Consider the following 56818-nt stretch of genomic DNA (forward strand, 5'->3'; position numbering starts at 1 on the left):
TTCATATTACTTCAACTCATTGTTTTTATTTTAATATTTTGATTTATATAAAATATTATATTTGCAGACCTCGACTGCGTAACACCTCTAACAGAGATTGCAACAACAGCTCCATAGTCGGTGCATCCAGCACTTGCTCCTCGCTATCCAACCAGGTCAACGCCGTTTGACCATCATCCGTTGTAGATACTTTCACGACATAATCGCCGTCCGCCAGAGGCAAGACCGTCGCTTCCTCGCCCCAGATAGAATCCCAGACGCTTTGCTCAGGAGCTTCATAACGCACTTTCACCAAATCATTGTCTCTGTCAAGGCGAATGACTGTAAAGTTAACGCGCTCAAGGAAATTCGACAGACGATCCATTACCGCACTTTTTTCAACCAGTGTCAGCATCGCAGCGTTACCATCCTGATCGAACCCACCTTCCAGAGATAACAAGCCCTGCTGTTTGCGTAGTTCAACTGCCAGTAGTCGATAACGATAATCAAATTCTGCGATCACTTCATTCAGAGCACGCACTTCTAACTGCTGTTTAAGCATATCAGTGAGCGGCTGCTCTTCACTTTGATAATCAAGTAACTTAGCACTTAAAGAAGCAGTGCGCTGGTGTTCTTTTTGCTCAACAGTAAAAGCGAAACGCTGCCGTGATACTTCAACAATATCTTCCCACAACCAGCCTTCATCTTTTTTGATCAATGCATACCAGTCAGTTTCGACTGTGCCTGCCTGACGGGCATCCTTAGCAATCTGAGTATTGTGGTTCGCCATAACGCCATCCAACGACTGCCAGATGAAACCAGCCAGATCGTCAATACCATCATTTTTATCGAAATACACTTTGGCAACTCTATCTTTGCTCTCTGCCCAGCTGCCCTGTGCCAGCGTCAGCACTTGCTGAGGGGGGCGATACAGCTTATTTTCGTCATCCGAGTTATTGTCATAATCAGCAACGGCCATCTTATATTGCGGATCCTGATATGGCTGTTCCAGCCCTTCAGGGACGCTAATGGCTTCACTAACGCGGTAGTTTTTGCTGTGATGTGCATCATTTGGAAATACACTACATCCCGTTAAACCAAGTAAAACACCTAAAGTCAGTGCTTTTGGAACCCAATACTGCACGAATAAAACTCCTTAGCAAACCCTGTTATATTTATTTACGGTAAACGAATATCGTCTTTATATGAGTGGGGATTGCCGATTTGGTTCACTGCCAGAACAACTTTTTATATCCGTCTGGCGAGCCTAAACAACTTGCAAAATTTGCCCTATGTTACTTGCCTCGCCCTGTAAACACAAGATGTGAGCCTGTCCGACCCATTATCTGGCACAGTCAAACCGTAAAGCCTGGCGCTGCCGGTATCCCAAGTAACCAAATTATGTTAGTATTTACGGCTATACATCTAAAACCTGCCGTTAGGCATTACCATATTCTCAGCGTATAGGGTGCTCTTAAATGACCACATTTACCAACCAACAACTGGTTTTGACCGCAATCGGCGAAGATCGCTCAGGGATTGTCAGTGAACTGACTATGCTGGTCAGTGAATGTAATTGCAACATCATCGATAGCCGAATAGCGATACTCGGTAACGAATTTACTTTCATTATGTTGTTATCAGGCGACATGGCGGCAATCAGTCGGGTTGAGCATACCTTACCGACAAAAGGGATGGAGCTGGGCTTACTGACAATGATGAAGCGCACCGCCAGCCATCAGCAAAACGAATTCAGTGCCGGTTACACCCTGGAATATAAAGGGCTCGACGCCCCCGGGACGCTAAGCAAAGTGACGCGCTTTTTTGCTGAACAAAACATCAGTATTTGTTCTTTGAAGTCTGATACATACGAAGAAAGTGACGCATTACATATGCGCTGTGAAATCGAAGTCAATATTCCCATTGAAGTCGATGCCGACGCATTTAAAATACAGTTCGAGCATCTCTCAAACTCACTAGATCTGGATTATATTTTTCGACGCATTCGTTAAGGAGCATCCTATGAATACGCTACAAGCAGGCGCTCAGGCACCGCAGTTTACTTTACAAAATCAAGATGGTGACAGTATTGCACTCAGCACACTTCTGGAATCAAACCAGGTGCTGGTGTATTTCTATCCAAAGGCACTAACACCAGGCTGCACTGTTCAGGCTGAACAACTCAGAGACCACAAGGCTCAGCTAGCACAGTATAATACGGTAGCCGTTGGGATCAGCCCAGATCCGGTTAAGAAGTTAAAAAATTTCGAGACCAAAAAAGAACTGAACTTTGATTTGTTGTCTGATGAAGATCATGCCATCGCTGATGCATTCGGCGTTTGGGGACTGAAAAAGTTCATGGGCAAAGAATACGACGGTATCCACCGCATCAGCTTCCTGATCGGGCAAGATGGCTCCGTTAAACACGTGTTCAACAAATTTAAGACCAAAGAGCATCACCAGGTCGTCATCGACTATCTGGCAGCACAGTAAAGAAAAAGGGGCTGAATTCAGCCCCTTTTTAGATCCTTTCGCATCATATTATGCCAATTTGCTTAATTCAGTGTTCCATTTTGAGGCGAGAAAATAGTGTCGATAACAAGGCAAAAATTTTGCTATTTAGTTGTTCTAAATAAGAAATTTTTAACGCCGTTAGCGTCCTATTTGCTCCTTCAAATTGAACAGGTATTAAGTGAAATTGGTATTAGCTGCGAGCATCCAGCATCAAGCGCTTCATATCTCTGACGGCTTTTTCTAATCCATCAATGGCTGCTCTGGCAATAATCGCATGACCAATGTTGAGCTCATAGATTTCCGGCATTTCAGCAATGGGCTTCACATTGTGATAATGCAGACCATGACCCGCGTTAACAACAATGCCCAGGCCATGCGCATATTTTACGCCAGTGCGGATCCGCTCCAGCTCAGCCTGCATTTCAGCATCTGATTCTGCATCAGCATAAGCACCGGTGTGAATTTCGATATAAGGCGCCCCCGTCTCTTTAGCAGCATCAATTTGCTTAGGATCAGCATCAATAAACAAAGACACCTTGATACCCGTATCAGCAAGGCGCTCAACGGCCTGAGCTACTTTTTCTTTATTGGCTATCACATCAAGACCGCCCTCAGTGGTCAGCTCTTCACGCTTTTCCGGCACCAGACAAACATAAGCAGGCTTGACCTCACAGGCGATATCCAGCATTTCATCTGTCACTGCAATTTCCAGATTCATGCGTGTCTGAATGGTCTTCGCCATTACATACACATCCCTATCCTGGATATGACGACGGTCTTCACGTAAATGGATGGTGATCCCATCTGCACCGGCATGTTCAGCAACTGCCGCAGCGTGAGCCGGATCCGGATAGCTGGTGCCCCTCGCCTGGCGCAATGTGGCAATATGATCGACGTTTACGCCCAATAATATTTCTTTCATTGTTATTACCTTGGTTGAAATAGCTCTCTGCTTTTCAGCGGTTTATGGCCAAGTAACGGCCTGAGTAAATATCTGCTTAAGCCCTTCGCCTGACGCCTGACTTGATCATCAGTAAAGTCATGCTGAGCGATCTGTTGAAGCACCCGGCCCAAAAAGCCGATGTGTCTGTCATCTGTTCTGATAAATCCCAGCTCTCGGGTATATTGATAGTAGGCAGTCTCACTAATTGCCTCGCCATCGGCATCACAATCAAATTCAACCCCGAACCCCAGTTGCTCCAGTAACTGAAACTCAAAGCTACGCAATGTCAGTTCAAATTGGTGCTTATTGGCACTATCGACGAGGCTATGAAGCTGTAATAAATGCTGATGGTAGAGTGAGAATATCGACTCCAGTGGTTCATTAACCGGAATTACCCGTGCACTGAGTTCATTGAGGTAGAAACCACAATACAATACCTGCCCTTTTAAAGCCATAGGCTGAGCATGTAGCTCAATGTCGTTAAGGTATTTTAAATCGTGTCGGCCGCTGTAGCGAACCAGTAACAGGCTGAAGGGTTGGAGATGTGCATTATGTCTGAGCGCCTGACGCCCTTTAATACGGGCCAGCATCATCAGCTGACCCACCCCTTCGACCAGCATATTGAGCATCACCTGAGAGTCGCTATGCGGTCGGCGATGCAGCAAATAAGCCTGTCGAAAGTCATTGTTCAATTAGTCTTCCCCGTAGCCAAGACTACGCAGTGCCCTCTCATCATCTGCCCAGCCAGACTTCACTTTTACCCAGCACTCGAGGAACACTTTGTTATCCAGCATTTCTTCCAGATCGCGACGTGCTTCACGGCCAATGACTTTGAGCTTTTCACCCTTGTTGCCAATCACCATGCGCTTTTGCGACTCACGTTCCACCAGAATAAGTGCGTTGATCTGCCATACGCCATTATCAAGCCATTTAAACTGCTCAATTTCAACCGTGACCGAATACGGCAGTTCATCACCCATAAAGCGCATTAGTTTCTCACGCACAATTTCAGCAGCCAAAAATCGCATTGAGCGATCCGTGACATAATCATCCGGGAAGAAAAACTCGCATGCAGGCAAATGCTTGTGTACTTCCGCTTTAACCATATCGACATTGCGATTTTGCTTAGCCGAAATTGGAATGATGCCCACAAAGTCACCTTGCTCAGATAACCATTGCAAGTGCGGCATCAAAGCTTCACTTTTGTCTTTAACCTGATCGCTTTTATTGATCACCACCAAAACCGGTCGGCCGCTGGCTTTAACTTTGCTCAGCACCATTTCATCGTCTTTGGTCCACAAGGTGCCTTCAACAACAAAAATCACCAGCTCAACGTCACCAATCGAGCTCGACGCCGCTCGGTTCATCAGACGGTTAATGGCACGCTTCTCTTCGCTATGCAGGCCTGGGGTATCAACGTACACCGCCTGATAGTTATCCTCAGTGTGGATCCCCATGATGCGATGTCGGGTAGTTTGCGGTTTACGCGAAGTGATACTGACTTTTTGTTCAACCAGCTTGTTTAATAACGTCGATTTACCAACGTTGGGTCGCCCGACAATCGCGACCATGCCACAATGGGTATTAGGAGTCATTCTTTAAAATCTTTAGTGCTTTTTCAGCGGCCTTTTGCTCAGCCTTACGACGAGAGCTGCCTACTGAGATAATACTTTCCATCCCTTCCACAATGCATTCAACCGTAAAGGTTTGATTGTGCGCTTGTCCCTTAGTGTCAATTACAGTATAACCGGGTAGCGGTAACTTGCGTGCTTGCAGGTATTCCTGCAACAAAGTTTTCGGATCTTTTTGGTTATGTCCTGGAGAGATTGCCGCCAAACGCGAGTCATACCACTTTAATACCAACGTCTTACAGGTCTCGATGTCTGAGTCTAAAAACACCGCGCCAATAATCGCTTCAACTGCGTCTGCCAGGGTTGACTCTCGACGATAACCACCGCTTTTCAACTCACCCGGACCCAATCTGAGGTAATCACCCAGTCCAAACTCAACACCAAACTCTGCCAGCGTTTGCCCTCGCACAAGCGTTGAACGCATCCGGCTAAGATCGCCTTCTCGCGCTTTTGGAAACTGCTTATACAGCGCATTTGCAATAACAAAGCTTAAAATCGAATCGCCCAAAAACTCCAGACGTTCGTTATGCTGACCCTTATGGCTACGATGTGTCATAGCCTGCTCAAGCAGGCTTTGATCTGTGAATTCGTAACCGATTTTCTTATATAATTCTGTGACGTTTTTTTTCATGCTACTGAATATTACCTAGGCGTTCAAACCGAACTCCTGTTGGAACCCAGGAAGGCAAAACGCTGTCCTGGCCATTTTCAAAATCAAAACTCATCCAAATAAATACCGCTTTACCAACCAGGTTCTCTTTAGGTACAAACCCCCACATACGGCTGTCCTGACTGTTATTGCGGTTATCACCCATCGCAAAATAGCTCCCCTCGGGGACTACCCATTCGTCACGACGCGTGCCTGGTTGTTGATAATAACGCTCTGTCAGCTCTGGCAATTGTGGCGTGACTAATACGTCGTGCGTCACGTTAGGCAAACTTTCGGTCAAACGAACCATTTGCATTGCGCCTTGTTTAAATTCGTCGCGATTAACAATGTCCAAATTGATCTTGTTAAATTCACCACACGCCAGGCCATCTCGTTGTTGTTCACCATCGTCACACTGAGGCTTGATGTATAACTGACGATCACGGTACACAATGCGATCGCCCGGCAAGCCAATGATACGCTTGATAAAGTCAATGCGCTCATCCAGTGGGAATTTAAACACCGCGATATCACCTCGCTGAGGGTCATCTATTTCAACCAATTGGCTGCGCCAGACCGGATCTTTAATGCCATACGCGTACTTTTGCACCAGGATAAAATCACCATCCAACAGTGTCGGCATCATGGAGCCAGACGGGATCTGGAAGGGTTCAAAAATAAATGAGCGGAACACTGTTATCGCCGCAATCATAGGAAAGATTGATTTGGCGCTTTCAGTGATGGCAGGCACTGGTGCTATCTGCTCAATTGTTTCTTCATCGAGCGGCTGCTCAGACGCGCCTTGAGCTAATGCGATTCGCTCTTTACGCTTGGGCGCATACAACAAGTGATCGATTAACCAAATCAAGCCCGAACCGAGCGTCAATAACACCAAAAATACTGAAAAATAACCTGCCATAATAATTCCTGTTACTTACCTACTTTAAGAATCGCGAGGAAAGCATCCTGTGGCACTTCAACATTGCCCAGCTGCTTCATGCGTTTCTTACCTTCTTTTTGCTTTTGCAGTAGTTTCTTCTTACGACTGACATCACCACCATAACACTTCGCGATGACGTTTTTACGTAACTGTTTCACAGTGGTTCGTGCAATCACATGGTTGCCGATTGCAGCCTGGATAGCAATATCAAACATCTGACGCGGGATCAGCTCACGCAATGCGTCTGCCAACTGGCGTCCACGACCTTGAGAATTCTCACGGTGTGCAATAATCGCCAGGGCATCAACCCGATCACCGTTGATCAGAATGTCCACACGGACCATGTCCGACGCCTGGAAACGCTTAAAGTTGTAGTCAAGAGAAGCAAACCCTCGGCTGGTCGACTTAAGCTTATCAAAGAAGTCCATGACCACTTCAGCCATTGGCAATTCATACGTCACGGCAACCTGCTTACCGTGGTAGCTCATTTTGGTCTGTACGCCACGCTTTTCAACACACAGAGTAATGACGTTACCCAGATATTCCTGCGGCACCAGAATATTCGCTTCTACAATCGGCTCGCGAATTTCGATGATGTCATTCACCGGTGGCAAGTCTGATGGGTTATCAATCTGGATCACCCCATCTTTCGTTTCCACTTCGTATACAACCGTTGGTGCCGTCGTGATGAGATCCATGTCATATTCACGTTCCAGACGTTCCTGAATAATCTCCATGTGAAGCATGCCAAGGAAGCCACAACGGAAACCAAAACCCAGTGCAGTTGAGTTCTCAGGCTCGAAGAACAAAGATGCGTCATTCAGGCTCAGCTTATTCAGTGCATCACGGAAGTTTTCATAGTCATCAGACGAAATAGGGAACATACCCGCATAGACCTGAGGTTTAACCCGCTTAAAGCCAGGTAAACGCTCCTCAGCTGGTTCCTTAGTTAGGGTAATTGTATCCCCCACCGGAGCACCATGGATGTCTTTAATACCGGCAATCACAAAGCCTACTTCACCCGTTTTCAGGACACCCGTTTCTGTTTGTTTTGGTGTGAAAATACCGACTTTATCAGCAATGTGCGTCTGATCTGTCGACATAATCTTAATCTTGTCACCACGGCGTAATTCACCGTGCTTAATACGTACCAATGACACAACGCCCTGGTAAGAGTCAAACCAGGAGTCGATGATCAATGCCTGCAGAGGTTGCTCTGGCTCACCCTCGGGTGGCGGCACGTCACGTACGATCATTTCCAGTACCTCATCGATACCGATACCTGTTTTAGCACTACACTGCACCGCTTCTAGCGCTTCAATACCGACGATTTCTTCAATCTCTTCAGCAACGCGCAATGGATCAGCCTGCGGCAAGTCGATTTTATTCAACACCGGCAGCACTTCTAGGTCCATTTCAATCGCGGTATAACAGTTAGCCAGAGTCTGAGCTTCAACACCCTGACCGGCATCAACAACCAACAAGGCGCCTTCACAGGCAGCCAGCGAACGGGATACTTCGTAACTGAAGTCTACGTGTCCCGGTGTATCGATAAAGTTGAGCTGATACGTCTCGCCGTCATTAGCCTTGTAGTTTAGCGTTACGCTCTGCGCTTTAATGGTGATCCCACGCTCTCGCTCAAGGTCCATCGAATCCAGCACCTGCTGCTGCATCTCGCGATCTGTTAAGCCGCCGCATACCTGGATTAAGCGGTCCGAAAGGGTCGATTTCCCGTGATCGATGTGGGCAATAATTGAAAAGTTACGGATGTGCTTCATATACTGGATTCTAAACTTCTGTTTTTCACAAATAGAGATTAAACGCCGATTTTACAATTTATTTGGCGCAATCACCATCTATTTGCGTTAGGGGAAGGCTAATTGGATAAATTTTTATCACTTTGATGTCGTGGCGCAGTGCTTTTGTGCGCTGTTTTGCGATTTGAAAGCCAACGAGTCCACCCATTACGGTGGCCAGTATTTGCCAAAGCTCACCAGCCTGCAAAAAAAGATGTGTGATAAACATGGCAGCAAACGCCATTGCCAGCGGTAACAGATACACCCAGAGAGCATTTTCGACCACTTTGCTGTCATCCAATGTCAGGGTCATTTTTTGTCCAACCTGAACTGGCTCCTCACAGGCAATGGGTAAGGCTTTTTTATGGCTACCAAACAGCTTACTAAAAATCTGTGAGCCGCATTTACCGTTGCAACCCGCACACGCTGGTTTTTCCTCTGCAACAAGCCAAACGGTACCAGGCTCGACACGTGACACCGTGAGTGTTTGTTCTATCATAACGGTCGCGTTACCGACTCTGCAATTGCTTTGGCCGTCATAGTGGGGATCTTCCCAACTACGGACACATCAAACGCACCAGAGTTGTGAACATAAACCGTGGTTGCACCAGAGCTGAGCGCACCGCTGGCTCTTTGTCCCGACAAAGGCCTCTGCACAAACACAGAAAATTCAACAAGCCCGTCAGAAAACAAAAAGTAATCGGCCAGTTCGTTATTTAAATCAAGCTTATGTCGGTCTGACTTGAGCAGTTTAAAGCCTTCAGGCAACCAACCTATACGCCAATTATTTTGCAGTTTTTGGGTATTTTCTGTCTCTGCCAGAGAAGCCAGCGGCATTGGGAAATCTTTGCTACTTAACTCTATCAAAGGCTGTGCAGGTTGTTCCGTTACACTGATATGAGTGAGCTGTAATTGCTCCAGCACTTCACCCTGCTGTGTCACATACGCAGCTTTAAGCAACAACGCAGACTGAATATCGATCCACAACCAATAGTTGTATTTATGTTCATCTTTAGAAACCAGACGAACGAGCTGTGCGGCCCTGTCGGCGATACGCTCTTTACCGCCAAGTACAAAATCGTAGCTGTTTGACAGGCTGCCTATCTCGCCAAACAAAATTTCAGGAATAGGACCCGCAATGGCGTCCGTTTCGATAGAATAAGGTTGGGTTTGTGGTTCAAAGTAAGTGACTTTATTATCAACCCGCACCACTTCAAGGCCAGCACCATTTTGTCGGCTAAGAATTTCCAGTTCGCTGTCTTCCACTTTACCATGGAGCCAGCGGTAAGGTTCCATACCTTTGCCTTTTACCACCACAAATGATGCATCAAAGTTACGCTCCTGAATAGCAGAAGACATATCTGTGAGCAGCTGTTTTGCATTAATGATATCGCTGGCAACAACCTGGGCACTCAGACCCACTCCCAGTAGTAACGCAAGCCACTTCATCTACTTTTCTTGTTCCTCTTTTTCTTCCTGTGCTTGTTGAGCCAATGCATGTGCCATTCTGGACTGGCGCTGATGCTCTAGTACCAGTGCACCAATACGTTGCTGTTGTAACTCTCTTAAGCCTTTTTCTGCACTTTCCAGCGCAGGTTCGGACGAGAGGCTCACTGGCGACACAGACCCGGTGACTGGGGTCGATTGTAACACAGGAAAATCACCGTTGGCTTGTTCCTGTGGTGCATAATTACTGACGCCCAAAACGGCAACTAAAGAAACACTCGCTGCAATCGCTACTTGTGCAAGAGGCTTACGCCAATTCGACAACGCAACGACATTATCTTCCTGACGTACTTTTTGCGGCTCTTGTTGTGGAGCCTGTTCGCCATAAGTAACCTCATCTGCCAGCGCATCAGCCATGCTGGCTGTGATATCTATACAAGGTGCCTGATTTTGCTGGCTACGCATCGCATCACCTATCAGCGCGTAACGGGCAAACTTATCTGCATCGAACTGTGCCTGACTGGCATTATCCAGTGCCTGCTCGGCATCAAAAATACTGGATGTTACTTGCCCGTCTTTGACATTAAAGTTTGATTGCGTCATCTACTATTACCTATGAGTGGGTTAATATTATTGTCAATGGCCTCACGTGCTCGAAAAATCCTCGATCTGACAGTGCCTACCGGACAATCCATCACAACGGCGATTTCTTCATAGCTCATGCCCTCGATCTCGCGTAGCGTGATCGCGGTTTTGAGATCATCGGGTAGCGATTCAATGGTTCTGAAAATTACCGCTTTGATCTCATCACTTAGCAATAAGCTCTCCGGAGAAGCATTAGACCTTAATTGCTCTGCTCCGTCATAAAACTCTGCTTCCTCAGCATCAACATCATTGGCAGGCGGCTTACGCCCCTGTGCCACCAGATAGTTCTTCGAGCAATTAACCGCAATTCGGTACAGCCAAGTGTAGAATGCGCTGTCACCCCGAAAATTGGGTAAAGCCCGATACGCCTTAATGAAGGCCTCTTGTGCTACATCGGCCACATCGCCCGAATTGGATACGTAGCGCGAGATCAATGCTGCAACTTTGTTCTGATATTTGGCAACCAACAAATTGAACGCATTTTTATCTCCTTGCTGAACACGCCGAACTATCTCTAAATCTAAATCCTGCTCGCTCATTCGAGCCGGTACTCCTCTTTGTTATTACTTGTTTTTCACACACATTGTCGCGCATTGTTGCCATCTTTTACAGCTACTCTGACTAAGTGCTGAATAAAAAGTTCTGTTTTTTTGATATTTTTTTTAAAATACCCCGTATTGTCACGTCATAAACGTATTCGGTGTTGAATATGTCAGCTAGCAGCCTTACTGGGCTAAGCATAGCAGAATTATCAAAACACGCAGAATAACAGGTTTAATTAGCTAAGACCCACTAACATGAAAGAACAAGTTCAACACCAAACAGATGTCATTATCGTCGGCAGCGGCGCAGCCGGATTAAGTCTGGCCTTATCGCTTGCAAATACATGCCGCGTCACTGTGCTCAGTAAAGGCGAGTTGCGTGAAGGTTCAACCCTCTACGCACAAGGTGGCATAGCTGCGGTCTTTGATAAGAAGAATGACAGCATAGAATCACACGTTGATGACACTCTGGCCGCTGGTGCAGGCCTCTGTGACAGAGAAGCAGTGCATTACACGGCTTCCAATGCCAAGCAATGCCTCAAGTGGTTAATTGAGCAAGGCGTGCCATTTGATATGGAGTTTGATAGTAAAGGACGGGAGCGTTTCCACCTCACCCGAGAAGGGGGACACAGTCACCGCCGTATACTACACGCCGCTGATGCTACCGGCAAAGCAGTACAATCTACTTTGATTGAGCGAGTTCAGGAACATCCAAATATTCTGTTACTGGAACAATACAACGCAATCGACTTGATCACTCAGAGCACCTCAGGTCAAAAAGTCGTTCATGGCTTATACGTCTTTAACCGCCGTGCCAACCGAGTCGAAACGGTCACTGCCAAATTTGTTGCTCTGGCAACCGGTGGCGCGAGCAAAGTGTATCTTTATACTTCTAACCCGGACGTATCCAGTGGGGATGGTATCGCCATGGCGTGGCGCGCCGGCTGCCGTGTAGCAAACATGGAATTCAATCAGTTTCACCCAACCAGCCTGTACCACCCTGAGCTGCAGAATTTCCTGATCACAGAAGCAATGCGTGGAGAAGGCGCTCTGCTGAGACGCCCTGATGGCACTCGCTTTATGCCTGATTTTGATGATCGGGAAGAGTTAGCACCACGTGATGTTGTCGCTCGCGCTATCGACTACGAGATGAAGCGCCTGGGTGCCAATTGCGTCTATCTGGATATCTCTCACAAAGACAAAGACTTTATCATAGAGCACTTCCCGACTATTTATGCTAAATGTTTGAGCGTCGGTCTGGATATTACCAAAGAACCGATCCCGGTCGTCCCGGCGGCACATTACACCTGTGGCGGAGTCATGACAGACTTTAACGGCCTGACCGACATCAGCAATTTATACGCCATCGGCGAAGTAGCCTATACCGGGCTTCACGGCGCCAACCGCATGGCAAGTAACTCGTTGCTTGAGTGTATTGTATTTGCCCATGCCGCAGCCAAAGACATACTCGCTAAAATAGACATTCAGCCAGAGCCACCCGAATTGCCAGAATGGGATGAAAGTCAGGTCAGTGATTCAGATGAAGAAGTCGTGATCACCCATAACTGGCATGAGCTCAGACTATTTATGTGGGACTATGTAGGCATTGTTCGTTCAACTAAGCGACTGGAGCGAGCACTTCGTCGGGTTGAATTATTACAGCAAGAGATTCAGGAGTATTATTCTCACTTCAGGGTCAGCAATAACCTGCTCGAACTGCGTAATTTGGTTCAGGTGGCTGAGCTGATCATTCGCAGTGCGCTGGCCAGAAAGGAAAGCCGAGGATTGCACTATACGCTGGACTTCCCAGACAGTGCTGAGACCACAGAACCAACTATCCTGACCTCAGAAGAGGCAAAACGCGAGTCTGAGTCCAATTGATACCCGTAGGCTGAGCCACTTCGCTTGGTAATACCTCACACCATCAAAAACACCTGGCGACATAATTGTCGCCAGTATTCTTCCTGCATAGCGTGACGCATAATTCCGATATGCCGAGTACCTTTATCTGTCTGAACGGTCAACAGCAACGAACAGTGAAAGTATAGACGCACAGACTTGAGTTGTCCCTGCCAACGCTGCTGCTCGGCAGAAACGATGAGTGTGCCTTGTTCTGGTAATATCCCCAGTTGGCCTGACAGTACGAAATAGTGTTTCATCGTATGCCTGGCAAAGCGATACCCCAGAAAACATGTTGCCAAATGCCACCACCAAAGTGTTGGCGTCACGATAACCAAAACAGCCAATAGGCAACAAAAAAAGACCACAATTACTTTGTGGTCAGGTGTGTTTTGCTGGAAATAAAAACTAAGCGCGGACCCGGTCAAGAACAAACTTTACCATAGTGTCCAGCTCCGGATATGGACAGGCTTCATGGCCCATAAACCAGGCAAATAAATCGGGGTCTTCTACTTCCAGTAAACGTTGAAACACCAACTTATCTTGTTCAGATAACTGGTCGTACGCTTCATCAACGAAAGGCTCCAGCAAAATATCCAACTCCAGCATGCCACGGCGACATGCCCATTTTGTACGAGCCTTTGAATACAACTCAGCCATAATTTCCACATACCCTTAAATTTTATTGTGTCACAGTGATTATAACGTATCCTGCGGTGCGCGTTAACTGTGTGAAGAAACAATAATCGCGCCCTTCGCGCCTATCTCAGTCGCAAGATTTGCGGTAATATTAGGTAAATTCTTCAACAAGGATCAATAAGATGGCACAAGCAAATGCATATCCTCTTAGTTTACAATTGATCTCTGTAAGCGGCGCCGATAAGTTAAGTTACCTGCATGGCCAGGTCACCCAGGATCTCAACCTGCTGACGGATGATAACTTCCTTTGGGCCGGGCATTGCAGCCCGAAAGGTAAATTGTGGGCAACCCTCAGGCTTAGTAAATTAAACGATGCCTATCTGCTACTCGGATCTCAGGCTGAGACCGACGCTTCCTGTCGGGAGCTCAAAAAATATGGTGTGTTCGCCAAGGTTGATATTGAAATAACGCACCATCAGGTGTTGGTATACTGACTGATGACATGTGCCAAACGTGCGACCTGTTAGGGCTCACCTTTGCTCAAGAATCCAACGCCTGTACATTTGGTGATAATAACAAAGCGCTGAAACTAGATGGCCAGCGCCTGTTGCTGATTGTCGAACATGGCTACACATTACCACAAGGTGTTGCACTGCACACTGACCCCACCCCGTTTGACAGTGCCACAATTTTGGCTGGAGAACCACAACTCGGTGAAACCAGTGTCGATGAATACGTACCTCAGATGGTAAATCTACAAGCGCTGGGCGCGATCAGCTTTAAGAAAGGCTGCTATACTGGTCAGGAGACGGTGGCCCGGATGCGTTATTTGGGCAAAAATAAACGTGCTCTTTATATTGTAAAGGGCCAGGCCAGCGCGCATCCACAGGAATCAGAACTTGAGGTCCAACTGGAAGGGGACAACTGGCGTCGGGCAGGCAAAGTGATCCATCAGGCCTACGACAGCGTCGGTCAAGACTATTATGCGCTGGCAGTGATGGCCAACGACCTGACTGACTCAGCAGTTTTGCGTTGCAAAACGCACCCGGGAGTTGAGCTGAAAATTCAGCCTCTTCCCTACTCTTTAGAAGATAATTAAGCGGAAAGATTATGAAGATTGCCCCGAATACCGTTGTAAAAATGCACTACGCTGTGTTGGACAATGATGACAACAGCATAGACAACACCTTTGATGATGAACCGCTTGAGTTTATCGTGGGTACGGGTTATTTGATTTCAGGCCTGGAAGAGGCACTGATGAGCAAACAGGCTGGAGACAAACTCAGCGTGTCTGTTGAGCCACAAAATGGCTATGGTGAACGTCACGATAATTTAATGCAGGCTGTGCCAAAAAGCATGTTCGAGGACATGGAAGTAGAGGTCGGCATGCAGTTTCGTGCCACCACAGACGACGGTGAACAAACGGTGATCGTGATTGGCGTTGAAGGCGACGATGTCATTGTTGATGGCAACCATCCTCTTGCCGGTATCACGTTAAACTTTGATGTGGAAATTCTGGAAGTTCGTGAAGCAACAGCGGAAGAGTTGGCGCATGGTCACGTCCACAGCGAGGGCGGGTGTGCGCACTAGCACTCACGCACCAACACACTAAAAAAGCGCCTATTTGGCGCTTTTTTTGATCTCCTCAAGCGCTGCAAGCACGCCTTCCTGGTCGTTAGTACCAATACGGTACTGTGAGCCATCCTCAAGCACAAACTCAATGGCTTTGAAGCCATGCGCAGCATACACCCAGCCATCATGCGTGATCTTGACACCAATGCCATGGCGAAACGAATTAGTCACGGGCGCGAATGACTGCAACTCAGTAACCTTAACCGATTTCTTGAGTATGCCGGGACCAAACCACCAGCTCACGGTCTGCTGCGCTTTATCTACCTGTACGGTAAGTCCGTAAAACAAGTAACCAATCAGTAGCAAAATACCAATGAACCCATAAAGCAGTGCATTGTGGCCCAACAAATAGATTGCCATGGCAACAAAAGTGGCAAACCAGCCCAGAAATGCCCAAATTATCCAAGACCATTGCGTCTTTTTATACATGCACCTACATACCTTAATTAAAACTATAAACGAGTGTCACACCTATTTCGCTATCCACTTTTTCTTTGCCTTCTTCAGGCTGAGAATGATAGCGGTAGGTATAAGCAACTTTCATAGAAACACCGCCCATGACCTGACTGATCAACGCTGTTTCTGAAAAAATACGTGCGCCCAGACCCGACATGGATCTTTCATAACTGATGTCCTGATTAAATCGCGTGCGTTTAGAAACGGTGCGCTCCCACTGCAATGCAGCGCGCAACAGGTGACCACGCTCAACTCTTTCCTGATCAGGCTCTAACTCAGTTTCATCGTCTCGCCTGTACATAGACAGACCCGGACCAATATCTAAATCAACGGTGTTTTTGCGCCCTTCGAAGACACGCTTACCATAACCGGTAACAAGAGTTGTGGTGTATTCTCGACCATTAAACTTATCCAGTTCATAGTCGCCGTACAGAAACAAAGACGTATTCTTCTGCCCTATTTTATAGTTACCCTGTGCGGAAATGAAATAACGGGATGCCGTTTCATCTTCTATGTTCGTGTCTGGGTCAACCTCGCGACGATAAGCGCCATCAAACTTAAACTGGTTACGCCAGTATTTAAAATCCTGATAGAGATTACTCTTAAGTTTAAACGCGGTATTACTGGTATTCCCTCGATTGAGCAAAACACCAAACTCAACGTCACCGTACAAAAACTCTCCTTCATGAAGTGCGTGGATTTCTTCTTCCGACAATTCTCCATATTTATGGAAGTCTTCAAACGGATCGACGGCCAAAGCTTCAGCACTAAGCAATAGCCCAGCACAGACAAGGAAAAAGGTGGCGTGTTTCACTGCACTGATTTCTCTTACTGCTTCCAGACAATGTGACAAAAAGGCGCATCCAGGTCCCGACTGATCAGAATTTTGGCAAAAATGACATCGCCTTGCGCTTCCTCCAGGCCAACACTCACCTGAATAAAGTGCTCAGCTTCTGCCTCCTGGTCATAAGCAACCAAAGTATGCCAGCTGTCATCCGGTACACTGTCTTCAATAAAGCCAAATTCTTCACTTTGGCTGTCGAACAACTCAACGTCTTCAGCTGTCAGGTTATCACCGGCCAGCTCAAGGAAAATATCATAGGCTTGTTGCGTTGCTTCTTCGATAGAACTTAAACGTGCAGACATTACATCACCTCGTCTGTCAAAATTGAGGGGTATAGTAGCAAATTGCAAATTTACAAGGCTACGGCTTTTAGTTAGTTTTAACAAAAATGTCGCCCAAATGCATGAAAACAGGTAAATTGACCTATTCAGAGTATCCAGGACAACAGTGGCACCATTAAAGTAAATACTCTATGCTAGCTCTGCACAACGAAAAGAATAAGAGTACGCAGCAAAAGGAAAGAGATATGGTCCAGTTAGAGACAATTGACGGCATCGCCTGGGTCACCCTCGCCCGGCCTGAAAAACAAAACGCGTTATCCTTTGAGATGTTCAGGCAACTGGATAACATCATCCACACACTCAAACGAGACCGTCAATTGCGCGCTGTTGTGATGCAGGGACAGGGTGCGCATTTTTGCGCTGGCCTGGATGTCAGTGCGGTCATGAAAAAGCCCCGCAACATCGTCTCACTACTGAGTAAATGGCTGCCAGGTAATGCGAATCTGGTACAGCGCGTTGCGCTGGGCTGGCGCGCCCTACCCGTGCCTGTTTTTGCATTAGTCCGTGGTAATTGCCTGGGTGGGGGTTTACACATTGCACTGGGAGCAGACTATCGCATTGTGTCACCCGATGCTCAGTTCGCCATTATGGAAGCACGCTGGGGACTGTGCCCGGACATGAGTACCAGTATAATGCTGCCCGGTATTATACGTCATGATCAGGCGCTCTGGCTGGCTTCCAATCCACAACGTATTGATGCCAACACAGCTTATGAGCTGGGACTCATAACGCAAATCAGCGACGATCCGCTGGACACGATAAAACAGCGGCTCGCTCAACTGGCGCACATATCACCGGATGCGCTGGCGGCCATCAAACACCTTTACAATCATGCTTATCATCCGCCTCGGCGTAAGCTATTGTGGCAGGAAACCTGGTATCAGATTAAGTTGTTACTGTCGAAAAATACCCGCACTGCGATGCATAATGGCCGTCAAACGGAACAAGCCAGGCCCTATCGTCCAAGAGGCAAATGGTAATAAGGTCGCATTGTGCGCGTCACAGATTGCATCCAGAATAACGCAAGGCTTAATCACGAACGTGTCTATTATGATGATTGCTCTTAGATTTATCGCATCCCTGGCTATTCTGATTGGATGCCTTTGGGCTGCCAGACTCATCACTGCTAGCTTTGCACTGAACTTGCCTGCCCCTTTGCTGGGGCTGTTACTCTTATTTGGATTATTGCAAGGTGGCCTTTTAAGGAGTGAGTATTTACTTCCATCTTGCAACCCTATTTTAAAGTATATGGCCCTGTTTTTTATACCTGCGGGTGTTGGGTTGATAAACTATCTGGCAATATTCAGCCAATATGCCTGGCTGTTGATAAGTGTGCTCATCCTGGTACCCACACTGGGCTTATTACTAGCAGGCAAACTGGCCAGCCAGGGCAGATTTTATGATTAATATGCTAATGGGCTGCACATTCACGCTGGTCTTATTTGCCATCATGCGACGCGTCAATCATCGCTGGCGCTCACCCATGCTCAACCCCGTGCTGCTCTGTATTGTGCTTATCAGCGCCGCTCTGCTGCTTAGCAACATTGATTATATTGACTACCGTAACGCGACGACACCAATCAGTTTCTTTCTGGAGATAGCCGTAGTTGCCCTTGCCGTACCGCTCTATCAGCAGCTCCACGCGATAAGACCGTATCTGATACTCATTAGCCTCAGCAGCTTTTTGGGGATCTCCTGTGCAACAATAACCGCCTTCATGCTTTGTCAATGGTTTGCGGCACCTGAACCCCTCATGGCGTCATTAATGGCTTTGTCAGTCACTACCCCAATCACGTTGATTGTGACGGACACACTGAGCGGCATTCCCGGGGTTGCCGCCATCATGGTGATCCTCATTGGTGTGCTGGGTGGCGTATTTGGCTTAGCACTGCTCACTTTAGCCGGCGTAACACAACCGCAGGCCAAAGGCGTAGCACTCGGTGTGACCTGTCATGCAATCGGGACAGCCGCGGCAATGGAATATCACCCTGCCGCCGGAGCTTTTGCCTCCGCAGCAATGATAATCAGTGCCGTGATCACAGCGAGCTGGGTGCCAGTGCTTTTTACGCTGTTACAGGGCATAATCAGCTAAACTAAAAGAAACCCCAATGTCATCAACCGATAAGCGCTCACACATATCATAACGACAAGGCAGGAGCACAGCATGATAGAACAAGAAATTGCACAAATTGAACACTACTACGTGCTGATCCGAGATTACCTGGTGACCTACAGTATGCAATTAGTTGGTGCTCTGGTGATCTTACTATTCGGTCTATGGCTGGCTAAAAAGCTGGCTAAAGCTACTGAACGCCTGATGCTCAAACACAATATTGATGTGACACTGACAAACTTCATCAGCAACGTAGTCAAAGTGCTGCTCATTATTATGTTCACTATCATTGCGCTGGGTAAAATAGGGATCAGTGTGACCCCGTTTGTTGCCGCAATCGGTGCGGCTTCACTGGGGGCTGGTCTGGCAGTTCAGGGCATGTTATCTAACTACGGCTCTGGATTAGCCATCATTGCGACCCGACCGTTTGTGGTGGGCGATACTATCGCTGTTAAAGGCGTGTGTGGTCAGGTAAAAAGCATTGAGCTGGGTCATACCATTTTGGTCAATGAGGAAAAGGTCGAAATCACCATCCCCAATAAGCACATCATTGGTGAAATTATGCAAAACTCTTTCGCTCACTCGCTGGTGAAAGGAGAAATTGGCATCGCTTATAGCGCCAACGCCGAGCAAGCAATTACGATTATAAATGATATTTTGGCGGACCATGAAGCGGTCGCAGACACCCCACAAGCTCAGGTTGGCATTGAAGCATTTGGCGACAGTGCCGTCCTGATCAGCTACCGTTACTGGGTGCCGACCACTCAAATCATCGAACATAAACTGGCTATCAACGGAGCCATTTATACCGCAATCCAGACCGCCAACATAGAGATCCCATTTCCACAGCGAGTTGTCACAATCAAAGAGAAGCATACGTCCGCTGATTGATCCTGGTTGTTTTTCACTCTATGCTGTCAATGTTTTGTCTACAAAACATACAACATGTAAAACGGAGTGATCTATGAACACAAGAAAGTTAATGAAGATATGCTGTGCCGCAGGCCTGCAAATGATTGCAGTACACAGCTGGGCCCAGGGCGATACAGCCAACTATGACTGCAGCGCTCTGGCCGAATGGTCCAGTTCAACGGTGTACCGTAAAGGGGATCAGGTGCGTGCTCAGGCTCAAGCTTATGAAGCAAAATGGTTCAATCAAAATGAACTACCCGCGAATAATTCAGATACCTTTGACGTATGGCGACAACTTGGCCAGTGCATCAACGGCAACGCCCCGGTGGTTACTTTAGTAAGTCCTTCAAATGGTGCTGTGCTGAACAAAAATGACAGCGCTGTTTTCTCCGCAAATGCCAGTGATCAGGATGGTGACCTTGCCCAGGTTGAATTTTTTGTCAACAACATCAGCATCGGTATACTCAGCCAGCCTCCTTATCAGCTTACCTGGTCTGCACAGCTGGGTATGCACACAGTGAGCGCAGTGGCAGTAGACGCCAAAGGGAACCTGAGTATACCCGCAACGGCTGACATCACAGTGCGGGATGACAGCGGTAATGTTCCCCCCGCTCTCACCATTGATACACCGACAAACAACCAAGCATTTAAAGTTGGCGATACCGTTAGCCTTGCCGTGCAGGCCACTGACACCGATGGCCAGGTTGTGCAGGTCGAAATGTGGCGAGATGCTCAGCGTCTGGCAACGCTCAATACCCCACCTTTTCGTCATGATTTTGTGACCGTGAGCCCCGGCAACAAACAGCTCAGAGTCATTGCACAAGACGACAAAGGCGCCACCGCTGAAGCCAGTGTGACCATTCAGGTGAGTGCTGCAAGCTCAGGCGGCTGTGCAGGCCTGAGCACTTATCGAGCTGGCCAAAGCTATCAAAGTGGTGAGCTGGTGGCACATAATAATCGCAAATACCGCTGCGATATCGCTGGCTGGTGCAGCTCCAGTGCTGCATGGGCCTACGAGCCCGGCATAGGTCAACACTGGCAGGACGCCTGGAGCGATTTGGGGATCTGTGCGATCGCGCCCGAAATTAGCTTTAGTCAGCCTAACGATAATGCCACTTTGCTGCGCAACCAGCCGACACAGATAGCCGTCAGTGCCACCGATGCAGACGGGACTATCTCGCAATTAGAGTTATTTGCTGATCAAACCTTACTTGGCAGCACCGCGCAAGATGCACTGACTGTTGAGTGGACGCCAGGTAACACCGGGCCAGTTACACTCAGTGCTGTTGCAACCGACAACGAGAGCAACCAGAGCCAACAAACTATCCAGGTCACGGTTACCGATCAGCCACTGGTCGTTGATTTAACCGCCCCAACTTCGGGTACTCAATATGTATTGGGTAATACCATTTCTATCAAAGCCAACGCTCAGGCGCTCAGCGGTCAGATCTCGATGGTCGATTTTTATGCCAATGGAGTAAAAGTTGGCAGCGATACTCAGGCACCTTATGAGTTTAACTACGCGCCAGCAACCGTTGGACAACACAGTATCTATGCAACCGCGACCAGCACATCGGGAGATACAGCAAGCAGCCCGGCCGCCACTGTCACTGTCATTACGCCGCCGATTGGCAAAACCCATAAACTCATTGGCTACTGGCACAACTTTGTTAACCCGGCCGGCTGCCCTATTCCATTGGATCAGATCTCCGATGCCTGGGACATCATCGACATTGCCTTTGCAGAAAACGACCGCTCCTCTAATGGTACAGTTCACTTCAAACCTTTTGAAAAAGACATTCGCTCTAACTGCCCGCCCATTGATCCCGCAAAATTTAAGACCGATATGCAGGCATTACAGGCGCAGGGCAAAATTTTTGTGCTCAGCCTGGGTGGCGCTGAAGGCACCATTACGCTGAATACAGATGCCGATGAAGCGAATTTTGTCAGCAGTCTCACTGCGATTATTCAGGAATGGGGATTTGATGGCCTGGATATTGACCTTGAAAGTGGCTCAAACCTGTTACACGGCTCTCAGATACAGGCTCGTTTACCCCGGGCAATTAAACAGATAGAGCAGAATATGGGCGGAGATATGGTCTTAACCATGGCACCTGAGCACCCCTATGTACATGGGGGCATGATAGCCTACTCCGGTATTTGGGGCGCGTATATTCCACTGATCAACGAACTCAGAGACACGCTGGATTTGCTACATGTTCAGCTCTACAACAACGGTGGACTGCCTAACCCATACGAGCCAGGCAGCGCACCAGAAGGCTCAGTCAACATGATGGTCGCCCACGCAAAAATGTTAATTGAAGGATTTGATCTTGCCGATGGCAGTCGCTTTATGCCACTGAGAGACGATCAGGTTGCCATTGGGCTACCCTCAGGTCCGCAATCGGCCAACTCAGGCCAGGCACCTATTGCCAATATCATTGCGGCACTGGACTGTCTGACCAAAGGCACGCAATGCGGTACGATTACGCCCAGCCAGCCTTATCCCGCTTTCGGCGGTGTGATGACCTGGTCAATTAACTGGGACAAATTTGACGGTTACAACTTCTCTGTGCCTGTGGGCAATAAGCTCACAGAAATGAATCAGGGGCTTTAAGTCTTCCTCAACAAGATAAAGGGGAAAATCGCCCCTTTATCTTGTCACGTACAACCTCCAGACAATTTAATGAAAATGATAATTGATATCAATTACATTTTACTGTTAGTTTATTGTTTACTAATTAGATTCGTATTAGTAAAACTCTCGACGTTAATTCATACCTCAGAAGGGCTATAAAGTCGAAGTCAGTCTAATGCCATTTCTTAATTAGTTATTTAACAACCGTAAACTATTACAAGGAATATCAATGAAAACTAAACTCTCAGCTATAGTGCTATCTGGCGCTCTGTTGTTATCGGTAGCGCCGCTTTCACAAGCAAAAGTAGTTGATGTCGCTGATTGCGACTTTTATGCAGACACCTGGTCATGGCTTGGATCTGGTCTTTATGACTACGCTGAACGTGATACAGTCAGAGTTAAATACAAAAACGACTTGGAAGTATGTAAAGCAGTACCATTAGGCAAAACGCGCTCAGTACTAAACAAAATTTATGAAAGAAAGGATGCGCTGATTAATGACGCAAAACAGTCGGCTTTTGAGTCTATTAAAGCAGGTATCAAAAGTGGTTACAAAGTAGGTAAGCTAAATGCAGATATCACCGGAGATCTGCGTGTTAAAATATCTCCCTCAAATAATGGCAAGGTGACTGCATATGCAGGCGGTTTTGGGCTTAATAGCTCAGGGGAAGTCAGAGTGAAAGGCATCCCGGGCTGGATAGTCAAAGGTAAGCTCAGACTCACTATAGGCCGCATTGATGCAACGGCCGATTATAACCTGGCCACAGGCAGAGCAGATAACTTAAATGTCTCACCTCAAAATATTCACATAGATGCCAAACTGAGCTTTCTCGGACTAAGTATTCCAGTTCTTAGTGATTATGTAGAAAACAAGGTGGAGAGCAAACTGCGCGCTTCTATCGACAACCTGATTGAAACCAAAGCCAACGCCTTCGACAAGCGATTTTTTTCATTAGATGAGGCTATCCCCAATGGGGAATTTGTATATCAGGGCAGAGATCTGGGCCAGGAAGCCAAAGATCAACTCTTCGACTTATTATCTGGCCAGTCTATTGAAGTTGTGATCGGTGGAGGGCCCCAGCAGCAACCAGGATTCCACAAAATTAAAGCGGTACAAGCAAAGTTTGCCGACCGATTGTCTTTTGAAATAGTACATGAAAGCGTTGATTTTCCATTCCTGCGCTAGCACGCCTCTATCAAATACTCATTAGGCAGGTATTTCTAACCTGCCTCTCACATTTTGTGTATGCAACCACCCCATCCACAGACTGGTAATAACACTTGATTAACGTTAAGGTGGTGTCCGTATACCTATTTAACACCATTCAAAGGAGATGCTATGAGTAACAACACGTATACCCCACCAAAAGTGTGGACACACCAGCCCAACAGCGACAACAAATGGGCCAATATCAATAGCCCGGAATCAGGTGCCCGCCATGAGCAAGCACTGCCTGTTGGTACACACCCACTGCAACTCTATTCAATGGGCACACCCAATGGGCAAAAAGTCACCATTATGCTGGAAGAGCTGCTGGCGCTTGGGATCAGTGAGGCCGAATATGATGCACACATGATCCACATTGGTGAGGGTATGCAGTTTTCTTCAGGCTTTGTAGGCGTCAACCCGAACTCGAAAATTCCTGCTTTGGTCGATAAAAGCGGCGAAAATGAATTCAATGTATTTGAATCTGCTTCCATCCTCGTTTACCTGGCCGAGAAATTTGAACAGCTTTTGCCCGCATCAGGTACAGACAGAATAAACACCTTTAACTGGCTATTTTGGGCACAAGGCTCAGCGCCCTTTGTTGGTGGCGGGTTTGGTCACTTCTATGCCTATGCCGATGAAAAGCAAGAATACCCCATCAACCGCTTTGCCATGGAAGCAAAACGTCAGCTTGATGTACTGGATAAACACTTGGCAAAAAATACCTATGTGGCCGGTGAGCAATACAGCATTGCCGACATTGCCATCTGGCCCTGGTATGGCAGTCTGGCACTAGGCAGAATGTACGACGCAGGTGAGTTTTTGCAGGTTCACCAATATGAGCATGTTGTACGCTGGGCAAAACAACTGGATGCACGTCCTGCCGTACAACGAGGCAGGATCGTCAACCGTACCTTCGGTGAGCCATGGGAGCAGCTCAGAGAGCGCCACAATGCTGCCGATATTGATGCCGTACTGGCATTAAAACCTTAACAAATAAGCGCGTGTCCTCCACGCGCTTATTTTCCGGCCTTACTCCACCGTTAGCTTCCCAGCTTCTCAACACGCACACTTTCTAAGACTCAGTAATACACACTATATATTCAATTAACCTCAAATATAAATGACAATCATTTCTATTTATGCTTTTATACTCAAATTGTAACACTTGAGTGGTTCATATCCGGTAACCCTTGACGAGGAGTCCTTATGCTGCAAACTAATCCAACGTTGAATAGCGCGGCTGAGCAGTTAGAGCACGCGCTAGCCCCCTGGCAAAAAGCCATCACCGCAGGTAACTGTGCTTTTGAAGGTCAATCATTCTACAGCGCAAGAGACCATTATCAGAGCGCACTGTATCTGGTGAGCAATTTAATTGCCCACTTTACTCACCAGTACGATCAGCAGCTTCAGGAAGATGCACTGATGCATTGTTGCCCGGCGCTGATTGTCGCCTCACACAACCTGGCTGATTGCTACCTGGCACTGGGGTTACCGCACAAAGCGTGTGAGCAGCTCGTTAGCGTCCATCAACGTATGGTCCAGTTATGTGACCATGCCAACCCGCAAGTTGGATTAATTGCAATGCGCCATTGTATGCGAACACGAACTGAGTTAATGCACTTTATTACCACCCATAAAGCCTATAAAAACTTGGTCAGCTGGGCCACTCAGGCACTCAATACTCCCCAATCAGCACACCATTATCATTAATTTAAAGGAGAGAAGTATGGCATTTACACTGCCCGCATTACCTTATGCCTATGATGCGTTAGAACCGCATATTGATAGTAAAACCATGGAGATCCATCACACCCTGCATCACCAGACCTATGTCAACAAAGCCAATGCTGCGCTTGAAGGCAGTGAGTTTGAAGGACAATCCACCATCGAATTATTAACCAATATCAAAGATCTCCCGGAAACATTGCGTGGCGCAGTGCGCGATCACGTCGGTGGCCACAACAATCACTCTTTATTCTGGAAAGTCATGTCACCACAGGGCGGGCAGCTGCATCAGGGAGAGTTGTCCGCAGCCATTGATAATCACTTTAGCAATTACGACACATTTAAAACGCAATTTACCCAGGCTGCGGTAAGTCGTTTTGGAAGTGGCTGGGCCTGGCTGGTCGTCGATGAGCAAAAGCGCCTGCAGGTCACCAGCTCCCTCAATCAGGACAGTCCATTTATGGACGGCCTGACACCTATTTTAGGACTCGATGTGTGGGAGCATGCCTACTATCTCAAATATCAAAACCGTCGACCTGAGTATATTGAGGCTTTTTACAAGGTGATTAACTGGCAGGAAGTAGAACGTCGTTTTCTTGAAGCCGTAAGCTAACGTAAAAGAAAGCCAGCGACATTGCGCTGGCTTTTTTCTCCTGAGCGCCGTTACGTGCGCTGCGCAGGAATAGGACCATGGGATAACTCAACATGTGGATTCTGACCACGTTGTCTGAGTAAGTGGTCCATCAAAGTGATTGCCATCATAGCTTCTGCAATCGGTATCGCCCGGATCCCAACACACGGATCATGACGCCCTTTGGTGATCATCTCTACCGACTCATTTTGCGTATTGATACTCTGACCCGGGATAGTAATACTGGAAGTCGGTTTAAGTGCGATGGAAGCAATGATATCCTGGCCTGTCGAGATACCCGCCAGTACACCACCGGCATGATTACTGGTAAACCCTTCTGGCGTTAGCTCGTCGCGGTGCTCTGAGCCCTTTTGCTCAACCACCCCAAAGCCGTCACCGATCTCAACGCCTTTTACGGCATTGATGCTCATCAGAGAGTGCGCCAGTTCAGCATCCAGTCTGTCGAATACTGGCTCGCCTAAGCCAACCGGAACCCCTTTTGCCACCACTTTGACTTTGGCGCCAACCGAATCACCTTGCTTTTTCAGATCCCGCATATATTCGTCCAGTGCGTCCAGTTTGGTTACATCGGGAAAGAAAAAGGGGTTCTGCTCAACCTGTTGCCAGTCAAACTGCTCAGCTTTAATCGGCCCGAGCTGGGACAAACAGGCATGGATCTCAACACCATGCACCTGCTTAAGGTATTTTTTAGCAATGCCACCCGCCGCAACGCGAATGGCTGTTTCTCTGGCCGACGAGCGTCCGCCACCACGATAGTCGCGGTGTCCGTATTTATGCCAATAGCTGTAATCACCGTGACCAGGACGGAAAACGTCTTTGATTTTGCTGTAGTCTTTGGAGCGCTGATCGGTATTCTCGATTAACAAACCGATACTGGTACCTGTCGTTTTACCTTCAAACACCCCTGAGAGGATTTTAATTTCATCTCCCTCTCGACGCTGAGTCGTATAGCGGCTTTGTCCGGGTTTGCGCCTGTCTAAATCCACCTGAAGATCGGCTTCATTCAATTCAAGTCCCGCCGGGACACCGTCTACCACACCACCCAGGGCGAGACCATGGCTTTCACCAAAAGTGGTTACCTTAAATAATTGGCCTATGCTGTTGCCTGCCATTGATTTTCCTCATTCCAAAAAAACACCATCGCGCTTCCCTGCCTACAGGAAAACACTTAGTCGTTAAAGTAATCCAGTAACTGTTTTTTACTGATCACAAACACGCCCAGTCCACCGCGTTCAAATTCCAGCCAGGTAAATGGCGCGCCTGGATAAAGCGCTTCCATATGTACCATAGAATTACCCACCTCGACAAATAACAAGCCCTCATCGGTAAGGTGTCCGGCGGCCTCTTGCAACAAAGTCCGGGTGACATCCAGACCGTCTTCACCCGAAGCCAGACCGAGTTCTGGTTCATGGTGGAATTCCTCCGGGAGGTCCGCCATATCTTCCGCATCAACATAGGGCGGGTTTGCTACGATCAGATCATATTGCTGCCCAGGTACACCGCTAAACACATCGGACTGAATCGCAAACACCTGCTCCTGTGCCTGATGGTCATGAATGTTCATTTCGGCCACTGCCAGGGCATCGAAAGAAATATCAACCGCATCCACCTGAGCCTGCTCAAAGGCCTTGGCCAATGCGATTGCAATACACCCCGATCCAGTACACATATCTAATATACGGGTGACTTTTTCCGGTGACTTTAACCAGGGCGTGAACTGCGCTTCGATCAGCTCTGCAAAAGGCGAACGGGGCACTAACACACGCTCATCCACATAAAAAGGCAGTCCTGCGAACCAGGCCTGATTGGTCAGGTAAGCAACCGGAATACGCTCATCGATGCGCAATCTGAGATATTCTACCAGCCTGACTTTCTCGCTATGTGTCAGACGCGCGCTAATTAACTCTTTCGGCGCATCAACGGGCAAGTTGAGCAATGGCAGAACCAGGCTGACCGCCTCATCCCACGGGTTATCGGTGCCATGACCAAAAAACACGCCATTGCCCGCAAACTGGCTGGCAGTCCAGCGTAACCAATCCTGAATGGTGACTAAATCCTGATAGGCTTCTTCAGCCATCGCCTGAGAAATAACAGAGTCGCTCATGAGTTGCTCTCACTACTAAATGCATGGCGGCATTGTAACGGTTTTTACGCTAGGTTTTTACGCTTTTTTTCTTTAAAATAGTGCTATGAACACAGATAAACCAAACTCACAACTGCCAGAAGATGATTTCGCCTTGTTCCGTGAGGCAATATCAGGTACCAGTCAGTTCAAACAAGATACCGTGCAACAAGCCAGACGTCAGACGCGCTTTAAAGGTGAAGTGATCGCCGAGCAAAAAAAGCAGCATCAGGCTGAGTTCTATTTTTCAGACGAATATGTTCCGGACATAGACACTCATGGCACCGTCAATTATGTTCGCCCGGGTGCGGACAAGTACCTCGCCAAGCAACTGCGCCGCGGTGATTACGCGCCTGAGCTGATCCTCGACATGCATGGTATGAACAAAGAAACGGCCAAAGATGAGCTGGCTGCGTTGATCCACGCCTGCAAAAAACAGCATGTCGCTTGTGCCTGTGTTGTACATGGCATTGGCGAACGCGTGTTAAAGCACAAAGTGCCGCAATATCTGGTGCAACACCCGGATATATTAGCAATCCATCAGGCCCCATTAGAATATGGTGGCAAAGGTGCTGTCCTGATCCTGGTCGATCTGCCACAAAATATGGAGTTTCGTCGTTAGTACCAAACTGGGCGTGTGCAGTCAAAGTCGCCTCGCCCTGCAGTCTTTATCCGGGTTGACCCCTGAGGCAAACACCGCGACTTCACTTATCGTCTCACCCATCACATTGTCGTATAAAACCTTTTAACACTCTGCTCACCAAGCTAGCGGCACGGTTGCAAATACGTTATATTGCTAGGTAATCTGACTATTTATTTTCAACATTTGCTGTCATACCATGAATGAACTTTTAAGCTCAGATCTGAGCATCCTACTTCTGGAGCCGTCCCAGACACAAAGACGGATCATCAGTAACGAACTTCAGGAAGAAGGGATCCGCAATATCGAGAGCGTGGACACACTTGCTGCCGCCATCGAGAGCCTGAATAACAGCAAGCCTGATCTGGTGATCAGTGCACTGTATCTGCCTGACGGCGAAGCACTCACCTTATTGCAGCACATCCATACTGAACTGGCTGATCACCAGCTGCCTTTTATGTTGGTATCCAGTGAGACACGCAGAGTGCAGCTGGAAGCGTTCAAACAATCTGGTGTGGTTGCCATTTTGCCGAAACCTTTCAACAAAACGCACCTGGGCAAAGCCATCAACGCGACACTGGATATTCTCTCTCCAGAAGAGCTGGAGCTGGACTTGTATGATATCCAGGAGTTGCGGATCCTGGTCGTAGACGACTCACGTCTGGCGCGCAATCACATCCGCCGGGTGCTGAACAACCTGGGCGCAACTCGGATCAGTGAAGCGGAGCATGGGGCCGAAGCACTCACAGTATTAGAAGACACCATGTTTGATCTGATCATTACCGACTTCAATATGCCAGAAGTGAACGGTCAGGAGCTGGCTGAAGCCATTCGAAATTCCAATGAGCATAATCACGTGCCAATTCTCATGGTGTCCTCTGAGGCCAATGAAACGCATCTGGCTAATATTGCGCAATCTGGTGTAAACGCCTTATGCGATAAGCCATTCGAACCTCAGGTCGTGAAACAACTGATCTATCAGCTACTTGAGCAAAGTTAACCATTTATTGGTTAAAACCACCATCCAGACTGGTCAAAAGTCTCAATCCAGATTTTGACCAGCAACTCAAGAAATATAAAAAACATTAAATTTCATATATTTATAAATTTTCTTTAAGCTGGCACAACCTTTGTAATAGTTAGAACGACTAACACAGTAAAGTCATCGTAACTAACGCAAAAGGAACCAGACAATGAAAACTGCAACCCAACTTAGCATTCTTATCCTGACATTTGGTTTGAGCACGAGCGCCATCGCAGCAGGCAATACCAGTGTAACAGCAAGCGTCAATGCTACGACTGTAGCCAGCGTCAGCGCAATGTCAGCTATCAATAGCGGAACTACTTCTGCAACTCAGGAAATACTCACTGAAATGAAGTCTCACATCAGCCAGACCATCAAAGCAAATCTGGTTGAACTGAAAGAAAGCACCAAAGCTGCATTGATTAAATCATTCACGCCAGAGCAAGAAGAAGCACAACAAACATCAGGCAAGGAACAGTAAGATGCTGAATGAAATGACACTATTTAGCCTGCTGGTCACGCCAGTTATCAGTTTAATGCTGGCGTATGGCTCAGTTGAGTTAATCAAACGTCTCAATCACAAATGGTCGATAGGACGTGCATCATGACAAGGCAAAATCGGGGTATAAAAAAACCCGCACAAAGCGGGTTTTTTTCAGAACAACAAAGTCGAGCTTACAGGTCGCCTTCGTTTTCAGAAAGGAACTTAGCAACACCTTCAGGGCTTGCGTCCATACCTTTTTTGCCTTCAGTCCAGCCAGCTGGACATACTTCACCGTGCTCTTCGTGGAACGCCAGCGCGTCAACCATGCGCAGCATTTCGTCGATGTTACGGCCCAGAGGCAGATCGTTTACTACCTGGTGACGTACATTACCTTCAGAATCGATCAGGAATGAACCACGGAAAGCAACGCCAGCTTCTGGGTGCTCAACGTCATATGCCTGACAGATTTCGTGCTTCACGTCAGCAACCAGGTCATACTTAACCGGACCAATACCGCCTTCGTTTACAGGGGTGTTACGCCATGCGTTGTGAGAGAATTGAGAATCGATTGAAACACCGATCACTTCAACACCACGCTTTTGGAATTCTTCGTAACGCTTGTCAAATGCGATTAGCTCAGAAGGACAAACGAAAGTGAAGTCTAGTGGGTAAAAGAAAATAACCGCTTTTTTACCTTTAATACGCTCATGTAGATTGTAACCATCTACGATTTCACCGTTACCTAAAACTGCTGCTGCTGTAAAGTCAGGTGCCTTGCGGCCTACTAATACACCCATTGTTATCTCCAAATAGTTAGTTTGAGTTCCAAAGTTCCACACTCACACAGAGCAACATGGCCAGTAAGGCAATGTTTTTCTGTATCACTGTGAATTGTCACTTATTATTGAGGCGTTTTATAAAAAAACAACCCTTATACCAATTGGTATTATTTGGCGCTCAGTTTATGCTGTTCCTTCAAAAGGATACAATCGAATTATCCGATAGCAGCCATCTAATAAATTGATGGCACAGTGATTAACCATCACCACTGCTATTTTTCGGGCACAAAAAAAGCACCCTGCGGTGCTTCTTCATATAGGTTTGTTAACCCTTAATCCATGATGTCATCAGGCATGTCGCCACGTAGCTGCTGCCAAATTTCACCTGAGCGATGACCGTATCGACGCATCAGTGTAATCGCGCCGTCGTGCTCGCCTTTTTCTGCCAGCGCTGTCAAATCAGCATAAAACTCACGAGCAAGTTCGCGGGTGCGCGGATCTGAGAAGTAGTGACAACCAATCTTTGAATAGAGCCCTTTAAATCCATTAAGGATCAACACGTAAATTTTATTGTTGCCGGCACTAGCTAGTTGATGATGGACACGGTAGTCATATTCAGCAAACGCTTCTGCTGTATCTGCAACTTCAGCATGCTTAGACAAAATGTCGACCACAGATTGAGGGTTGAACTTAATGGCCGCACGAGTATAGATAGCACTGATGTTGGTACGTGCAGACAGCAACTGATCGGTCAACTCGGGCACTTTGTCTTCATCCAGCCGTGCAAGTGTCTCAAGAATATTCAGTCCTGACGTTTCCCAGAAATTGTTTACCCGCGTTGGTTTACCATGCTGGATAGTCAGCCAGCCATCACGCGCCAGACGCTGCAATACTTCACGCAAGGTGGTGCGAGTGACACCAATAAGCTCTGACAGCTCACGTTCGGCTGGTAAAATGGAGCCGGGAGGAAATTCGCCATTCCAAATTGACTCGACAATATACTCCTCAGCAAAACCTGCTGGGCTCTTGGCTTTAAAGATTCTCATTTAACACCACTTTTGACAACATAAAGTACGTCGACAAGCCTGTGGTTCTGTGCGTAGCACACCGACAGGCTTCTGCAACTCAATAATCCACTGATTGTACCAGATGATTTAGAACTAACAAGGCATATCTGTACCACGGTGCAACCTCAAATAACATCATGAAGAAAAAGCACGAATAAAGGAACACACCTGGCCAAGTCGCCATACTTTTTTACCGGTACATTAAGGTTTAACGCCAATCCCCTGAACCACAGCAGCCTGCCCAGTATGATATTGTCCTTCTACGACCGGGCGCTCTAATTGTTCAAGGTACGCCCACTCCAGCCCAGGTAATTCTTCAGCTAGCTGGGTCGCACTCAGCATGGTTTCCAGATCATTTCCACCCCCCGTCCCTAACCGGATCTGTTCAGGTGCATAAGCTTCCGTTAAAAATACCCCATTGGGTTTAAGCGCTCTTATCACACGCAAATGTAATTGCGCGCGCACAGGCCTCGCAAACGGTGCAAATATCGACACTATACTATCCCATTGCTCTGTACCCAGTTCAAACTCAGCCAAATCAGCATGGATAAACTGGACCCGCACATTCATCGCCTCTGCCAGCTGCCGCGCTTTCTCTATTCCTTTAATAGAGGCATCAACAGCCGTTACCTCAAAACCCAGCTTTGCCAGATACACCGCGTTGCGTCCCTCTCCTTCCGCCAGGCTCAATACACGCTTGCCTTTAAGCTGCTTTACTTTTGCCTTTAAAAAATCATTCGGCTCTGTGCCATAAGCATAATCGGATGCAGCAAAACGAACATCCCACATAGGATCAAAATTCATCACGGTCTCCTCTCGTCAAGTGGTATAAACCATGCTACAACTTAAAGTCGACTTTAGGTCAAGTACTGATAAACACACTTTGCCTTCGATTTCAGATCAAAGAGAAACACATGGATATTGCCGATGTCGCCAAAGCCTCCGGGCTAAAACCTTCCACGCTCAGGTATTACGAACAAAAAGGCCTGATCCACAGCGCTGGTCGACACGGGCTGCGCCGCTATTACGACGCCACAGTGCTGGAGAAGCTCGCACTCATAAACCTAGGTCGCTATGTCGGTTTATCTCTGGATGAAATCGGCCAGATGCTGCTGCCCAAGGGGGTAGACATAGACCGCGCCCTGCTGCGCCAAAAAACCGCAGAGCTGGATAAACAAATTGCCTCTATGCAAGCCATTCGAGACAGCCTTCACCATGCTGCGCACTGCCCGGCGCCTAATCATCTGGCCTGTCCGACTTTTCAGCGACTCATGAAATTGGCCGGAAAGCGCCTAAAACCACAAAAAAGTAAGCTTTAACCGCTTTTTTAAATGCTGTGGCCAATCAGAATTTATAACTAACAATATCAGACAGTTAAATGTTTCACTTGCATATTTTCAGTGTACATTGATGTCAATTCCGGCCAGATTAAGCAAGCCGACGATCTGAACATGTTAGCGTTCGGCATAATTTAAATTTAGCTGAGCATTACAATGAACCCACCCAGACAAACTTTACTCGACGTCACCAGGGGCACCGCCGTCCTCGGTATTCTGTTGATGAATATTCGTCTTTTCTCTGAGCCCTATGCCGCTTATTTCTCCCCCCTGGCACACACAGACCAATCTATCAGTGGACATCTCTGGTGGCAGATACAGTACCTTTTCGCCGATCAGAAATTTATGGCTATTTTTTCCATGCTGTTTGGGGCCAGTACTGCCCTTATTTGCGATAAACAACTGGCCGTGGGCAAATCACCCTATGGCTACTACCTGAAACGATTGGCCGTTCTGCTGCTCATCGGTCTGATCCATGCCTACCTGATCTGGCATGGTGACATTCTGGTCTATTATGCTCTGTGTGGCCTACTCCCCATGTTATTTGTCCGCGTGCCTGCTTTGTTAACGCTGCTCTTTGGATTGCTGATGCTGGCTGCTGGTAGTGCCAACAACCTGATGACATTTAATGCACTCAAACACCTGCCAGACCCGGTTTTGTCCGAAGTCGTTGCACAACACTTTGCCCATTCCGTACTCGTCAATCAGGCCGAACTGGACGCTTTCACTTCAGGTTGGTCAGAGCAAGTCAGCATGCGTGCGCAGCTAGCCGCCGAGTTTCACCTCTCGACTTTTCCTGCCTGGGGAGTATTTCGAGTATCGGGTTTGATGCTAATTGGCCTTGCGCTCTATCGATTCGGGTTTATATCGGGTCACTTGTCTTGTCGCTGCTATCGCAATGTGGCGCTGCTTACAATCCCGGCTGGCATGATTTTATCTTACACTGGGCTGTGGCTTAGCCAACACCAACACTGGCAATTCCCGGAGTTCTTTTTCAAAAATACGCTCTGGAATTACTGGGGATCCGTACTCACTGCATGCGGCTATATGGCTTTACTGGCGTATATCAGTAAACGAGCGTGGCTGAAACCCTGGCAAGATTATATCGCTCAGGTAGGCCGTATGGCTTTGAGTAATTATTTACTGCAAAGCCTGATGTGCACCTTGTGGTTTTACGGACTAGGCTTTTTTGCTACAACCAGGATGTCAGATGCTGTTTTGACCATCATAGTCATCTGGGCTATTCAATTATACGGGTCAAAACGATGGCTAAAACACTATTCATCTGGACCCGTTGAATTACTCTGGCGCAACCTGTCAGGTCGCTGAGACTGAATACGCCATTTTGCGGGAGTAAGCTGATAGTGCTTTTTAAATGCCGCATAAAATGCAGCCCGGGTACCAAACCCTGAGCGATACGCAACCTCTTCCACCGAACAGTCTGTGGTTGTGAGCAACTCTGCGGCATGCCTGACACGACACCCATTAATATAATCATGATAGCGACTGCCAACATGTTCATTTAATAACTGCGACAGATTGTGCTGATTGAGTCCAACTCGCTCAGCCAATGTGCTCAAGGTGAGCTCACTATCCAGAAATAGTTGCTCATCATTCATCAGAGTATCCAGCTTACGCCCATAATAAGCTGACAGCGCTGGCGTCAATCCCGACTTCTGATATTTTTTGCGTACTGCCAAACGTTGCTGTTCGGTGTAAATAACCTCAGGTGAACGGATCACATGCCAGGCTATCAGAAGTAAAAACAACTGCAACGCGGTATTGATGAACACTCTGCTATGCGCCACTGATAACGCTCCGGTTGAGTGTGAAATATGATAGATAATTTCAAACACCAAGATCAGCATATTGAGATGACACAAAGAGTGAAGCCAGCTGAGTTTGACAGGCTCAGGGGCGCCAGGTGTCTGGCGGAGTAGTTGTGATGTTTGCTTTAGCCTGAAATAAGCAGCAACGACATAAACTAGTTCCGCAGGCGCTAGCACGAGCAATGCTGTTTTATGCGCTATTAGCGGCGCTGTAAGGACTGCCGTTTTAACCAGCACAATGTGCAACAAAAACAAGCCTGCAGGCAAGAAGAGTAAACACCGCTGTCGCTGACTAGCAGTCTGATTAGGGGTCTGAGAACCCACGTATAGATAAAAAAGCGGACCCAGCATCAGTGCCATTGGCACGATAAAAAGGTGCAAGGTGTCACTCGTACCACTGGCAATATCCACCAGCTGTACCAGTCCAATTAACGCAAAATAGCTCAACAGATAACGACTGCTTTTGCGTAGTTTGTGCTCCAAAGACAACAATAAAAACGCAAATAACAGGCAGGTTGTCGCGCTACTTGCCAAAATGAGATCTTGAAATGACACCTGTCTCTCAGCGTTTTAGCTCAGCCCAGAGGGGTTTTGAGCCAATAGATTCTGCAAAGATAAAAACAAGGGCTGTGGCAAAGTATCGGGTGAAAACCATCGCCACTGCAGACATTTTTCAGGTTCCAGTAACTGAGCTTCACCCTCTAAGCACTCCCCCAACATAAATAAGGTGATGTAGTGCTTCCCTTCGCTCTCAAACACATCATTAGTGTAATCCAACCGCGTGACCCGGGTCAGTTCAAGCCCGGTTTCTTCCAGTACTTCACGTCGCGCACACTGCTCTATACTCTCTCCCACTTCAAGATGACCGCCAGGCGTAGCCCAGGTATGGGCGCCATGTGCCCCAATGCGTTCACCCAGTAAAATTTGCCCCCGGCGTTTAATCACCACGGCTACACCGACCCGCACAACTGACTGCATTGCTTATTTTTCCTTTACTATTTGATGCCACAAAAGATACCACATTTGACCTCTGAAACACGCCTGTCCCTGAAACTAATATTACATTCAGCAGTCAAACTGCACGACTAGTCTGAAACCAGTTGCCCGGATGCATTGACAAAGCCATAATAATGGGCAAAAAAAGGAACACTTATGTTAAACAAACTTGCTGAATTTTCTCGCACCCGGCTAGCCTGGGGCTTATTGTTTTTTTCTGCTTTTGTGCTCGAAGCTATCGCCCTGTATTTCCAGTATGGGATGGGTCTTGAACCCTGCATCATGTGTATTTATCAGCGTACAGCCACACTGGGTATTGTCGCTGCTGGTTTGATTGGACTGGCTGCTCCGACGAGCCTGCCTGTGAGACTCATTGCGATGATCTGCTGGGGCGTGTCGGCCATTTGGGGCTGGCTACTGGCAAAAGAGCACATTAGTATGCAAACCACCACAGATCCTTTTGCTTTTACCTGTGACTTTGTGCCTAATTTCCCAAGCTTTATGCCGCTGCATGAATGGCTCCCGGCCTTCTTCGCTGCAACCGGCGATTGTGGTAATATAGACTGGTTTTTCGCGGGTCTGTCGATGCCAGGCTGGATGGAAGTCATATTTGCACTTTACAGCCTCTGTTTCATCGCCTTTGCCGCCGTATTTATTGCTAAAAGATGAGAAGTAAATGGTTTTCAGACTCAGTAAACTTGCCGAATTAAATGGCTTTGCACTGCGCGATAGACAACGTATCAAAGCACTGGCTTTGGCCCAGCTGTCGGCATCGCACAAGATTTTGCTTAATATCGCCAAGCTTTTGCTACTGACGCCACTGTTTATGGCACTGGCGTTTATAGAGGGCTGGCTACTGTTACCTGTGCTACTTGTTTGTGGATTAGCATACCCTCTGCTCACCGTACCACTGGAAATACAGTTCGCCCGGCCTCATTTGCACCACGCGATTGCAGAGTTTCGTAAAACACACCCCTAAAAAAGTGGTGCACCGCACCACTTCACTACTCGTCAGCCTCTGGCACTATGCGCGGCAATCAGGTCCTTTGCTTAACTCTTCACACCAGACCGTCCAGGGCTTAGTCGTATATCCGCCCCCAACCTGAGGTGTGTTAGCCCGGTCTAGTACTTTATGTTGTTCATTTAGACGCTTTAGCTTGCAGGTTTTTAATTGTAGTTTCATAGTTTAGCTTCCTTCTGGGTGATTGTTTCATGACCATAAAATCACAAGTACCCTAGTAGCAACAAGTGCAAAAAACATACAAATGTTACAAATTAATGCATTCGACACACTCCATCATATTATTGAAATTTACTGAGCACTCTGCCGACATTCTTCTGCCTAGTTGAGTTTATACACCAGCCCTGCGAGCGACAATTTAGCTGCTATACTCAATGGCAACGATCCGATAGATAGGGTCATTAAAGCTGGATTATTCTCCAGGGAGTAGGAATAATTGTCATTAATAAGGTACTGAATGAACAATAGACTCCCCAGCATCGCGCACTTGTGCGCAAGTTGTGTGCTGTTTAGCTCAATATCCTGGGCCGATACACAGCCCGATAGTGACAACGATGTATTTGCTTTGTCTATTGATGAGCTGATGGAAGTAACCGTTGAGGCACGAAAAGTCAAAGAGGATGCACTGGCTATACCCGTCTCTATTTCCGTCATGTCTGAACAATTTCTGCGCGAACGCAACGTCAATACTTTGCTAGAAGCCGCTTATTTTATTCCCAATATAGATATCACCACGGTCGGCGAAAACTCTGGCTGTACACACTGCGCCAACATTACCATCCGTGGCATTGGTCAGGTTGACCCGCTTCCCACCGTCGATCCCAGTGTGGGGCTTTATCTCGATGGGGTTTACTATGCACGCTCCCCAGGGGGAATTTTTGACCTGTATGATGTACGTCAGATAGAAGTACTACGAGGCCCTCAGGGCGCTATTTTCGGTAAAAACACCATAGGCGGCGCTGTCACTATCTACACACACGACCCCATCGCAGATACTTTTGCAGATGGCGAAATCACGCTGGGCGCTTTTGAGCGCCGAGATGTACGTATGCGCGCTAACCTTGAACTCAACGACTCACTCAGTAGCCGTTTGACATTCACTCACCTCAATCGGGATGGTTTTGTCAGGCGTGACAATGGCGAATTTGAAGGTGGGCAAGATGAGTGGGCGGTCAGCGCCAAGTTCCGCTACCAGGTGACGCCTGAATTAACGACTCAATTATCTGTGGATCAGCGCAGGATCAATTCAGGCTCCGCCCCATCTATCCTTGCAGCTAAAAACGACCAAGCCGACTTGCTATTGCTATACAACGACTTAGTCACACAAAGTGGCGTTGCTGATCCTTACCCGCCGCTACAGATCTTCGGTTCAGCACACCAAAGCGCTTCGCGCGGCACAAACTTTAACACACTAGATCAATCCGGTGCTTTGCTCTCTGTCGAATGGCAAACCCCACAACAGTGGCAAATAAAGTCCTTGACGGCCTATCGGGAGTTTTACGCAACCTATGGTCGCGATTTTGACAATAACCCGGCTGTCATTGGCGATACGCAGGATTTTCAGCGTCAGTTTCAGTTCAGCCAGGAACTGAATATCAGCGGCAGTGCCCTGAACGATCAACTCAGTTGGTTAGTCGGCTTATTCCATTTTGATGAACACATCAATCATCTGACCGACCTGGTCTTTATCGGTGGGTTATATCAGGCACTGGAAAATGTACCAGGACCATTAGATGGCTCACCACTGAATAACCCCACCAGCATAGGCGGGCCTGGTAACCCGCTCAACATTGGCCTGGACATAGACAGTGGTTTTGACAATGAAGTGGATATTAAAAGTACCGCAATATACACCCATGCCAAATACGCACTGACGCGTCACTGGGCTTTTCATCTTGGTGGGCGGCTTACGTTCGAAGATAAGATGCAACAGGTTCAGAGTGACGCAGACAATGCCGGGGTCATTTTGATAGACAGAACGCAGCAAACACAGGGGCAAAAAAACGGCGGCCCTATTGAACGAAGCTGGCGAGTGTTTTCTCCGCAAGGCGGATTAGAGTATCACTTTAACGACAAACACTTCGTTTATTTGAGTGCATCACGGGGGTTTAAATCAGGTGGATTTAACGGCATTCCGAATTCACCCACCTCAGCTCAACCATTTGACCCCGAATACCTGACGGCTTATGAGCTGGGCTATAAGACCAAATTGCTAGCAGATACCCTTCAATTCAGCGTCGCTGCTTTTGATATGCAGCACAAAGCCATGCAGCTACGGGGTGGCCAATCGACAGACGCCGGCCTTGAGATCTTTATCGACAATGTCGGAGAGACCAGTATTCGGGGCATTGAAGCCAGCTTTGAGGCTATACCTGCACACGACTGGCACCTTTCAGGTAACCTATCATACACAGATGCACAATTTGATTCAGTCGGTACAGCCACACAGGTAACAACAGACAGCACATTAATGCGCTCACCGCGTTGGACTGCAGCATTGGGATTACGTTACCACTGGCCGATTGCACAACAGCAACCAGTTAAGGTGTCACTCAACTGGGGCTTTCGAAGCAAAACGTATAACGATGTATATAATACTGAGCTTGGGGCGCAAGGCAGCTTTGCTCTTTTAAACGCGCGGATCAGTCACGCTATCACAGCACAAATGGAAGTTGCGCTGTTTGTTCGCAACCTCACGGATAAACGCGTGTTAATTGGCGGCAATGACTTTACCGAGGTCTTCGGTGTGTCCGAACATTACCTGGCCCCTCCCAGAGAGTGGGGTCTCTCCCTGTCTTACCAGTTTTAAAGATGTACATTATGATGACAATCACGCAGTCTGTTTTACTTATGAGCATGGTGGTTTTACATACCTGGATTGCATTTTCAGCAAGTGCTCGGATCCAGCTACTTAGCGATGACCCACTCGACATCGAGATGGTGTTTTCACAGCAGCCTCTCGATATTTCTACAGACTCAAACAACCTGGTGCTAAATTACATCTTAAAAACTTCCCCCTCTTATTTCCGCCCGCCTTTGCTACTAGCTCCGGGTACACGCATCGATCAATTACTACAAAGCAACCTGCCCTTTTGCGCCCTAAACCGGATAAAAACACGGCAGCGAGCAAAACAGTATTTATTCAGTTTACCCGTACATCTTTACCCCAGCCACAGGCTGTACTTTTTACCATTAAATATTAAACTTGCGCCTTTTCTCAACGAACAAGGACAACTAACTGATCTCATTGCCCTACTCAAGGCACACCCCAGAACGACCTTGCTCACGGAGGCACAGCGCTCGTATGGCGATTATCTGGATACACAACTGGCCAGGGTTGATAAAGCTCAGCTAATCAGACGTCCCGGCGGTGACAGTTATAAGGCAACCATCACCATGTTCGAACGAGGGCGGGTGAGTTTTATTCTGACTTACCCGACAACAATTCAACGCTATGCGAGCAAGCTGACGCTTGAGCAAGTACACAGTATCGAAATAGCAAACAATCCATCATTTGTTCTTGGCCACATTGCCTGCTCTGACACCCCCGAAACCCGGGAGTTCCTTAAAGTTGTCAACGTCGCACTGCAGCACCTGTACCAAACATCGCGTTTTTATGATCTGCATCTGAGGTATTTACCTGAATCAGAGCGTGACTATTTCAAATCACAACTTGAGCAACAAATCACCAAAGCACAAATAAATAATCAGGAAATTTACCCCAAAAAATAATAAAAAGAGCAGCCAAAGCTGCTCCTGGAGATGACCAGACTAATCTGGAACAACGCTAAAATGTCACCTTGCCTTTGAGTTTGGCAAGGATGTTCACACCTATGCCATTCACCCGTAATAATGCGTCCATATCCTGAAAGTCCCCTGCTTCTTCGCGTGAGCGGACAATTGCTTGTGCTTTTTTCATCCCAATACCAGGCAAACGGGTTAACTCTTCGGCGCTGGCACGGTTTACATTCACCGTAGCATCAGCAACTTGCTGAGTTGCTGCAGATGTTTGCTCTGGTTGAGCCATAATGGGAAGTGCGGCAGATAACGCCAATGTCGCTAAGAGTGTTTTGATATTCATCGTGAGATCCCTCAATTAAAATGTCCATGTCGTCGTGTATGCATCACAATGTACACACACAGTTAAAATAAAGTAAACACAGATAAATATGTCAAAATTATGTCTGCTTTTCTTGTTGCTTATTTTTCATCTCACTCTGTTATGCTAATTTTTACAAACTATGCTAATAGCAACCTGGCCTCATTCATTGAGAACAAACAGGTTAGCAATATCTGTTTGTTTTTATTAATAAAGCCTACATAAGATAAGTGCTTACTGTGTTGAGCTATTGCGCTTGGATCAGCTATATCGGTACATAACAGCACTTTATCAGTTGTAATTATTGACAAGACAAGTTACTGTACATAAAAACAGTGTTCGTGGAGAGTGATCATGGCGGTTATCGTTAAGTATGTGGTAGAAAGAAATGGAGTAGAGCGTATGACATTTACCAGCAAAAAAGAGGCTGATGCTTATGATAAAATGCTGGATGTTGCAGAAGCGCTTGAAGGCATGTTAGAAAAAGTAGATGTTCCACTCAGTGAGCAGCAGGTTGAGTCGCTTGCACTGGAAATTGCCAAACAAAAAGACGATTTTATGGCCATCTTAAAAGGGGGTAAAGTGTCAACAAAGAAAGACACTGAAGAGAAACCCGCTAACAAAAAAGGGGATGATGATAAGGTTACGGCCATCAAACAAGCCTAATGTCTTTGACCAAACTTACAAAAAAGCCAGCTCTTATAAAAGAGCTGGCTTTTTAATAGAAACACGCTTATTTCAGAACAGCAGCAACGGCATCCGCAAAGTAATCGATATTCTCTTTGCTCACACCTGCAACGTTTACGCGGCTGGAACCAACAATATAAATTGAATATTCCTCACGTAATCTGTCGATTTGTGCCTTATTTATACCCAGGAATGAGAACATTCCATTCTGACTTTCAATGAAAGAGAAGTCCTGTCCCGCATCTTTGGCATTCAGATTGTCTTTAAGCAGGCTACGCAGGCCATTAATACGGTCACGCATTTCAGCCAGCTCCTGATGCCACTCCTGAGTCAGCTCCTCGCTACCCAGAATAGTGTTCACAATGTCCGCACCGTGTGCAGGAGGCATTGAGTAGATGCTACGTACAACGCTGAGTAACACGGAGTTGGCCACGTCTGCCACAGCCGTATCCTTAGCAACGAATGAGCATGCTCCGATGCGTTCACGGTAAAGACCAAAGTTCTTAGAGCAAGAAGAACAGATCAGCATCTCGTCGACCGTAGCAGCTAGCAGACGCAGACCCTGAGCATCTTCTTCCAGGCCGCTTCCAAAGCCCTGATACGCAATGTCAACAAGTGGTGTAAAGCCCACATCTTTTGCTAACTCAGCAACAACTTGCCATTGCTCTGCGTTTAAATCCATACCACTTGGGTTATGACAGCATGCGTGAAGTAACACGATGTCACCTTTTGGTACCTGCTTTAGCGCTTCAATCATTTCATCGAACAGCAGGCCTTTGTTTTCATAGTCGTAGTACGGGTATTCTTTAACTGTCAGACCAGCGGCTTCAAACAAGCCAATGTGGTTTGCCCAAGTTGGATTTGTCACCCATACCGTAGCATCTGCATTGCAACGCTTAATAAATTCAGCAGCAACACGTAAAGCACCTGTACCACCTGGCGCCTGAGCTGTTCTGATACGATTCGCCAGTAAGGCCGGGTGTTCATTACCGAGCAACAACTTTTCCATCTTGTCGCAGTAATCCAGGTTACCCGCTAAACCAATGTAAGATTTAGTTGTTTCATTTTCCAGACGAAACGCTTCAGCCTTTTTTACCGCCTTCAGAACCGGGGTATGACCCTGTTCGTCTTTATACACCCCAACCCCTAGGTCAATCTTATTTGGGTTAGTATCTTTTTTATAGGCGGCCATCAGGCCCAGGATTGGATCCGTCGGAAGTGGTTTTAGTTCTGAAAACATGGTTCTCTCTTTTCCTAATTAACGTAAACGAGATTTTCTAACTCGTTTGTCACGGGGTTAACTCTGAGCTCATATTAACATAAGTTGTCGCGAAGACGAGCCCGCTTAGCTTGGAAGATACTCAATCGAGCGAAGACAAGCGGCAACTAAAACTGCCAGCTTGTATTCATCGAAGCACTCCTGCTCAAAAGCTTCTGCATCAATAATCCCCAGGCACTCACCCTGTTGATTTAACAGCGGCAAACACACCTCAGCTTGTACTTTAGGGTCGCAGGTATAATACTCGCCTCCCTGAGCCACATAATCAGGGATGTTATTGATCACACGTGCCTGCTCAGACAAATACGTCTGAATGTTGTTTGATGTAGTAGCAAACGTCTCGGTAATCGGAAACAGAGGACGACTGGGTGCACCATAGTAAGCCAGCTTTAACAACTGCTGTATTCCTTCAGCCGACCGCGCCTGATAAATCCCAAACCAATCCACCCCTGTGGCAGTTTTGACGTATTCAGCAATGGTCTGTAAACGCGATAACTGCTGTTCGCTTTCATTGTTACGGCTAACATAATCCGTCAGTAAGAAGGGCGCTTCCTGCAAATTACCAAATAGGCTACAACTGCCCCCCTCGCCAAGTTCAGGAATTTGGTATGACCATATTGCACTAAGGCTATGGGTATCAAGGTATGCGTCCAGCTCTGCGAGCTGACCCGCCACAACGGCTTCGCTGATTGATAAATTACAGTGAGAAAGATAGGTAGAAATCATTTGGCCATCCAAACATCTAAATATCCATCAAATTTAACATGGACGAATGGGGTATGCCAGCGTGTTATGAGAATTTTTTATTTTCATTAAGAGAAGCAACAGGGCAAAATCATATCATCGAAGCGAATAAACCAACTCCACCTCGTTACCGACCTGATTATACGTCACACTTTTTGCAATCTCAGAGAGTAACTCGACGCCCCTGCCATGCTCCTGTTGCGATTGATGCAGTGCCGTTGAACTATGATCGAAACCATTTCCCGAGTCACAGATATTGAAAACCAGGCAAAACTCCTCCGGACAGAAGCGCACATTGATGATGATCAGCGCATCTTTGAGACTTTCCAGTGCTATTGCTCTTTGCTGATAATATTCAATAAAGCCATCGTCCTGATTTTTCAAATCCGATTTCAATCCCAATACACCATGGTCGAGCGAATTGTTGTATGCCTCAGAGAGTAATAAGAACACATTTGACCTGTGCGCATGCAGACCTTCTACTTGCGACAAGATATCTACTAACTCCAGAACCGGATCGGTATATCTCATCTGTTGCGCATTCAGCGAAATACTAATGTTAAATGGTAGAGTTGAATACTCTGGAGGTAGGGCTTCCGTGGAAGTATCAGGCAGACAGTTAATAATTGCGATGCTCAAATCATCCTGCTGCTCTTTATGCCCACTGTACTCGCGCACTTGTTGAATAATATCCTTCGTCGAGATATCAACTTTGCAACTCAATACATCTATCAGACGCTGCTCACCAAATAATTCACCATCCGGGGCCTCACTTTCAATAATACCATCCGTTGCCATCACAATACGGGTGCCCACATCCACTTCAAAGTGCAGCGTATTACGCTCAAACTCATCCTCGTCGAGTATCCCAAGAGACATGTGCTGAGACTCGATGGTTTTAAGTACTTGCCCCTGACCATCTATCAGATAGATGTCCGGAAATCCACCTAACCAGGCAGACAGGTTTCTCCCGGAACTGCTGATTTCTATAATAGCGGCAGCGCAAAACATATGTCCGGGTAGCAGCGTATTCAATGAACTATTAAGCTCTGCTGCAATATCATTCACCGCCATCCCTTTTTGCACCATAGTGTAAAAAATCTTAGATGCAGGCAACGCCCCCACTGCTGCAGCCAGGCCGTGTCCGGTAAAATCACCTAACAAGCAGTAAAAGCCACCAATCGGGCTTTTTGCCATCAGGAACATATCGCCGTTAAACATTGAGGCAGGTGACAGGTGATAGTCACATAAATCCGCAAAATCTTGCTGCCCAGACAAAGCATTACGGAAAATATGCTCGACGATTTCGTGTTCTCGTTCGATTTGATTGTAGTGGTACTCTAGCTGTTTCTTTTGCTCATGGGCTTCTTTACTGAGCTTTCTCGTTCTGGCATGCGCACGGATCTTGGCAGACAGTACAATTCTGTCGAACGGTTTATGTATGAAGTCATCTCCTCCAACATGAAGGCACTTTTCAAAACTGGCGTGATCTTCCAGCGCGGTGATGAATATCACAGGCAAGTATACATCACCTGCATGCTCTTTAATCTTGGGCGCGGTCTCGAAGCCATCCATTACTGGCATCATTACGTCCAACAAAACAATATCCACATCGTGCTCGTAGAGCAAATTCAACGCTTCCTGACCATTATTCGCTACCAGCACGTCATAGTGTTGGTGCTCAAGCATGGTTTGTAGCAATCGACAATTGAGTGGCTGGTCATCCACAACCAAAATTAACATGCACGAATCCCTCGTGAATTAGTCAATATCAAATTTTTTATCGAAGCGTGAAATTTGTAAGATCTTCTTCAGCTGGGGTCTGCAATTACTGATCTGTATACTAGATACCGAATCACCCAGGGTCTTCTTCATGTTGAGCAACATACCTAATGCGGAGCTATCCATGTAGTCAGTGTCGCGAAGATCAACGACCACTTTCTCCGTTTGATTACCTACGTCGGCATAGGCCTGACGAAAAGACTGGACCAAGTTGAAATCAAATTTCCCTTTGATTTGAATCGTTAGAGTTTTTCCATCCGCTGAAGCATTTTTGCTCAGGCTCATCGCAAGCTCCTACTTTGGTTAAATTTTGGTATCCATGATGTTGTTTTAAATATAAACCGATAAGTGAAATTAGCCAAAAAATTATCTCGCTTCATACTGCTTTTTGTTACCATAAGGGTATTAAGATTGATACAGGAGAGGCAAAATGTCAGAAAGTCGTTTGGTGTACTCCACCGAGTCTGGCCGGATCAAACATACCGAAAGCCAGCAAGAACCAGAAGTGAAATTATTTAAAGACGGCGCGGTGCGAATAGAGCGACAGACAAAAGGCCGCAAAGGAAAAGGCGTAATGCTGGTTGTGGGTATCGACCCTGCCGAACACGACCTGAAAAAATTAGCAAAAACCCTGAAAAGTAAAATGGGCCAGGGCGGTGCACTCAAAGACAACATCATTGAGATCCAGGGAGATGACCGCGACAAGCTTAAAACCTTGTTAGAAGCGCAGGGCTTTAAGGTTAAAATAGCCGGCGGCTAACCTCGGCGCAGTGCGAAGTCCGCCCCGAGCCGACTTCGCAGACCAATCCTCTAGTGCGCCTGTTTACCCTGACCAATATCCGGATGCTGACTTTGCATTAAGATTTCATGTTCGGTCAAAGGTGCGCTGTAGTAATAACCTTGCACGATAAAACAATTGTTTCTTTGTAAAAAAGCCACTTGCTCCTGAGTTTCTACTCCTTCTGCAATCACTTTCATGCTGAGCTTTTGCGCCATCGCGATGATAGCCGCAGTGATTTCCATGTCATTAGAGTCCTCAGGGATGTCCTTAACAAAGGACCGATCTACTTTGAGTACGTCAACCGGAAAGCGTTTTAAATAACTCAGTGAAGAGTAGCCAGTGCCAAAATCGTCAATGGACAAAGACACACCGAGTTTTTTCATTTCCAGGAGCTGCTCGATTGCCGCTTCAACGTCTCCCATTAGCATACTCTCCGTGAGCTCCAGGTGCAGCATCTGAGGTGACAGTCCAGTCTCTTTTAATGTCATTGCAATGTTATCAATCAGCTCAGCATCTTTAAACTGACGAGCTGATAGGTTGATTGAAATATCTGCGGTGCGGCCACTGCGGCGTAACCTGGCCGAAAACTGGCAAGCCTCACGCAATACCCAAGCGCCAAGCTCTACTATCATACCGGTTGCCTCAGCGATGGGTATAAACTTTGTCGGTGCAATGAACCCTTTTTCAGGATGATACCAGCGCACCAGTGCTTCGTAGCCGACCACTTGCTCTGTAATGCTGTCAATCTGGGGTTGGTAGCGCAGACTGAACTGTCCTTCCTTAATGGCCTGACGCAGCTCGTTTTCGATATACAAACGTTCGTTGGCCGCCGCATCCAACTCCTGCGAGTAAAAATGGAATGTATTTCGCCCTTTCGCTTTGGCCTCATACATCGCCAAATCTGCGTGTTTCAGCAACTGCTCTTCTTCTTTGCTATCAAAAGGAGCCAATGTTATGCCAATACTGGCACTGACAATCACTTCATTATTGCCAAGCCGAATTGGTTTCGCCAATGTTCGCTGAATGGTATGTGCTACGTCCATCGCATTTTCGCGACTCTCAATCCCACTGAGCAGAACAGCAAACTCATCACCACCCAGGCGTGCAATCGTGTCTTCTGCACGCAACCTCTGTTTTAGCCTGTCCGCCACTTCAACCAGTAACCGGTCTCCAGCATCATGACCCAGCGTATCATTAATGCGCTTAAATTCGTCGAGATCAAAATAAAACAGTGCAAAGGCATAATGCCCGCGCTCAGCCAGTGCCATCGACTTACGCAGCTGCATACGGAAAAAAGTACGATTTGCCAGACCAGTCAGGGTATCAAAATAGGCCAGCTCTTCCATTTTCCGCTGGCTCTCTTTAACAAAGGAAATATCCTGAGCCGACGCCACATAGCTGGAAATACGTCCATTCTCTTCTCTGATTGGGGAAATACTCAGACTCACCCAGATCTGTTCATCAGAAACGCCTTGCAGCAGTGTATCACCACGCCAGTAGTTACGACTGCGAAGGTCAAAGTCTATGTCATCGACAATAATCGCCATCTCTTTCGAAACAATGCCGAGCAAAGGCGCACCAATGAAATGCGCTTCATTAAAGCCAGTCATCTCCAGCATTTTGGGATTGACATATTCAATCTTGAATCTGTCATTAGTAATTAACACCCCTGTGCCCGAGAACTCTACGGCCTTACCAAGTCGGTTCGCTTGCTTTTGTGCGGACTCTCTCTCCGACACACGAGTATTAAGCCCATGGATCAATTTACGGGTTTCACCGCTCATATCATTGATTGAGGCGTTTAGCATCCCCAGCTCATCATTAGCATCTGGCAATTCTGGGTGATTAAGCTGACCTTTGCCAAACGACACCAGAGTATCCACAGATTGATTAATGCGCCTGAGGATCAAATGATAGATCACCTGATGCAACAACAGAGAAACAAACAGCCCATAGATGATAAACAAACCAGAGAACTTCCACTTCAGATCATGCAATGCAAACAAAGCCGAGTCCCGTTTCTTGTAATAACCGATATACCAATCCAGCTCGGTCAGGTGAACAACGTTCGCTAAATAAGACTCCTGCTGATACCCAAATTCACTTTGCAGACTAGGTAAGTTAACGCGCAACGTATTTTCTATCATTTCCTGAAAAGCAGCAGGTAAAGCAGCTTTGTCTGCCAGTCGATTATTATGTGCAATGATGCCCATATTGGGTGCAGATAACACCCGCCCCTGCTTATCAAACACAATGTATGCAGACTCTTCAGTGACTTTCGGGAGTCGCCTCAGTAATACGTCGAGCTCCAAATCACTCCCCGTAAACCCTCGATAAACGTCGTCAACATACAATGGCACTAGCACACTCACGACCCACTTACTCCAGACTTCGTCATAATGGATCCCAGACCAAAGTGCCTGACGAGTGGGGTTAAGCTCTTCGCGCAACAGTGGCAACGCATGAATACTGAAATGACTGTTTCCTTTGCCGTCTACTAGCAGAGAATTTGGTGGTGAAATCCGCACAAAGTCATCAGTGGTATGAAGATAAAAGTTGAAAAAGTCTTGCAATAGCAAAGGTGACAAAGAGTTCCAGACGAACTCTGATTCGGTAAGTAATGCCTGAGTCTTTTCGTTCAAGTTTTTGGCTGGTAAGTAGGCCGCAGAAATACCGTTAGCCGCAATACTATTGATGCGCTCATCGTGTCGATTTATTTGCACCTGCTGTTCTGATGAAGTTTGTCCGGCTTGCTCTGAAAACAAGGATCTGCTGACCACCATATTGGCTTGCTGAGCCAGCTTTTTCTTTAGTGTCAGAAACTCAGAGAAGTGCATCAGGGTTTGTTCACTTTGCACTCTCAACTCATGAAATTCTTCATAAACAAGCTGCTTTTCTTCGGTTTTCAACATTAGAGCAGCAGCAATTGCCCCGGCAATCAAACAAACAGCGGCAGTTAACACCGGAAGTTTGACACTGAGCGAGTTAAAACCAAAGCGAGACACAGGTCGTCGATAGCCCACGATAAACCTTTTAGCTAGTTATAGTTTTTTCATGATAAGTGCGCAGAATATACCAGATCATGAGTACCCTCGCCAAACACTTTGCCAGATATGTCTCAATTCAGGCTTGTATAATTAAAATGATCTGTGCTAATAATAGCGTTAATTAAATTAAGCACCAAAATTTAGACAGATTTATGACTTTAACAACACGCAACTATTTTTTCTTTTTTAGCTTCTTTAGGTGAAGAGGCTTAACTGTTTGCGTGTAAAGTTCAGATAGCTAAGCCTCCCACACTGGGAGGCTTTTTTTTGGCAAAATGGGAGTGAGGACCTATGACACAAGATACTTTGGATGCTCTGCGTAAAGACATCAACGAAATTGACTCTGAGCTGCTTATTCTGCTGGCAAAACGCCGCAGACTAAGCCATAGCGTATTGGAATATAAGATAACCAATAACAAACCGATCCGCGACGAAGCCCGTGAGCTCGCGCTACTTGAAAAGCTCATCAACTATGGTAAATCTCTTGGTCTGGACCCTTTTTATATTAATAATGTTTTTCAGGTTATCCTGGAAGATTCAGTGTTAAACCAGCAAGCGATGCTACAAAAGAGCCTGAACCCAGAGTCGTTGAGCGATACACATAAAGTAGCTTATCTCGGCGGACAAGGATCATACAGCCAGCTTGCCTGTCATAAATATTTTAGCCGCCGTCCAGGTACCCTGATCGAACTGGGATGCCAGACATTTTTAGATATCACTCAGTCTGTAGAAAAAGGTCAGGCTGATTACGGTATCTTACCCATTGAAAACACTAGCTCTGGCAGTATCAATGAGGTCTTTGATTTGCTCCAGCACGCTCAGGTTTCCATTATTGGTGAGGTGACGCACAGTGTGGAACATTGTTTACTGGCGCAAGAAGGCACAACGCTCAAAGACATCAACAAGATCTTTGCTCATCACCAACCCTTCGCGCAATGTAGTCGCTTCCTGGAAGGGCTTGGCGACCTGACACAAGAAGCGTGCGATTCCACGTCCAGTGCGCTAAAACTGGCAGCCGATACACCGAATAGTGCAGCCATTGGCTCAGCACAGGCCGGGAAAGGATTTGGCCTGGAAGTGCTCAAAACAGGCCTCGCGAACCAGGCTGAAAATCATAGCCGTTTTATTGTCGTTGCACGCCAGCCACTGCAAGTATCGACACAGATCCCGACCAAAACCAGCCTGATCATGGCAACCAAACAAAAAGTCGGCTCGCTAGCCGATGCCTTGATGGTTTTCAAAGAGCACAACATTAATATGACTAAGCTGGAATCACGTCCGGTACCAGGTAACCCCTGGGAGGAAGTCTTTTACGTTGACCTGCAGGCCAATGTCGCCGATAAACTGGTTCAAAGTGCTCTGGAGTCGCTAAAAGAGCATACTCAGTTCGTGCGCATTCTCGGCTGCTATCAAAGCGAATCTTTGCAGGCTGTTGAAGTTGTATAATACCAATTTGCTTAATTAAGTATGCTATTTTGAGGCGAGAAAAAAGGGGCGATAACATCGCTCCCGCATCCTGCTATCGCTAAGGCACCTACGTCCATATAGGCAAGGCGAAAATTTGCGAACTCATACCTTAGTAAAGGTTCTAAATGAGACATTTTTAACGCTGTTAGCGCCCTATTTGCTCCTTCAAATAGGCCAAGTATTAAGTGAAATAGGTATTAGGTATGCAGAGCGAGGCCTGCCTCGCTCTGATATGAGGCAATTATGAAATGACCTTGGCGTCGTTAGCCTTATTGAGCAAACCACGGCTTTGGCGCAAAAAGGTTTGGGCACTGTCCGAGAAATAACCCTTCGCTTCTTCAAAAGCGGCCATTAAGGCGGCTTTGTCCCCAGCCTGCAACCTGGTTAGGGTTTGCTCAAACGTATCCTGATAGCTCGCAAGCAACCCTTCGACCTCATCAAATTGGGCCAGCATAATATCGGTATAGAGTTCCCCTGATTGCGCGAACAAGCGCCCGACCATCATGAGTTCTAACTGGTAAATTGGTGATGAGCAGCTTCTCAGTTCTTCCAGGGTATGGCATTGCCGGGCCAAAAACTGACCATATACAAAAGTAGTCAGGTGGCGCATAACCTGAATAATCTGCATTGCCTGATCGTGTTTTTTAGCAGCCATAGTGGCCAAATGACAGCCCCAGATCTGTAATTGTTCAAGCAGTCCCTGGTAAACTTCATTCCCACGCCCGTCGCACACCACAACAGTTTGTTTAACCCAGTGTGAAATATCTGGTCCAAACATCGGGTGTAATCCGACCACAGGTCCGGGATGCTTTTTCATCATTGCCTGTAGCGGGGCTTGTTTAACCGATGTAATGTCAGCGAGTATACACTCATCAGGCAGTGCTGGCAGGTCCTGGATCACTTGCTCCAAGGCATTGATGGGGACACTCAACAATACCAATCTAGCGTCTGCAAGGATGCTTGCTTGATCGGCCTGCTGTGCCTTATCAAGCACCCGTACTTCGTACCCAGAGCGTTGCAACTGGCGAGCAAAAAGTTGGCCCATAGCACCTGCGCCACCAACAATCACCACAGGGGATAATTGCGGCGCTGCACATGCCAATTCACTTTGCTGATTTTCATAAGCCTCACGCATCATACGGCGCAAAATGTCTTCAACCAGATCCGGGTTTACCCCTTTGCGCTCAGCCTGTGCTCGCCGTGCCTCAATCAGGCTTGCTTCCCGTTGCGGTACATGCAGTGGTGCCCCGGAGGCTTGTTTAATTTTCCCTACCTGTTCAGTGAGCTCACGCCGCTGCGCGAGCAGGTCAACTAACGCGCTGTCACACGCGTCAATTTTTTCCCTGAGCAAGGATAGTTCAGATGTTTGACTCATTCCCATACCGTAAACTATTATTTACTTCAGTAAACTAAAAGATACAGCCAGTCTAACAGGAAGCAGGATGATTAGAAAGCAGATTGGAATTATAGGATACAAAAACCAAAACGGGCCACTCAAAGAGTGGCGTTTTTAAGCATTGGTAAATGCGACGTATTAGTTAAGTTTTTCTTTAATACGTGCAGACTTACCAGAACGCTCACGCAGATAGTAAAGTTTCGCGCGGCGAACTGCACCACGACGCTTCACTGCAATGCTGCTGACAAGAGGGCTGTGCGTTTGGAATACACGCTCTACACCTTCACCGTTCGAGATTTTACGAACTGTGAATGCAGAGTGAAGACCACGATTACGCTTAGCGATTACAACACCTTCAAAGGCCTGTAGACGCTCTTTGTCACCTTCTTTAACGCGTACCTGAACAACAACTGTGTCACCAGCGCCGAACGCAGGTACGTCTTTTTTAAGCTGCTCTTCTTCAAGCGCTTTAATAATATTTTGGTTTACTTTTGCCATTTTATTTCTCACATTCCTAGGAGTAACTGTCTTCTAGCCACAAGCTTCATGTTCTTGCTGAAATTCAGCAAGCAAACGTACTTGCTCCTCAGTCAGAGCTAGGTTACGCAACAAGTCTGGACGGCGTAACCAAGTTCTACCCAGTGACTGCTTTAAGCGCCACTCGGCTATCGCTTGGTGGTTTCCACTGAGTAATACAGCAGGCACCTGTTTTCCATCCAACGTTTCTGGCCGAGTATAGTGTGGACAATCTAATAAGCCGTCTGAAAACGAATCTTGTTCTGCAGACTGGTTGTGTCCCAGCACACCTGGCACCAATCGCGCAACTGCGTCGATCAATGTCATGGCAGGCAGTTCACCCCCACTTAATATAAAATCCCCGATGGACCATTCTTCGTCGACATACGACTCGATGATCCGCTCGTCTATACCTTCGTAGCGACCAGCGACTAAAATCAACTTTTCGGATTGAGCCAGCTCGGCCGCACCTTGTTGATCTAACTTCCGCCCTTGTGGAGACATATAAATTACTTTAGCGCCCTCCCCTGCCGCCTGTTTGGCGTCAAGGATAGCTTGCTTGAGAGGCTCGACCATCATCAACATCCCCGGACCACCACCATAAGGTCGATCATCAACGGTTCTGTGTTTATCTAGCGCATAGTCTCTCGGGTTCCAGCAGTGAAAGTCGATCAAACCGTTTTTTACGGCCCGACCGGTTACACCTTGCTGAGTTACCGCGTCAAACATTTCAGGAAAGAGTGAGATCACCCCAACCCATAGTTTTTGCTGTTCACTCATTAAAATGCCGGATCCCAGTCTACAGTAATTTCTCGTTCTTCGTGCTTAACCTCAATCACAACAGAATCTGTCAGGAATGGGATTAAGCGCTCAGACTGACCAAATGCATCTTTTTTGTTTGCTTTCACAACCAAAACGTCATTTGACCCTGTCTCCATCAAGTCATCAACATGACCCAGGTTATACCCTTTTGTCGTAACGACTGTCATACCGATGAGATCTCGCCAATAAAACTCCCCTTCTGGTAATTCGGGAAGCTGCTCTACATCTACCGAGATTTCTGCATTGGTCAATGCCATTGCTTCGTCTCTGTCGTTGATGTTCGCAAACTTAGCGATAAAGCCCTTGCTGTGTCGACGCCAGTCGCTCACTTCAAGGGTTTGCCATTTACCTTGTTGACCTATCAACCATGGGCTGAAATCGAAGATCCCTTGGGGATCATCAGTAAATGAATGCACCTTAAGCCAACCTTTGATGCCATAAGGAGCACCAAGTTTACCAACAACGATTGTCGAGGTTTTTTCTTGACTCATGGTTACACTTACGCCTATTAAGCCGCTTTACGAGCGTCTTTAACCAGTTTAGCTACGCGATCAGAAAGACCAGCGCCTTGACCTACCCAGTGATCAACACGGGCAAGGTCTAGACGAAGTTTTTCTTCTTGACCAGCAGCGATTGGGTTAAAGAAACCTACTTTCTCGATGAAACGACCGTCACGCGAGAAACGGCTATCCGCAACCACGATTTGATAGAATGGACGCTTTTTAGCGCCGCCACGTTGCAAACGAATAGTTACCATACCGTCCTCTACATAGATTGACTGTTTTCATTAATAAGATTTGCTTCCCACTTTGGGAAGCTGGGGAATTGTACGTCTTTTTTCACGCATTGCAAGTGTGAAATCCATTTTATTACCAAATGATGAAGACGCAGTGCAATTGGCTGGAACTAATGCGTTGGTGAGGATGTATTTATAGCGCTAACCTCACTACTTAAACCAGCATGAGACTGCAAGCCCGACATATAGAAGGGTTTTAAACACAAAGACCCTTCTATATAGTGTTAAGATGTCAGAAGCGTATCAGAAGGTCACTTTCACTTTAGCCGCCAGATATCGCCCTGGCATGGTGTACTGAGACAAGTCCGTGTCTAAGGCACTGCCCGCGACACGCTCGTACTGCACATATTCTTTGTCCAGCAAGTTAAACACACCCATATTCACTTTCCAGTTGTGCCATTGATAATCAGCGAACACGTCAACGGTAGCCCAGCCAGCCGTTTTAATTTTAGTATCGGAAGGCACTTTGTCCATGTTACTGGCAGCGCGCAGCGCGGTGGTCACCGACCAGTCCTCAGATTCATAACGCGCTTTCACAAATCCATTAAGGGGACTCAAAGACTCTATATACTCATCGGTTTGTGCGTTTTTCCCATGCAGATAAGTCAGGCCACTGTCTAAGGCAATCTGCTCATCCAGCCACAGAGTCATATTCGCTTCTATCCCTTTGATTTTAACTTCCTCAATATTTTGATACTGGAATACCTGCTTACTGACGTTTGGAATAAAGGTGGGCTCAGTGCGGATCAGCTGATTGGCAATAAAATCATCGAAAGTCGAGTGAAATACAGCCACTGAAAACTGGCTGTTATCAAAGTGCCCTTTTAGGCCGAGCTCCAGGCTATCACTATATTCTGGATCCAGCTCTGAATTAGGCATGATTTGATAAAATGGCTCAACGCCGTGACTCTGATAAGCCTGGTCATGTGGTGGGATCTTAAACCCTCTCGCATATTGACCGACCAGATTCAGATGCTCAGTGATGCTGTACACAGCCCCAAGCTTAGGTGAAAACGCAGTTTCATTGATTTTTTCAAAGGCGCCTTCTGTGTATAGTACGTTGTCTTTTGGCGTCATCCGGTAGCTATCGAGACGCAGCCCGGCATTCACCGTCAGCTTATCGGGGATCAACGCCACATTATCCTGTACAAATATCCCCAGCAGCGTTGTATCTGCACCTGGAAAAGCTTTTTGCGCTTCGCGATCTTTCACCAGGTCACCTTGCAGCGTGCGCCGTGATTTATAACGAGGGCGCTGCGTTTCATAACGATCAACATCGAAGCCATACACCAGCTGATGCTGCACATTGCTCAGGTTAAGCTGCTTGTCGAGTACCAGGCGGGTGCCAATAATGGTTTGCTCAAACCGGTAGTCATTGTTATCCACATACGGTCCGGCGCGATCTGCACCTGTGCGAACTTGATCACTTGTTTGTTCATAATCACTAAGGTAAACCTGCGCTTCAAGATTATCGAACAGCTTAGTTGCTGCACTGCTTTTATACAGCGCCGACACCGCCAGACTATCATTAACCTCTGCCGTTTCATTGCGTTTTACTGCCAGCACCTGATCGGTTTCCTGTTTATAGTAGTCCAGCGTGACCAATAAACTGGACTGTGTATCCAACGCGAGCTCACCTTTGAGCACCGCAGCAGTCGCAGTGTAGCCGTAGTTCGGAAGAGATTCGTCATAGTTTTGTGTCTGCTCGCCCTCACGGCGGGTTAGTTGGGCTGAAATCGCATGCTCACCCAAACGTGTTGCGAATACACCACTGAGACTCTGCTCGTCACTGGCACCATGAAAGCCAGCGCTGAGGTGCGCATAACGGGTGCTGCCTGCCAGGTAGTCAGTGGGCGACTTAGTGGATATGACAACAATGCCACCCAGTGCGTCAGAGCCATATAATGAAGAGGCAGCCCCTTTGGCGATTTCAATTTGTCTGACACCTTCTACATCC

62 protein-coding genes and 1 pseudogene (1 of these 63 running past the window's edge) are annotated in these 56818 nt (G+C 47.1%); 27 read left to right on the plus strand and 36 right to left on the minus strand.

Going from position 1 to position 56818, the window contains the following annotated elements; genetic code table 11:
* Positions 1-55 precede the first annotated feature (55 nt).
* The gene (bamC, locus tag IY568_RS04085) at positions 56-1123 is read right to left on the minus strand and encodes an outer membrane protein assembly factor BamC (RefSeq protein WP_125560149.1); all 1068 of its coding nucleotides are present in this window, start codon (positions 1121-1123) and stop codon (positions 56-58) included.
* A gap of 334 nt (positions 1124-1457) precedes the next feature.
* Here bamC and IY568_RS04090 point away from each other — a divergent pair, with 334 nt between their 5' ends.
* Both IY568_RS04090 and bcp read left to right on the plus strand, forming a co-directional pair.
* Positions 1458-1991, plus strand: a complete 534-nt coding sequence (locus IY568_RS04090; RefSeq protein WP_010382295.1) for a glycine cleavage system protein R — start codon at positions 1458-1460, stop codon at positions 1989-1991.
* A gap of 10 nt (positions 1992-2001) precedes the next feature.
* Complete coding sequence (gene bcp, locus IY568_RS04095; protein ID WP_194866839.1) at positions 2002-2472, plus strand: thioredoxin-dependent thiol peroxidase; 471 nt, start codon at positions 2002-2004, stop codon at positions 2470-2472.
* A 211-nt stretch (positions 2473-2683) separates the two neighbouring features.
* Here the strand turns inward: bcp and pdxJ are convergent, their stop codons facing one another.
* From pdxJ to rpoE, 10 genes are read right to left on the minus strand one after another with little or no spacing between them, the layout of a single operon-like run.
* Positions 2684-3415, minus strand: a complete 732-nt coding sequence (pdxJ, locus tag IY568_RS04100; protein WP_194866840.1) for a pyridoxine 5'-phosphate synthase — start codon at positions 3413-3415, stop codon at positions 2684-2686.
* A 5-nt stretch (positions 3416-3420) separates the two neighbouring features.
* Complete coding sequence (recO, locus tag IY568_RS04105) at positions 3421-4128, minus strand: DNA repair protein RecO (protein WP_194866841.1); 708 nt, start codon at positions 4126-4128, stop codon at positions 3421-3423.
* A complete protein-coding gene (gene era, locus IY568_RS04110) occupies positions 4129-5031 on the minus strand; it encodes a GTPase Era (protein WP_049864276.1) in 903 nt (300 codons plus the stop codon).
* A complete protein-coding gene (rnc, locus tag IY568_RS04115; protein WP_010382304.1) occupies positions 5021-5698 on the minus strand; it encodes a ribonuclease III in 678 nt (225 codons plus the stop codon). Before rnc ends, era begins: the two co-directional genes overlap by 11 nt.
* 1 nt (position 5699) lies before the next feature.
* The gene (gene lepB, locus IY568_RS04120) at positions 5700-6635 is read right to left on the minus strand and encodes a signal peptidase I (protein WP_138537545.1); all 936 of its coding nucleotides are present in this window, start codon (positions 6633-6635) and stop codon (positions 5700-5702) included.
* Positions 6636-6646: 11 nt separating this feature from the next.
* A complete protein-coding gene (gene lepA / locus IY568_RS04125; protein ID WP_058795887.1) occupies positions 6647-8434 on the minus strand; it encodes a translation elongation factor 4 in 1788 nt (595 codons plus the stop codon).
* 58 nt (positions 8435-8492) lie between these two features.
* Positions 8493-8951, minus strand: a complete 459-nt coding sequence (locus IY568_RS04130) for a SoxR reducing system RseC family protein (protein ID WP_125560139.1) — start codon at positions 8949-8951, stop codon at positions 8493-8495.
* Positions 8948-9901, minus strand: a complete 954-nt coding sequence (locus IY568_RS04135; protein WP_125560137.1) for a MucB/RseB C-terminal domain-containing protein — start codon at positions 9899-9901, stop codon at positions 8948-8950. The genes IY568_RS04130 and IY568_RS04135 overlap by 4 nt, the downstream gene beginning before the upstream one ends.
* On the minus strand, positions 9902-10501 hold the full coding sequence (locus IY568_RS04140) for a sigma-E factor negative regulatory protein (RefSeq protein ID WP_125560135.1): 600 nt from the start codon (positions 10499-10501) through the stop codon (positions 9902-9904).
* Positions 10498-11082: an RNA polymerase sigma factor RpoE gene (rpoE, locus tag IY568_RS04145; RefSeq protein ID WP_046006775.1), complete on the minus strand. Its 585-nt coding sequence runs from the start codon at positions 11080-11082 to the stop codon at positions 10498-10500. The genes IY568_RS04140 and rpoE overlap by 4 nt, the downstream gene beginning before the upstream one ends.
* A gap of 258 nt (positions 11083-11340) precedes the next feature.
* On the opposite strand from rpoE, the gene nadB reads away from it, so the two are divergent.
* The gene (gene nadB / locus IY568_RS04150; RefSeq protein WP_194866842.1) at positions 11341-12966 is read left to right on the plus strand and encodes an L-aspartate oxidase; all 1626 of its coding nucleotides are present in this window, start codon (positions 11341-11343) and stop codon (positions 12964-12966) included.
* Positions 12967-13001: 35 nt separating this feature from the next.
* Here the strand turns inward: nadB and IY568_RS04155 are convergent, their stop codons facing one another.
* Complete coding sequence (locus IY568_RS04155) at positions 13002-13352, minus strand: protein YgfX (protein WP_323744717.1); 351 nt, start codon at positions 13350-13352, stop codon at positions 13002-13004.
* 40 nt (positions 13353-13392) lie between these two features.
* A complete protein-coding gene (locus IY568_RS04160) occupies positions 13393-13644 on the minus strand; it encodes a succinate dehydrogenase assembly factor 2 (RefSeq protein ID WP_010382320.1) in 252 nt (83 codons plus the stop codon).
* A gap of 161 nt (positions 13645-13805) precedes the next feature.
* Here IY568_RS04160 and IY568_RS04165 point away from each other — a divergent pair.
* Both IY568_RS04165 and IY568_RS04170 read left to right on the plus strand, forming a co-directional pair.
* Positions 13806-14722 (plus strand): annotated as a pseudogene (locus tag IY568_RS04165) (YgfZ/GcvT domain-containing protein).
* An 11-nt stretch (positions 14723-14733) separates the two neighbouring features.
* Positions 14734-15213, plus strand: a complete 480-nt coding sequence (locus tag IY568_RS04170) for an FKBP-type peptidyl-prolyl cis-trans isomerase (RefSeq protein WP_125560126.1) — start codon at positions 14734-14736, stop codon at positions 15211-15213.
* 30 nt (positions 15214-15243) lie between these two features.
* On the opposite strand, the gene IY568_RS04175 is transcribed toward IY568_RS04170, so the two are convergent.
* The 3 genes from IY568_RS04175 to IY568_RS04185 are packed head-to-tail and all read right to left on the minus strand — an operon-like array spanning position 15244 to position 16857.
* Positions 15244-15684 carry a hypothetical protein gene (locus IY568_RS04175; protein WP_125560124.1) on the minus strand — a complete coding sequence of 147 codons (441 nt, stop codon included), beginning with the start codon at positions 15682-15684 and terminating at the stop codon, positions 15244-15246.
* Between the two features lie 13 nt (positions 15685-15697).
* Positions 15698-16564: a DUF481 domain-containing protein gene (locus tag IY568_RS04180; protein ID WP_416365154.1), complete on the minus strand. Its 867-nt coding sequence runs from the start codon at positions 16562-16564 to the stop codon at positions 15698-15700.
* Positions 16540-16857 (minus strand): DUF440 family protein, encoded by a 318-nt coding sequence (locus IY568_RS04185; RefSeq protein ID WP_125560122.1) that lies wholly within the window; start codon positions 16855-16857, stop codon positions 16540-16542. The genes IY568_RS04180 and IY568_RS04185 overlap by 25 nt, the downstream gene beginning before the upstream one ends.
* Before the next feature lie 224 nt (positions 16858-17081).
* Between IY568_RS04185 and IY568_RS04190 the strand changes: the two genes are divergently transcribed.
* The 9 genes from IY568_RS04190 (at position 17082) to IY568_RS04230 (ending at position 26107) form a co-directional block, all read left to right on the plus strand.
* On the plus strand, positions 17082-17876 hold the full coding sequence (locus IY568_RS04190; protein ID WP_194866843.1) for a crotonase/enoyl-CoA hydratase family protein: 795 nt from the start codon (positions 17082-17084) through the stop codon (positions 17874-17876).
* A gap of 70 nt (positions 17877-17946) precedes the next feature.
* Entirely contained in the window at positions 17947-18303 is a 357-nt protein-coding gene (locus IY568_RS04195; protein WP_194866844.1) for a CidA/LrgA family protein, read from the plus strand.
* Positions 18296-18988 (plus strand): LrgB family protein, encoded by a 693-nt coding sequence (locus tag IY568_RS04200; RefSeq protein ID WP_194866845.1) that lies wholly within the window; start codon positions 18296-18298, stop codon positions 18986-18988. The genes IY568_RS04195 and IY568_RS04200 overlap by 8 nt, the downstream gene beginning before the upstream one ends.
* Before the next feature lie 72 nt (positions 18989-19060).
* The gene (locus IY568_RS04205; RefSeq protein ID WP_194866846.1) at positions 19061-19900 is read left to right on the plus strand and encodes a mechanosensitive ion channel family protein; all 840 of its coding nucleotides are present in this window, start codon (positions 19061-19063) and stop codon (positions 19898-19900) included.
* A gap of 73 nt (positions 19901-19973) precedes the next feature.
* Positions 19974-22538 carry an Ig-like domain-containing protein gene (locus IY568_RS04210; RefSeq protein WP_228553128.1) on the plus strand — a complete coding sequence of 855 codons (2565 nt, stop codon included), beginning with the start codon at positions 19974-19976 and terminating at the stop codon, positions 22536-22538.
* Between the two features lie 250 nt (positions 22539-22788).
* On the plus strand, positions 22789-23745 hold the full coding sequence (locus tag IY568_RS04215) for a hypothetical protein (RefSeq protein WP_194866847.1): 957 nt from the start codon (positions 22789-22791) through the stop codon (positions 23743-23745).
* A 153-nt stretch (positions 23746-23898) separates the two neighbouring features.
* Positions 23899-24759, plus strand: coding sequence for a glutathione-dependent disulfide-bond oxidoreductase (gene yghU, locus IY568_RS04220; protein WP_194866848.1), 861 nt, complete (start codon positions 23899-23901; stop codon positions 24757-24759).
* A gap of 216 nt (positions 24760-24975) precedes the next feature.
* Positions 24976-25479 (plus strand): hypothetical protein, encoded by a 504-nt coding sequence (locus tag IY568_RS04225; RefSeq protein ID WP_125560111.1) that lies wholly within the window; start codon positions 24976-24978, stop codon positions 25477-25479.
* Positions 25480-25495: 16 nt separating this feature from the next.
* Positions 25496-26107: a superoxide dismutase gene (locus IY568_RS04230; protein WP_194866849.1), complete on the plus strand. Its 612-nt coding sequence runs from the start codon at positions 25496-25498 to the stop codon at positions 26105-26107.
* Positions 26108-26157: 50 nt separating this feature from the next.
* Here IY568_RS04230 and aroC read toward each other — a convergent pair whose 3' ends face one another.
* Both aroC and prmB read right to left on the minus strand, forming a co-directional pair.
* Positions 26158-27258 carry a chorismate synthase gene (aroC, locus tag IY568_RS04235; RefSeq protein WP_194866850.1) on the minus strand — a complete coding sequence of 367 codons (1101 nt, stop codon included), beginning with the start codon at positions 27256-27258 and terminating at the stop codon, positions 26158-26160.
* A 56-nt stretch (positions 27259-27314) separates the two neighbouring features.
* Positions 27315-28250, minus strand: a complete 936-nt coding sequence (gene prmB, locus IY568_RS04240; protein ID WP_138537565.1) for a 50S ribosomal protein L3 N(5)-glutamine methyltransferase — start codon at positions 28248-28250, stop codon at positions 27315-27317.
* An 85-nt stretch (positions 28251-28335) separates the two neighbouring features.
* Here prmB and smrB point away from each other — a divergent pair, with 85 nt between their 5' ends.
* The 4 genes from smrB (at position 28336) to IY568_RS25075 (ending at position 30540) form a co-directional block, all read left to right on the plus strand.
* Complete coding sequence (gene smrB / locus IY568_RS04245; protein WP_125560105.1) at positions 28336-28890, plus strand: endonuclease SmrB; 555 nt, start codon at positions 28336-28338, stop codon at positions 28888-28890.
* Between the two features lie 217 nt (positions 28891-29107).
* The gene (locus IY568_RS04250; protein ID WP_125560103.1) at positions 29108-29908 is read left to right on the plus strand and encodes a response regulator; all 801 of its coding nucleotides are present in this window, start codon (positions 29108-29110) and stop codon (positions 29906-29908) included.
* A gap of 193 nt (positions 29909-30101) precedes the next feature.
* Entirely contained in the window at positions 30102-30413 is a 312-nt protein-coding gene (locus IY568_RS04255; RefSeq protein ID WP_010382360.1) for a hypothetical protein, read from the plus strand.
* A gap of 1 nt (position 30414) precedes the next feature.
* A complete protein-coding gene (locus tag IY568_RS25075; protein WP_257721229.1) occupies positions 30415-30540 on the plus strand; it encodes a hypothetical protein in 126 nt (41 codons plus the stop codon).
* Positions 30541-30607: 67 nt separating this feature from the next.
* Here the strand turns inward: IY568_RS25075 and IY568_RS04260 are convergent, their stop codons facing one another.
* The 3 genes from IY568_RS04260 to IY568_RS04270 all read right to left on the minus strand — a co-directional run bounded on the left by IY568_RS04260 (position 30608) and on the right by IY568_RS04270 (position 33066).
* Entirely contained in the window at positions 30608-31213 is a 606-nt protein-coding gene (locus IY568_RS04260; protein ID WP_010382361.1) for a peroxiredoxin C, read from the minus strand.
* Between the two features lie 314 nt (positions 31214-31527).
* Positions 31528-32241 carry a fatty acid metabolism transcriptional regulator FadR gene (gene fadR, locus IY568_RS04265; protein ID WP_125560101.1) on the minus strand — a complete coding sequence of 238 codons (714 nt, stop codon included), beginning with the start codon at positions 32239-32241 and terminating at the stop codon, positions 31528-31530.
* A gap of 222 nt (positions 32242-32463) precedes the next feature.
* Entirely contained in the window at positions 32464-33066 is a 603-nt protein-coding gene (locus IY568_RS04270; protein WP_228553129.1) for a class I SAM-dependent methyltransferase, read from the minus strand.
* Positions 33067-33176: 110 nt separating this feature from the next.
* On the opposite strand from IY568_RS04270, the gene IY568_RS04275 reads away from it, so the two are divergent.
* Together IY568_RS04275 and IY568_RS04280 are read left to right on the plus strand one after the other, a co-directional pair.
* Positions 33177-33581: a helix-turn-helix domain-containing protein gene (locus tag IY568_RS04275; protein WP_125560100.1), complete on the plus strand. Its 405-nt coding sequence runs from the start codon at positions 33177-33179 to the stop codon at positions 33579-33581.
* A gap of 174 nt (positions 33582-33755) precedes the next feature.
* A complete protein-coding gene (locus IY568_RS04280) occupies positions 33756-34928 on the plus strand; it encodes a DUF418 domain-containing protein (RefSeq protein WP_194866851.1) in 1173 nt (390 codons plus the stop codon).
* On the opposite strand, the gene IY568_RS25235 is transcribed toward IY568_RS04280, so the two are convergent.
* Positions 34877-35983, minus strand: a complete 1107-nt coding sequence (locus tag IY568_RS25235) for a helix-turn-helix domain-containing protein (RefSeq protein ID WP_194866852.1) — start codon at positions 35981-35983, stop codon at positions 34877-34879. The two genes, IY568_RS04280 and IY568_RS25235, sit on opposite strands and share 52 nt — an antisense overlap.
* A gap of 15 nt (positions 35984-35998) precedes the next feature.
* Positions 35999-36406, minus strand: a complete 408-nt coding sequence (locus tag IY568_RS04290; protein WP_125560095.1) for a nucleotide triphosphate diphosphatase NUDT15 — start codon at positions 36404-36406, stop codon at positions 35999-36001.
* 174 nt (positions 36407-36580) lie between these two features.
* Between IY568_RS04290 and dsbB the strand changes: the two genes are divergently transcribed.
* Together dsbB and IY568_RS04300 are read left to right on the plus strand one after the other, a co-directional pair.
* Positions 36581-37093 carry a disulfide bond formation protein DsbB gene (dsbB, locus tag IY568_RS04295; protein ID WP_125560093.1) on the plus strand — a complete coding sequence of 171 codons (513 nt, stop codon included), beginning with the start codon at positions 36581-36583 and terminating at the stop codon, positions 37091-37093.
* 7 nt (positions 37094-37100) lie between these two features.
* The gene (locus IY568_RS04300) at positions 37101-37403 is read left to right on the plus strand and encodes a DUF6170 family protein (RefSeq protein WP_194866853.1); all 303 of its coding nucleotides are present in this window, start codon (positions 37101-37103) and stop codon (positions 37401-37403) included.
* A gap of 45 nt (positions 37404-37448) precedes the next feature.
* On the opposite strand, the gene IY568_RS04305 is transcribed toward IY568_RS04300, so the two are convergent.
* On the minus strand, positions 37449-37607 hold the full coding sequence (locus tag IY568_RS04305; protein WP_194866854.1) for a hypothetical protein: 159 nt from the start codon (positions 37605-37607) through the stop codon (positions 37449-37451).
* Positions 37608-37902: 295 nt separating this feature from the next.
* Here IY568_RS04305 and IY568_RS04310 point away from each other — a divergent pair, with 295 nt between their 5' ends.
* Positions 37903-40254: a TonB-dependent receptor gene (locus IY568_RS04310; protein ID WP_194866855.1), complete on the plus strand. Its 2352-nt coding sequence runs from the start codon at positions 37903-37905 to the stop codon at positions 40252-40254.
* A gap of 11 nt (positions 40255-40265) precedes the next feature.
* Entirely contained in the window at positions 40266-41177 is a 912-nt protein-coding gene (locus IY568_RS04315) for a hypothetical protein (RefSeq protein WP_194866856.1), read from the plus strand.
* Between the two features lie 55 nt (positions 41178-41232).
* On the opposite strand, the gene IY568_RS04320 is transcribed toward IY568_RS04315, so the two are convergent.
* Positions 41233-41526 (minus strand): ComEA family DNA-binding protein, encoded by a 294-nt coding sequence (locus IY568_RS04320; RefSeq protein ID WP_125560243.1) that lies wholly within the window; start codon positions 41524-41526, stop codon positions 41233-41235.
* 372 nt (positions 41527-41898) lie between these two features.
* Here IY568_RS04320 and IY568_RS04325 point away from each other — a divergent pair, with 372 nt between their 5' ends.
* Complete coding sequence (locus IY568_RS04325; protein WP_049865025.1) at positions 41899-42210, plus strand: YebG family protein; 312 nt, start codon at positions 41899-41901, stop codon at positions 42208-42210.
* Between the two features lie 67 nt (positions 42211-42277).
* Here the strand turns inward: IY568_RS04325 and IY568_RS04330 are convergent, their stop codons facing one another.
* From IY568_RS04330 to IY568_RS04345, 4 genes are all read right to left on the minus strand, one after another.
* The gene (locus tag IY568_RS04330; protein ID WP_125560086.1) at positions 42278-43471 is read right to left on the minus strand and encodes an amino acid aminotransferase; all 1194 of its coding nucleotides are present in this window, start codon (positions 43469-43471) and stop codon (positions 42278-42280) included.
* 105 nt (positions 43472-43576) lie between these two features.
* Positions 43577-44236, minus strand: a complete 660-nt coding sequence (locus tag IY568_RS04335) for a GAF domain-containing protein (RefSeq protein ID WP_125560084.1) — start codon at positions 44234-44236, stop codon at positions 43577-43579.
* A gap of 114 nt (positions 44237-44350) precedes the next feature.
* Positions 44351-45997 carry a SpoIIE family protein phosphatase gene (locus IY568_RS04340; protein WP_194866857.1) on the minus strand — a complete coding sequence of 549 codons (1647 nt, stop codon included), beginning with the start codon at positions 45995-45997 and terminating at the stop codon, positions 44351-44353.
* A gap of 18 nt (positions 45998-46015) precedes the next feature.
* Complete coding sequence (locus tag IY568_RS04345) at positions 46016-46321, minus strand: STAS domain-containing protein (RefSeq protein WP_010382395.1); 306 nt, start codon at positions 46319-46321, stop codon at positions 46016-46018.
* Between the two features lie 145 nt (positions 46322-46466).
* Here IY568_RS04345 and IY568_RS04350 point away from each other — a divergent pair, with 145 nt between their 5' ends.
* Entirely contained in the window at positions 46467-46796 is a 330-nt protein-coding gene (locus tag IY568_RS04350; protein ID WP_125560080.1) for a stress response translation initiation inhibitor YciH, read from the plus strand.
* Between the two features lie 50 nt (positions 46797-46846).
* Here IY568_RS04350 and IY568_RS04355 read toward each other — a convergent pair whose 3' ends face one another.
* Positions 46847-49840, minus strand: coding sequence for an EAL domain-containing protein (locus IY568_RS04355; RefSeq protein ID WP_194866858.1), 2994 nt, complete (start codon positions 49838-49840; stop codon positions 46847-46849).
* Positions 49841-50155: 315 nt separating this feature from the next.
* On the opposite strand from IY568_RS04355, the gene IY568_RS04360 reads away from it, so the two are divergent.
* The gene (locus IY568_RS04360; RefSeq protein ID WP_125560076.1) at positions 50156-51310 is read left to right on the plus strand and encodes a chorismate mutase; all 1155 of its coding nucleotides are present in this window, start codon (positions 50156-50158) and stop codon (positions 51308-51310) included.
* A gap of 262 nt (positions 51311-51572) precedes the next feature.
* On the opposite strand, the gene tyrA is transcribed toward IY568_RS04360, so the two are convergent.
* The 6 genes from tyrA to IY568_RS04390 all read right to left on the minus strand — a co-directional run.
* Entirely contained in the window at positions 51573-52706 is a 1134-nt protein-coding gene (gene tyrA / locus IY568_RS04365; protein WP_194866859.1) for a bifunctional chorismate mutase/prephenate dehydrogenase, read from the minus strand.
* Between the two features lie 159 nt (positions 52707-52865).
* Positions 52866-53225: a 50S ribosomal protein L19 gene (gene rplS / locus IY568_RS04370; RefSeq protein WP_125560072.1), complete on the minus strand. Its 360-nt coding sequence runs from the start codon at positions 53223-53225 to the stop codon at positions 52866-52868.
* Between the two features lie 33 nt (positions 53226-53258).
* A complete protein-coding gene (trmD, locus tag IY568_RS04375) occupies positions 53259-54023 on the minus strand; it encodes a tRNA (guanosine(37)-N1)-methyltransferase TrmD (RefSeq protein WP_010382409.1) in 765 nt (254 codons plus the stop codon).
* Positions 54023-54556 (minus strand): ribosome maturation factor RimM, encoded by a 534-nt coding sequence (gene rimM, locus IY568_RS04380; RefSeq protein WP_046006658.1) that lies wholly within the window; start codon positions 54554-54556, stop codon positions 54023-54025. Before rimM ends, trmD begins: the two co-directional genes overlap by 1 nt.
* A 17-nt stretch (positions 54557-54573) precedes the next feature.
* Complete coding sequence (rpsP, locus tag IY568_RS04385) at positions 54574-54822, minus strand: 30S ribosomal protein S16 (protein ID WP_010382415.1); 249 nt, start codon at positions 54820-54822, stop codon at positions 54574-54576.
* Positions 54823-55104: 282 nt separating this feature from the next.
* Positions 55105-56818: the 3' portion of a TonB-dependent hemoglobin/transferrin/lactoferrin family receptor gene (locus IY568_RS04390; protein ID WP_194866860.1), read on the minus strand. 377 nt of this gene lie beyond the right edge of the window; the window shows 1714 of its 2091 coding nt (coding positions 378-2091); its start codon lies beyond the right edge, outside the window — the gene reads right to left on this strand; the stop codon is at positions 55105-55107.

Origin of the sequence: Pseudoalteromonas sp. PPB1 (genome assembly GCF_015356275.1) — a bacterium.
In the GTDB taxonomy this organism is placed as follows: Bacteria; Pseudomonadota; Gammaproteobacteria; order Enterobacterales; family Alteromonadaceae; genus Pseudoalteromonas; species Pseudoalteromonas rubra_D.

What these genes read in the sequence shown, in the direction of transcription:
- IY568_RS04305 (WP_194866854.1), bottom strand. Translation starts at nt 37,607, where the DNA reads ATGAAACTACAATTAAAAACCTGCAAGCTAAAGCGTCTAAATGAACAA.
- IY568_RS04350 (WP_125560080.1), top strand. Translation starts at nt 46,467, where the DNA reads ATGTCAGAAAGTCGTTTGGTGTACTCCACCGAGTCTGGCCGGATCAAA.
- IY568_RS04200 (WP_194866845.1), top strand. Translation starts at nt 18,296, where the DNA reads ATGATTAATATGCTAATGGGCTGCACATTCACGCTGGTCTTATTTGCC.
- IY568_RS04320 (WP_125560243.1), bottom strand. Translation starts at nt 41,526, where the DNA reads ATGAATATCAAAACACTCTTAGCGACATTGGCGTTATCTGCCGCACTT.
- era (WP_049864276.1), bottom strand. Translation starts at nt 5,031, where the DNA reads ATGACTCCTAATACCCATTGTGGCATGGTCGCGATTGTCGGGCGACCC.
- rpoE (WP_046006775.1), bottom strand. Translation starts at nt 11,082, where the DNA reads ATGAGCGAGCAGGATTTAGATTTAGAGATAGTTCGGCGTGTTCAGCAA.
- IY568_RS04325 (WP_049865025.1), top strand. Translation starts at nt 41,899, where the DNA reads ATGGCGGTTATCGTTAAGTATGTGGTAGAAAGAAATGGAGTAGAGCGT.
- rimM (WP_046006658.1), bottom strand. Translation starts at nt 54,556, where the DNA reads ATGAGTCAAGAAAAAACCTCGACAATCGTTGTTGGTAAACTTGGTGCT.
- lepB (WP_138537545.1), bottom strand. Translation starts at nt 6,635, where the DNA reads ATGGCAGGTTATTTTTCAGTATTTTTGGTGTTATTGACGCTCGGTTCG.
- aroC (WP_194866850.1), bottom strand. Translation starts at nt 27,258, where the DNA reads ATGGCAGGCAACAGCATAGGCCAATTATTTAAGGTAACCACTTTTGGT.
- dsbB (WP_125560093.1), top strand. Translation starts at nt 36,581, where the DNA reads ATGTTAAACAAACTTGCTGAATTTTCTCGCACCCGGCTAGCCTGGGGC.
- IY568_RS04360 (WP_125560076.1), top strand. Translation starts at nt 50,156, where the DNA reads ATGACACAAGATACTTTGGATGCTCTGCGTAAAGACATCAACGAAATT.
- tyrA (WP_194866859.1), bottom strand. Translation starts at nt 52,706, where the DNA reads ATGAGTCAAACATCTGAACTATCCTTGCTCAGGGAAAAAATTGACGCG.
- prmB (WP_138537565.1), bottom strand. Translation starts at nt 28,250, where the DNA reads ATGAGCGACTCTGTTATTTCTCAGGCGATGGCTGAAGAAGCCTATCAG.
- IY568_RS04310 (WP_194866855.1), top strand. Translation starts at nt 37,903, where the DNA reads ATGAACAATAGACTCCCCAGCATCGCGCACTTGTGCGCAAGTTGTGTG.
- trmD (WP_010382409.1), bottom strand. Translation starts at nt 54,023, where the DNA reads ATGAGTGAACAGCAAAAACTATGGGTTGGGGTGATCTCACTCTTTCCT.
- IY568_RS04210 (WP_228553128.1), top strand. Translation starts at nt 19,974, where the DNA reads ATGAACACAAGAAAGTTAATGAAGATATGCTGTGCCGCAGGCCTGCAA.
- IY568_RS25075 (WP_257721229.1), top strand. Translation starts at nt 30,415, where the DNA reads ATGCTGAATGAAATGACACTATTTAGCCTGCTGGTCACGCCAGTTATC.
- IY568_RS04230 (WP_194866849.1), top strand. Translation starts at nt 25,496, where the DNA reads ATGGCATTTACACTGCCCGCATTACCTTATGCCTATGATGCGTTAGAA.
- IY568_RS04135 (WP_125560137.1), bottom strand. Translation starts at nt 9,901, where the DNA reads ATGAAGTGGCTTGCGTTACTACTGGGAGTGGGTCTGAGTGCCCAGGTT.
- IY568_RS04140 (WP_125560135.1), bottom strand. Translation starts at nt 10,501, where the DNA reads ATGACGCAATCAAACTTTAATGTCAAAGACGGGCAAGTAACATCCAGT.
- yghU (WP_194866848.1), top strand. Translation starts at nt 23,899, where the DNA reads ATGAGTAACAACACGTATACCCCACCAAAAGTGTGGACACACCAGCCC.
- IY568_RS04275 (WP_125560100.1), top strand. Translation starts at nt 33,177, where the DNA reads ATGGATATTGCCGATGTCGCCAAAGCCTCCGGGCTAAAACCTTCCACG.
- IY568_RS04185 (WP_125560122.1), bottom strand. Translation starts at nt 16,857, where the DNA reads ATGTCTGCACGTTTAAGTTCTATCGAAGAAGCAACGCAACAAGCCTAT.
- IY568_RS04130 (WP_125560139.1), bottom strand. Translation starts at nt 8,951, where the DNA reads ATGATAGAACAAACACTCACGGTGTCACGTGTCGAGCCTGGTACCGTT.
- IY568_RS04175 (WP_125560124.1), bottom strand. Translation starts at nt 15,684, where the DNA reads ATGTATAAAAAGACGCAATGGTCTTGGATAATTTGGGCATTTCTGGGC.
- IY568_RS04090 (WP_010382295.1), top strand. Translation starts at nt 1,458, where the DNA reads ATGACCACATTTACCAACCAACAACTGGTTTTGACCGCAATCGGCGAA.
- IY568_RS04335 (WP_125560084.1), bottom strand. Translation starts at nt 44,236, where the DNA reads ATGATTTCTACCTATCTTTCTCACTGTAATTTATCAATCAGCGAAGCC.
- IY568_RS04340 (WP_194866857.1), bottom strand. Translation starts at nt 45,997, where the DNA reads ATGTTAATTTTGGTTGTGGATGACCAGCCACTCAATTGTCGATTGCTA.
- IY568_RS04280 (WP_194866851.1), top strand. Translation starts at nt 33,756, where the DNA reads ATGAACCCACCCAGACAAACTTTACTCGACGTCACCAGGGGCACCGCC.
- IY568_RS04270 (WP_228553129.1), bottom strand. Translation starts at nt 33,066, where the DNA reads ATGAATTTTGATCCTATGTGGGATGTTCGTTTTGCTGCATCCGATTAT.
- smrB (WP_125560105.1), top strand. Translation starts at nt 28,336, where the DNA reads ATGAACACAGATAAACCAAACTCACAACTGCCAGAAGATGATTTCGCC.
- IY568_RS04255 (WP_010382360.1), top strand. Translation starts at nt 30,102, where the DNA reads ATGAAAACTGCAACCCAACTTAGCATTCTTATCCTGACATTTGGTTTG.
- IY568_RS04215 (WP_194866847.1), top strand. Translation starts at nt 22,789, where the DNA reads ATGAAAACTAAACTCTCAGCTATAGTGCTATCTGGCGCTCTGTTGTTA.
- IY568_RS04330 (WP_125560086.1), bottom strand. Translation starts at nt 43,471, where the DNA reads ATGTTTTCAGAACTAAAACCACTTCCGACGGATCCAATCCTGGGCCTG.
- IY568_RS04345 (WP_010382395.1), bottom strand. Translation starts at nt 46,321, where the DNA reads ATGAGCCTGAGCAAAAATGCTTCAGCGGATGGAAAAACTCTAACGATT.
- IY568_RS04225 (WP_125560111.1), top strand. Translation starts at nt 24,976, where the DNA reads ATGCTGCAAACTAATCCAACGTTGAATAGCGCGGCTGAGCAGTTAGAG.
- IY568_RS04315 (WP_194866856.1), top strand. Translation starts at nt 40,266, where the DNA reads ATGATGACAATCACGCAGTCTGTTTTACTTATGAGCATGGTGGTTTTA.
- IY568_RS04190 (WP_194866843.1), top strand. Translation starts at nt 17,082, where the DNA reads ATGGTCCAGTTAGAGACAATTGACGGCATCGCCTGGGTCACCCTCGCC.
- rpsP (WP_010382415.1), bottom strand. Translation starts at nt 54,822, where the DNA reads ATGGTAACTATTCGTTTGCAACGTGGCGGCGCTAAAAAGCGTCCATTC.
- IY568_RS04195 (WP_194866844.1), top strand. Translation starts at nt 17,947, where the DNA reads ATGATGATTGCTCTTAGATTTATCGCATCCCTGGCTATTCTGATTGGA.
- IY568_RS04160 (WP_010382320.1), bottom strand. Translation starts at nt 13,644, where the DNA reads ATGGCTGAGTTGTATTCAAAGGCTCGTACAAAATGGGCATGTCGCCGT.
- IY568_RS04300 (WP_194866853.1), top strand. Translation starts at nt 37,101, where the DNA reads ATGGTTTTCAGACTCAGTAAACTTGCCGAATTAAATGGCTTTGCACTG.
- lepA (WP_058795887.1), bottom strand. Translation starts at nt 8,434, where the DNA reads ATGAAGCACATCCGTAACTTTTCAATTATTGCCCACATCGATCACGGG.
- rplS (WP_125560072.1), bottom strand. Translation starts at nt 53,225, where the DNA reads ATGGCAAAAGTAAACCAAAATATTATTAAAGCGCTTGAAGAAGAGCAG.
- IY568_RS04205 (WP_194866846.1), top strand. Translation starts at nt 19,061, where the DNA reads ATGATAGAACAAGAAATTGCACAAATTGAACACTACTACGTGCTGATC.
- IY568_RS04290 (WP_125560095.1), bottom strand. Translation starts at nt 36,406, where the DNA reads ATGCAGTCAGTTGTGCGGGTCGGTGTAGCCGTGGTGATTAAACGCCGG.
- IY568_RS04170 (WP_125560126.1), top strand. Translation starts at nt 14,734, where the DNA reads ATGAAGATTGCCCCGAATACCGTTGTAAAAATGCACTACGCTGTGTTG.
- IY568_RS04250 (WP_125560103.1), top strand. Translation starts at nt 29,108, where the DNA reads ATGAATGAACTTTTAAGCTCAGATCTGAGCATCCTACTTCTGGAGCCG.
- bcp (WP_194866839.1), top strand. Translation starts at nt 2,002, where the DNA reads ATGAATACGCTACAAGCAGGCGCTCAGGCACCGCAGTTTACTTTACAA.
- pdxJ (WP_194866840.1), bottom strand. Translation starts at nt 3,415, where the DNA reads ATGAAAGAAATATTATTGGGCGTAAACGTCGATCATATTGCCACATTG.
- IY568_RS04260 (WP_010382361.1), bottom strand. Translation starts at nt 31,213, where the DNA reads ATGGGTGTATTAGTAGGCCGCAAGGCACCTGACTTTACAGCAGCAGCA.
- nadB (WP_194866842.1), top strand. Translation starts at nt 11,341, where the DNA reads ATGAAAGAACAAGTTCAACACCAAACAGATGTCATTATCGTCGGCAGC.
- fadR (WP_125560101.1), bottom strand. Translation starts at nt 32,241, where the DNA reads ATGAGAATCTTTAAAGCCAAGAGCCCAGCAGGTTTTGCTGAGGAGTAT.
- rnc (WP_010382304.1), bottom strand. Translation starts at nt 5,698, where the DNA reads ATGAAAAAAAACGTCACAGAATTATATAAGAAAATCGGTTACGAATTC.